Below are 57,671 nucleotides of genomic sequence, written 5' to 3' on the forward strand. Positions count from 1 at the left end.
CCCAGCTAGACCACTGGGTAGATAGGCCGGATGTGGAAGGCAGGACTAACGACTGCCGCAGCTGACCGGTACTAATAAGCCGACAACTTGACTAACTTCATTCATTGCTACGCGTCCACTGTGCGGTTCCCGAGAAACCAACGGTTCATTCCCGTTGACATCTCGACAGAGTTACGGCGGTCATAGCGAAGGGGAAACGCCCGGTCCCATTCCGAACCCGGAAGCTAAGCCCTTCAGCGCCGATGGTACTGCACCCGCCAGGGTGTGGGAGAGTAGGACGCCGCCGGACAATCATTCAACGAAAGGCCCACCCCTGACCGGGGTGGGCCTTTCGTCGTTCCCGGAGATGTACCTCGTACGGTCCGGTGCTCTCGATGCCGTCATGAGACCCTTCGCGGGCGACGGCGGCGACGGTATGGGGCCCCGGCCCGGCCCCGGGTCAGCGGGCGAAGCGCAGACCGCTCGCGCGGCGGACCGGGCGCTCGACGGCCGCCCGGACGGCTTCGGCCGACCCGACGACGAGAACGTGCCCGCGGGCCCGCGTGATCGCGGTGTAGAGCAGCTCGCGCGTGAGCAGCGGCGACGAGGCGGGCGGCAGCACCACCGTCACGTCCTGGAACTGGCTGCCCTGCGCGCGATGCACCGTCATCGCGTGCACGGTCTCGACCGCCGGGAGGCGGTGCGGGCGGATCAGCCGTGGCGATCCCGGCTCGCCGAACACCGCGACGACGCCGCCCCCGCCGTCGGCGACCACCACGCCCGTGTCGCCGTTCGAGAGTCCGGTGGTGCGATCGTTGGTGGTGACGAGCAGGGGGCGGCCCGGCGGCCACGGCCCGGTCTGGAGCTCCTCCGTGGTCTGCCGGACCCAGCGCTCGGCCAGTGCTGACCACCGCGCGACGCCTGCGGGCCCGCGGCGGTGCGCGAGCAGCAGCCGGTGCGCCCCCAGGGCCTCGAGGGCTCCCGTGACGTCTCCGGCGCGGGCCGCCGCGGTGGTGCGGGCGCCCGACGCGCTGACCGCGCCACGGATGGTCGGGACCTCGTCGTCCGTCGGCACCTCGCCGGCGGGCTCGACGAGCGACGCGTGCGCGCCCCCGGCGCGCAGGAGCTCCAGCGCGGTGTCGGCGTCGCCACGACGCACGGCCTGGGCCAGTGCCCCCAGCTCGTGCCCGTACCGGTGCGGGACGACGAGCCGCACGACACCGCCGTGCAGCGCTGCGGCGTCGCGGGAGTCCTCCGTGCCGGTGCCCGCTGCGTCGGGGACGTCCGCCGGCAGGACCGTTGCCAGACGCGCGGGCAGCGGTCCCGCGGGGACCGGACGCGCCACCAGGTCGCCGAGCACCGCACCCACCTCGACGGAGGCGAGCTGGTCGGGGTCGCCCACGAGGACGAGCCGCGCGTCGGGCCGCAGCGCGTCGAGGACGCGCGCGAGCAGCGGCAACGACACCATCGACGCCTCGTCGAGCACCACGACGTCGTGGGGGAGGCGGTGGGTGCGGTCGTGCGCGAACCGCGTGCTCGACGGCCGCCACCCGAGCAGGCGGTGGATCGTGGACGCGGTGAGCGGCGCAGGGGCGTCGGCCGCCCGCGCAGCGAGCCGTGCCAGCTCGGCGTTCACCGCCTCCTGCAACCGGGCGGCCGCCTTCCCGGTCGGTGCCGCGAGCGCCACCCGCAGGCCGGGGCCGGTGACGTCACGCAGCACGGCGACCAGCCGTGCGACGGTCGTCGTCTTGCCCGTGCCCGGTCCGCCCGTGAGCACCGTGAGCCGCGACAGCGCGGCGGTCGCGGCAGCCAGCCGCTGGCGCCCGTCCTGCGGGCGGCCGAAGCGTGCGTGCACCGCGGCACGCAGCGCTGTGTCGTCGACGTCGAGCAGTCCGACCAGGCGCGCGTCGACGTCGCGGCGCACCACCTGCTCGTCGCGCCAGTAGCGGTCGAGGTACACGCGGCCGTCCACCCAGCGCACCGGGCGGTCGGCGGGCCCGTCCACACCGTCCGCGACCATCCGGCTGGCGCGCACGGCGGCCGTCCACGCCGTGAGGTCCGGCCACGGCAGGGCGATGTCCTGCGCCGGTGCGTCGGGGTCGTCGGGGGAGCCCTCGGCCGCGAGCGTCGGGGCCTCGGTCAGGTCGACGCACACCGACCCCGACCGCACGGCGCGCACGGCCAGCGCGGCGGCGAGCTGCACCGTCGCGTCGTCCTCACCGGTCAGGTCGCCCAGCCGCTCGGCGACGCGCACATCGGCGGACGTCAGGACGCCCGCCGCGGCGAACACCCCCAGCAGCGGCCCCGCGCGCCATGGGCGGCGGGGGTCGCCGGGGTCGACGTCCGCACCCCCCGTGACGTCGGTGGCCACGTCCGCGCTCATCGTCCCGTCCCCCTGCCGTCGAGCAGCGCGGAGAGCGCCACGACCAGGGCCGAGGGCGGCCGCCACGACACCACGCCGCACGGCGAGCCGTCGACGACCGGTGTCCCCGGCCCGCACATGCCGCGGACGAACAGGTACGCGCCGCCGCCCAGATGCCGGTCCGGGGCGTACCCGGGGAGCCGCCACCGCAGGAACCGGTGCAACCCGACCGTGTACAGCAGCAGCTGCAGCGGGTAGTGCGCGTCCATCATCGCGAGCACGGTCGCCGCCGGGCGGTAGTGCCACGCGGTCAGCGGCTCGTCCGGCGGGCCCAGCCGGTTGGTCTTGTAGTCGACGACGACGTACCGGGTGTCGCCGTCGACCTCGACCCGCAGGACGGCGTCGATGCTGCCGGTCAGGTACCCCCGCAGCGCGCCGGGGCGCGTGGCGGTGTCGTCGTGCAGCGCCTGCAGCCGCCCGGCGTAGGGCGCGAACGGGTCGTCGGGGTCGAGGTGGGTCCGCAGCAGCGTGGCGACGTCCGCCAGCGTCGCCGGGTGCCGGCCCGACGCGTCGAGGTCGCCACCCGCCAACGGGAGCTCGAGGTCGAGCTCGGCGAGCCGGTCGCGCGGGGCGACCTGGGCGAGCGTCCGCCCGCCGAGCAGCGGCCCGCCAGGCGTGTGCAGGGCGGGCAGCAGCGCCTCGGCGAGCACGTCCGGGTCGATGCCCAGCCCGGCGACGTACCCCGCGGCCTCGACGCAGCGCGCGCGCACCTCCGCCGCGAGGTCGGCGGCGCCCGTGTCGACGTGCTCGAGGACGTGGTGCACGAGCGTGCCGAACGCGGTCCCGCCGGGCAGGTCCGCCAGCGGCGACCGCACCGCACGCAGCGCGGCGGTCAGCACGGGGTCCGGGGTGGTGCGCGCCAGCACCTGCGGGTCGGGCTCGTCGCCGTCCCCCGCGTGCGGCGGACGCACCGGCACGGGACCGTCGGCCTCGTCCTGGATCCCGGGGTCCTCCGGCTCGTCGGCAACACCGGCACGGTCCGGGGCAGCGGGGCCGGCCGGGCCGGCGTCGTGCGCTGCGGCGGTCAACCCCGAGTAGGACGTGCGGCGCCACGTCGTGTCGACCGTCCGGTGCAGGTGCGCGACCTCCAGCGGGGTCAGCGGTCCGCGCTCCGGGGCCCAGCGCACCGGCGCGGGCGCCTCGTCGACGGTCTCGTGCACGACGGTGCCACCCGAGCGGTCGGCCAGCGCCTCGAACGCCGCGGCGGCCTGGTCGTCGCGCGGCACGGGCACCGTGTCCGGCGGCAGGCCCAGCGCGTCCCGCGCCCCCAGCGCCAGACGCCCCACGGCCCCCGACGCAGACACCGTGCTCGGGGCCCACCACACCACGACCTGGCTGCTCGCCCGCGTCAGCGCGACGTACGCCAGGCGCAGGTCCTCACCGGCCTCCTCGGCCTGGTGGCGGGCGCGCGCGGCCTCGTAGCCCGGGCTCCCCGGTCCGCCCACGTGCAGGCGCCGCGTGCCGTCGTCGTCGTGGTACCGCAGCACCGCCGGGGTGCGCGGCACGAACCGGTCCCACGCGAACGGCACCAGCACGACGGGGAACTCCAGCCCCTTCGCGGCGTGCACCGTGACGACCTGGACGGCCGCCGCGTCCGTCTCGAGACGGCGGCTGCGCTCCTCGGCGTAGTCGCCGGCCGCCTCGTCGATACGCGCCCGCAGCCACTCCGTCAGCGCCGCGGCACCGAGGCCCGCGTCGCGGGCGGCAGCGTGCAGCACCTCGCCGACGTGCCGCACGTCGGTCAGCGCCCGCTCGCCGTCGACGCGCACGGCGAGCCGCTCGTGCAGGCCCGCGGCGGCCGTCGCCTGCAGCAGCGCCGCGACGCCCTGGCCCGCGAGCACGTGGGACCACCCGCGGAGCAGGTCCGCGAGGTCGTCGTGCTCGCGGTCCGACGCGCCCGCGAGGCGTGCGGCGTCCCACCCGACGAACGGCGTGAGCGCCGCCGCGGCCACCCGGGCCGCGTCACCCGTGGCGGCGAGCGCGCTGAGCAGCACCAGCCAGTCACGCGCGGCGGACGTCGCGAACACGCTCGACAGGCCGGACACCACGGCCGGCACCCCCGAGGCGACCAGGGCGTCGCGCACCGCCAGCGCGTCGGCGTTCCGCCGCGCGAGGACCGCGACGTCACCGGGCAGCACCGGGCGCCACCCGTCCCCGTCCCGCAGGCGGCTGCCCCGCAGCGTCCGTACCACCTGTGCCGCGACGTCCCGGTGGATCAACGAGCGCACGGTGTCGACCCGCGGCGCGGCGCTGCCCGCGCCCACGGCCCGCCGCGTCACCCGGCGCACGACGACCGGGGGACCGCCGTCGATCCGGCGTCCCTGCCGCGCGGCCTGCACCGGGTGCACCACGATCCGGGGGTCGCCGAGCGCGGCCCCGCCGAGCAGGTGGGCGAGCCCGTCGAGCAGGGGCGCGTCGGCGCGCCAGCTGCGTCCCAGCGTGGCCGTCGTCGCGACGGCGCGAGCCGCCAGGTACGTGTGCACGTCGGCACCGCGGAACGCGTAGATCGCCTGCTTCGGGTCGCCGATGAGCACGAGGGTCCGGTGGCCGTGGAACGCCGTGCGCAGGATCTCCCACTGCACCTCGTCGGTGTCCTGGAACTCGTCGACCATCACGACGCGGTACGGCGCGCGCACCCGCTCGGCCGCGGCGGCACCGCTGACCGGGTCGGTCAGCGCGGCGTGCAGCAGCGTCAGCAGGTCGTCGTAGTCGACGACGTGCGCCGCCCGCCGCCGGCGGACGACCTCGCGGCGGACGGCCCGCGCGAGGCGGAACCGGTGGTCCGGCGGGGTGCCGGGTGGTGCGTCGTCGGGCGCGAGGACGGCCGCGTGGTCGCTCACCGCGGCGCGTGCCACCTCGCGCGCCTCGGGGACCGTCAGGACGGGCCGCTCGGCGAACGCGTACGCCCCGAGGTACAGGTCGTCGACGACCTGCGCCTCCAGGTCGGCCACGTCGGGGAGCAGCGCGGCACCGGGCTCGACGTGCCCACCGCCCGTCGTGGTGCCCAGCGTGCGCAGCATCTGCTGGCAGAACCCGTGGGTCGTCGTGATGGTCGCGGCGTCCACCTCGGACAGCGCGACGGTCAGGCGGGCGCAGCGGCGGGCGAGCTCGGCGTCGTCGACGTCCGCGAGGTGCCGCACGAGGACGTCGTCACTCCCACGCGCCCCCGGTCCCCGCAGCGCCCGCTCGGTGGCGACCAGGCGGGCGCGCACGCGGTCCCGCAGCTCGCTGGTCGCCATCCGGCCGAACGTCACCAGCAGCAGCTCGGGCAGGCGGACGTGACCCTCGGCGACGTAGCGCGCCGCGAGCGCCGCGATCGTGAAGGTCTTGCCCGTGCCCGCGCTGGCCTCGAGCACGGTCGTGCCCGACGGCAGCGGGCCGCACACGTCGAACACGTCGACGCCGGTCGTGACGGTCATGCGGGCTCCCGTCCCTCGTGCGTGAGCAGCGCGTCCCACACGGTGCGCGCCAGCGCGCCCAGCAGGGTCGGTTCGTGCGGCCACGCCGCGCGGTCGGCGGGTGCGGGGTCGCCCGCCACGGCCGTCAGGGTGAACCCCTCACCCCACGCGAGCACGTGGTACTCGTCCGTGTGCTCGAAGCGGTCCCGCAGCGCGTGCTCGGCGTCGGCGAGCGCACCGGCGGGGTCGTCGTGCCCGTGGCGCCGCTGCGCGTACGTGCCCCCGGCGGCCACGGGCAGCGGCAGCGGGGCGCACAGCGCGCGGTCGCGGACCGCGACGAGGTCGGCGAGCAGGCGGCGCGCGTCGTCCGCGGCGGGCGGCGACAGCCACGAGGTCATGGCCCGCGGACGGCTGCCGACGGCGCGGCCCACGGTCACGGCCGCGCGCACGGGCGGGGTGGTGGGGTCCGCGGCGAGCGCGAGGAGCTGCACCCACGCGCGCAGCCGGTGCTTGGCACCGAGGCGCGCGTACACGGCACGCACCAGGACGTCCCCGTGCACCCCCGGCACGGTGCCCGCCAGCGTCCGACCGCCGGGCAGCGCCACGGTGACGTCGACGGTCGACCCGGGCACCGTCAGCACCGGTGCCGCGGCCTCGGCGACGGCGGTCACCCGCGTGGCGACGTCGGCCAGCGCGGCGCCACCGAGGGTGCCCGGCGGCGCCGTGCCGCGGCGGCGCTCGGCAGCGGCCGCGCGGCCCAGGTCCACCCCCGACAGGACCGCGGTCAGCAGCCGGTCACCCGCCGCCCAGCCGTCGAGCGGCGCCAGGGTCAGCGGCAGACGGTCGTCGAGGTCCTCGCTCTCGCCCGGCACCAGGACGCCCAGCCGGCGCCGGACGAACGCCCGGACGGGGTGCTCGAGCGCGGACACCAGGTCGTCGAGGTCCACGACCGGCTCCTCGAGCGGCGGCAGCGGGGCGGTGAGCAGCGGGGGCCGGGGTCGGCGGGGACCGCGCGCGACCTCGGCCGCCCGGCGGTCCACGGCGTCGAAGCTGAAAGGGCCCGTCCGCCCCAGCGCGCCGGGCGTGAAGTTGCGCTCGTCGACCGTCTGCAGCGGGTGCTGCACCACGAACGCCTCCCGCGCCGTCCGCCCGCCGCCCGGCTCCACGGCCTCGTTGACGGCGTCGAGCAGCTCGCCCACGGGCACCGCGGGCGGCCGCGGTGCGCCCGTGCGCTCGTCGGCGCCGCTGTGCACGACCACGAGGTGGTCACCGGCGGCCATCACGGCGTCGAGGAACAGCTGACGGTCCTCCGCGCGGCGGTCCCGCTCACCGACCAGCGGGTCGCGCGCCAGCACGTCGTCGCCGTCCGGTGCGCCGCCGCGCGGGAACACGCCGTCGTCCATGCCCAGCAGGCACACCACGCGGTGCGGCACCGCGCGCATCGGCTCCAGGGAGCACACCGTCAGCGCCCCCGTGCGGAACCCCGCGCGGGTCGGGCGGCCTGCGAGCCGCGGCTCGAGGAGGGCGACGACGTCCGGCAGGCGCAGCGGCACGTCGGTGCCGGCGGCCGACGCACGCGCGTCCGCGAGCACGGCACGCGCACCGACCTCCTGCCAGGCGTCGGCCGGGTCAGCGGCCGTCAGCAGGACGAGCGCACGCTCGAGCGCGTCGAACCACGCGTCGGCGGGCCGCACGCCGTCGAGCTCGTCCAGCAGCGCGGTGACCCGGTCGACGAGCTCGGCCACGCGGCCGGCGAGGTCCACGTCGGTGCTGTCGACGTCGTCCAGGGGGAGCGCCGACCCGACGAACCGCTGCTCCTCCTCGGCCATCGCGACGCCCAGCAGCAGCCGGTCGGTGGCGGTGCGCCACGTGCCCTGCGCGACCCGGCCGAGCCCGAACCGCTCCCGGCGGTCCAGGTCCTCACCCCACCGGACGCCCGACGCGAGCGCCCACGCCCGCAGCTGCTCGACGGCGGCGTCGTCGAAGCCGAAGCGCCGCCGCACGGCGGGCAGGCCCGCGAGGTCCACGACGCCGGACGCGGTGACCCGCGACCCCGCCAGCTCCAGCAGCGCCGAGACGACCCGCAGCAGGGGGTTGGTGCGCGCCGGGGCGCGGTCGGCCACGCGCACGCGCAGCGTGCGCCCGGGGTGGACGGGCAGGGCGTCCTGCCGGGCGGGCGGGCCGCCGCCGTCGGCGGGGGACGCCGGCGCACCGAACGCCGCCACGACCAGGGGCGCGAACGCCTCGACGTCCGGGCACAGCACGACGACGTCCCGCGGTTGCAGCGTCGGGTCGTCCGCGAGCAGCCCGAGCACCACCTCGCGCAGCACCTCGACCTGACGTCCGCGGCCGTGGCAGGAGTGCACCTGGACGGTGCGGTCGTCGGGGCCGGCGGCGACGCGGGTCGTGGGACGCTCGTCGGCACGCAGCGCCGCCTGCAGCGCGCCGAGCGCGGTCACGGGCGGCGGCGGCGCCGGGTGGTGCGTGACGCCGGCGCCCGTGCCCGTCAGCCGCAGCCCCAGCTCGGTGGCGTCGCGGGCCGCGGACGCGAGCAGGGGGTGCACGGCGACGGTCGGCACGGCGCTGCGACGGGGAGCGGCGCCCGCCGCGGACGCGTGCGCCGCGGACGCGTCCGCCGCGGACGCGTCCGCCGCCCGCTGCCACAGTCGCGGCGAGGGGTGGGGGAGCCACACGTGCACGTCGCGGTGCGCCGCGAGCGCGGCCAGCACGTCGACGTGCGCCCGCGGCAGCCGGGTCGGGCCGAGGACGGACAGCCGCGGGGGCAGGTCGACCACGTCCGGGTCCGCACGCAGCGTGCGCACGGCGTCGTCGAGGAGCTCGGCGGGCCCGGGGACGCCGACGGCGGCGCGCACCGCCCGCCACAGCGACGCCTGCCACACCAGGTCCGGCGGCAGGGGGGCGCCGGCGCCGTCCTCGTCCCGCCCGGCGGCCCAGGCGGCGACGAGCGAGGGCCGCTGGGCCGCGTACGCGGCGAACGTCCCGGCCAGCCGCTGCGCGAGGCGCAGCCGCCGCCCGGCGTGCACGTCCTGCCGGTCGTCGGCGTCCACGAGGTGCCGACGCAGCGGACCGGCCCACGGCACGTCCTGCGTGACGGCGTCGTCCACGGCGCGCAGGACGTGCCACGCGAGGCGCTCGGGCTCCCACGGGTCGTCGTCGCGCGACGTGCCGGTGGCCGCCGCGACCGCCTCGCGCACCAGGTGGGTGGGCGGCCCGAAGTCGATGCGGGCGCTGACACCGCCCTCGCCGTCCGGTCCGACGCCCAGGCGGTGGGACAGCCGCTGCGCGACCCACCGCTCGACCCCGCGCGTGGGTACGGCGACGACCTCACGGGCGAACGGGTCGGTCCCGGGCGGCACGTCCGCGAGGACGTCGGCGAGCGCGTCGACCAGCACGTCCGCCCGTTCGGCGGTGTGCACCCGCAGGGCACGCGTCGCGGCCGTCGTGGACCGTCCGTGCCCCGTCGTCGTCACCCGACGCACGGTAGCGAACCGCGGGGACACCGACGCGCGCGTCCACAGCCCCGCGGGCGGCGCGTCCTGCAGGGTGCCGCGGGTCCGGTCAGGACCACACGCCGCGCGCCCGCAGCACGTCGCGCAGCAGGTCGGCGCGGTCGGTGACCAGACCGTCCACGCCGAGGTCAAGGAGACGGTGCATCTCGTCCGGGTCGTCGACGGTCCACACGTGCACGGCCCGCCCGGCGGCGTGCGCCGCGGCGACGGTGCCGGCGTCGACCACCCGCAGCCGCCCCTGCGCGACCGGCACCTGCAGCGCGTCCACCTCGCGCAGCGCGCGCGCCGCGAGCCGTCTGGCGTGCGCCCGGTGCGCGACGAGGAACCGGGCGACCTCGCCCGTCGCGGCGGACGTCGCCACCGGGCGGCTCAGCCGCGCCACCGTCGCCCGCCGGCGCGCGGCGGAGAAGGACGCCACGCACACGCGGTCGTGCGACGCGGTGCGCTCGATCGCCTCCGCGACGGGCGCGATGGCGTACTCGCTCTTCACGTCGACGTTGACCCGCAGGTCGGGCCAGGTGCCGAGCACGTCGACGAGCATCGGCACCGGGTCGACCCCGCCGATGCGGGCGCGGCGCACCACCGACCACGGCAGCTCGGACACCATGCCCTCGCCGTCCGTCGTCCGGTCCAGGGTCTCGTCGTGCAGCGCCACCGCGACGCCGTCGGCCGTCGCGTGCGCGTCCGTCTCCACGTACCGGAACCCGAGGTCGACCGCCGCGCCGAACGCGGTCAGGGAGTTCTCGCGGCCGTCGAGCGCGAAGCCCCGGTGGGCGAGGGCGACCACGCCGCTGGGGTCGTGGACGTACGGGTGGCGCACGGGTGCCTGCCCGGGGACGTCCTGGCTCGCGTGCACAGGTCCACTGTCACCCGCTGCGGGCCCGGCGTCCTGCGGGGGCGCGAGGATTTCACCCGGTCGTCGCCCGCCCGACACCTGAGCGGCGCGCGCGGGCGACGGTCCGGTGGACCGGCGCCCGCGCGCGCTCACGCGGCGCCCGTGCCCGTGGCCTGCGGCAGCAGCCGCTCGACCACGTCCGCGAGCGTGACCACCAGGGTGCGCTCGCCACCCGTGACGACCGCCAGGTGGTGGCGGCCCTCCCGCATGCCGGCGAACGCGGTGGCCACCAGGGTGTCGCCCGGCAGCTCGTACACCGGACGCACGAACGGTGCCGCCGGGGCCGTCGGCTCGCTCATCAGGGTGTCGCGCACGTGCACGACGCCCGTGACCGCGCCGGCGTCGCCGACGAGGATGCGCAGGTGCCCGCTGTCCAGGGAGGCGCGCTGCACGTCCTGGGCCGTCGCCGTGGTGGGCACGGTGACCGGCACCGCGGCGGGGTCCGCGAGGTCGCGCACCGTGATGCGCTGCAGCTCCAGGGCCTGCGAGAGCTGTGCCGAGAACGCCTCGTCCAGCGCGCCGACGTTCGCCGAGTGCTCCACCAGGTGGCGCAGCGAGGCCGGGTCGGTGACCGCGACCATCTCGTCGACCGGCTCGACGCCCACCCGCCGCAGCATGCGGTTGGCGGACTCGTTGAGCGCCCGCAGCACGGGCCGCACGGCCCACATGAACGCCCGCATCGGCAGCGCGAGCAGCTGCGCGGACGCCTCGGGGTGCGCGATCGCCCACGACTTGGGCGCCATCTCGCCCACGACCAGGTGCAGGAACGTCACGATGACCAGCGCGAGCACGAAGCCCACCACGTCGGCGGGCACGGCGGGCAGGCCCCACGACGCGAACAGCGGTGTGAGCCAGTGGTGCACCGCCGGCTTGGTGATGGCACCGAGCGCCAGGGTGCAGGCGGTGATGCCCAGCTGGGCGCCGGCCAGCAGCACCGTCAGCTCGTGGGAGCTGCGCAGCGCGGCACGGGCCGTGCGGCTCGTGGCGGCGGCGTCCTCGAAGCGGTGGCGGCGCGCGGCCAGCATGGCGAACTCGACCGCGACGAAGAACGCGGACAGCGCGATGATCGCGACGGTCGTGACCAGGACGACCCAGGGGTTGCTCATCGGTCGTCCTCCTGCGTCGTCGTGCCCTGCTCCTCGGTGACGTCCTCGACGCTCAGGCGCACCCGTGCGGGCACGTGCCGCTCGACGTCCAGCACCTCGATGCGCAGCACCTGCGCGGGTGGCTCCTCGTCGTCGACGAGGTGCGCGGGGTCGGGTGCCAGCGGCACCTCGACGACCGTGCCCTGCGGCGGCAGCGCACCGTGCGCGTCGATGGCCAGGCCGGCGATCGTCTCGTAGTCGTCGCGCGGCAGGTCACGCCCCAGGGCGCGCTCCACCTCGTCGACGTGCACGTCGCCCGCGACGATCCAGGACCCGTCGGCCTGCTCGGTCGCGTCGGCCGCGTCGAGCGGGTCGTGCTCGTCGTGGATCTCGCCCACGAGCTCCTCGGCGACGTCCTCCATCGAGAGCGCGCCGGCGAAGCCGCCGTACTCGTCGATGACGACGGCGAGCTGGTTGTCGGCCGCCAGCAGCAGGCGCACGGCGTCGGGCAGCGACATCGACTCCGGGACCAGGGTGGCGGGGCGCTGCAGGTCTGCCGCCGTGGCCGTCGCGTCGGTGCACCGCAGCACGTCGGGCAGGTGCACGACGCCCGTCACGGACTCCTCGTCCAGCACGGGGTAGCGCGAGTGCCCCTCGGACATCAGCTCGCGCAGCCGCACCACCGAGGTGTCCGGGGTGACCGTGTCGACCCGGGAGCGCGGCACCATGGCGTGCTCGACGTCGCTCTCGGGGAAGTCGAGGATCCGGTCCAGCAGGACCGACAGCTCGCGCGGCAGGTCGACGGAGTCCGCGACGATGTGCTCGAGGTCGCGCGCGGTCGCGGAGTGCTCGACGTCGTGGACGGGCTCGATGCCCAGGACCTTGAGCAGCGCGTTGGACGCCGCGTCGAAGATGCGGATGAGCCAGCCGAAGGCGCGCAGGTACCAGATGGTCGACGTGGCGAGCCGCACGGCGGTGGGCTCGGGGCGGGCGATCGCGAGGTTCTTGGGGAAGAGCTCACCGACCAGCATCTGCACGAACGTCGAGAACAGCAGGGCCAGCACGGTGCCGATGGCGATGCCGACGCCCGTCGGGACGTCCACCAGGCCCAGCGCCTCGCCGAACGCCTCACCGATGAGGGGCTCGGCCACGTACCCGACGAGCAGGCCCGTGACGGTGATGCCGAGCTGGGCGCCCGACAGCATGAAGGACGTGCGCCGCGTGACCTCGAGCGCCTTGCGCGCACCGGCGTCACCGGCCTCCGCGCGCGCCGCGAGGCGGGAGCGGTCGACGGACATGTAGCCGAACTCCTGGGCCACGAAGTACGCCGTGACCGCGGTGATGGCGAGGACGACGATCACGCCGAGCAGGAGGCTCAGGATCCACATCGGAGCCCCACCTCCCGTCGCGTGGTCGCGTCGCAGGGGTGGGGCACGGGACTGTGCCCCGGACTGTCGGGGTCCATCGGTTCTCCAAGGTCGACTGAGGGGTCGGGGGTGCAACGGGCCGGCCGCCCCGGCAGTTCCCGCGGCTGCGGGGGCGGTGCGGTGACGTCGGTCACGCGCGCCCGTCCGGCCGGGGGTCGTCGGCCCCGTACACGGTGAGCGCGGCCGGCACGATGCGCAGCCGGGCCACGGCGTCGGCGGGCAGGTCGGTGGTCTCGCCGTCGTGCGCGAGCACCACGCCGGCCCCGTCGGCGCCGTCGGCGCCCGCGTGGACCGTGAGGTCCGGTGACGTGCGCTGCCGCAGGAGCATACGACGTCGTGCCGGTGGCACCGCCCGCAGCGGGCGCGCCCCCTGCGCGGCGGCCGCCCGCACGGTCCGGGGGACCGGTGTGCCACCGTCCAGGACGACCACCTGCGCCGGCGGGAGGGCGGCGCGGACCTGCTCGGCCGTCGGCTGCAGGTGGCACCGCCGAGGACGTCGGAGAGCCAGTGGGCGCCCACGTGCAGCCGGGAGTGGGCGACGGCCGCCGCGAGGGGTGCGACCGCGACCCGGCGCCCGGCCACTCGAGCAGGACGCCGGTGGCGAACGCCGCCGCCGACGCGCCGCCTCGCCATCGCACCGGCGTCGGCGCCCTGCGTCGTGCGTCCGTCTGTCCCCTCGCACGGCGGCTCCCGGTCCACCCGTCGGCGGTCTGGGCATCCGGCGCGGCGCACGGCAGGCTGTCGTCATGACGTCCGGGGACGAGGCGCGGCTGCGGGAGCTGCGGCTGCTGCGCTCGGTGCGCGACCGCATCGACCGCGACCACGCGCAGCCGCTGGACGTCGCCGCCCTCGCACGCGGGGCGCACATGTCGGCCGGCCACCTGAGCCGGCGCTTCCGCGCCGTGTACGGCGAGTCCCCCTACAGCTACCTCATGACCCGGCGCATCGAGCGCGCCATGACGCTGCTGCGACGCGGCGACCTGAGCGTCACCGAGGTCTGCTTCGCAGTCGGGTGCTCGTCGCTGGGGACGTTCAGCACACGCTTCTCCGAGCTGGTGGGCATCCCGCCGTCGCAGTACCGCCGGCTCGCGGCGCGCGGCGGTGCCGGGGGCGGCGCAGGGGAGGGCGCGGCGGACGGCGTGGGTGACCTCGCGGGTCTGCCGAGCTGCGTCACGAAGCAGGTGACGCGGCCGCGACGGCATCGGTCAGGATCCGAGAAGCCGGCACCGACCCCGCCCTCCTAGCGTGGGCGGCATGGACCTGCTCATCCACTACACCTTCCTCCCCGCCGACGACCCCGAGGCCTCCCTCGCGTTCTACCGCGACGTCCTGGGCTTCGAGGTCCGCAACGACGTCGGCTACGGCGACATGCGCTGGATCACCGTCGGCCCGCCCGCGCAGCCGCAGACGTCGATCGTGCTGCACCCTCCGGCCGCCGACCCGGGCATCACCGACGACGAGCGCCGCACCATCGCCGAGCTCATGGCGAAGGGGGCGTACGCGTCGGTCGTCCTCGCGACGTCCGACGTGGACGCCGCGTTCGCGCGCGTCCAGGCGGGCGGCGCCGAGGTCGTCCAGGAGCCGATGGACCAGCCGTACGGGACGCGCGACTGCGCGTTCCGCGACCCGGCGGGGAACATGGTCCGCATCAACCGCGTGTGACCTGGGCGCGGGGCGCGCACCGGGTGATCTCGGCGTCACATGGCGCCGGATCGAACAGGTGTTCGATACCCTGGGGTCATGCACGACCGCACCACCCCGCCCCGACCCCCGGCCCGCGACGTCGCCAACAGCGAGGTCCCCGACGGCATCCCGACGCGCCCGCAGGGGGACGTGGCCGTCGTCGTGCGGCTGGTCTGGTCCGACGGCTCCGAGGAGTGGCGCGCGGCGCGAGCGATCCGGTGGACGCGCACGCACGTCATGGTCGCCTGGCGCGAGCACGACGCCGACCCGCGGTCGGAGCGGCACACCTGGCTGCGCGCGGGGGACGTCGCGCGCTCGGTCAGCTGGTTCGTCCCGCCGGACCGCACGCCCGCCTGACGTCCGCGCGACGCCTCACGGGCGCACGCGCCGCGCCACCGCCTTGCCCACCTCGCACAGCAGGAAGACGCCGACCGCGAACGCGGCCGTCAGGCCCCAGTCCCGCCAGCCGATCGGCGCGGAGTCGAACCAGCTGTGCATGAACGGCGCGTAGGTGAAGACCGCCTGCAGCACGGCCAGCGACCCCACCGCGACCCACACGACCCGGTTGCCGGTGAGCACCCGCCACGTCAGCGACGACCCGTTGAGGAAGCGGCACGAGAAGAGGAAGGCCGTCTGCCCCAGCGCGAGCATCGCCACGGCCGACGTCTGCGCGACCCCGTCGCTCGCACCGAGCTGCTTCTCCAGCAGGTAGACCGCCAGCGTCGTGCCGCCGATGAGCAGCGAGGCCCACACGACGACGACGAGCGAGGGGCGCGACAGCACGGACTCCTTCGGGGAGCGCGGCGGCCGGTCCATGATCCCGGGCTCCGCGGGCTCGTACGCCAGGGCCAGCGACAGCGTGATCGCGGTGACGAGGTTGACCCACAGGATCTGCACCGGTGTCAGCGGCAGCGCCAGCCCGAACAGCACCGCCACGAGGATCACGAGGGACTGCGCGCCGTTCGTCGGCAGGAGGAACACCACGGACTTGCGGATGTTGTCGTAGATCCGCCGTCCCTCCTCGACCGCCCGCTCGATGGTCGCGAAGTTGTCGTCCGCCAGGACGATCTCCGCCGCCTCCTTCGTGGCCTCGGTGCCCTTGATGCCCATCGCGATGCCGATGTCCGCGCGGGTCAGGGCGGGCGCGTCGTTGACGCCGTCGCCCGTCATCGCGACCACCTCGCGGTGCGACTGCAACGCGCGCACGATCCGGATCTTGTGCTCCGGGCTGGTGCGGGCGTACACGTCGACGTCCTGGACGCGGGTGCGCAGCTCCTCCTGGCTCATCGCCTCGAGCTCGGCGCCCGTGAGCGCGGTGACCTCCTCGCCGTGCCGCACGATCCCGAGCTCGCGCGCGATCGCCACGGCCGTGCCCGCGTGGTCGCCCGTGATCATCTTCACCGCGATGCCGGCGCGGTGGCAGTCGGCGATCGCCGCGACGGCCTCGGGCCGCGGCGGGTCGACGATGCCCACGACGCCCAGGAACGTCAGGCCCGTGTCCACGTCGTCCAGGTCGAGCGTCGTCGTGCCGGACGCCGCGGCGCGCTCGGCCGTGGCCAGGACGCGCAGTCCCTGCCCGCCCAGCTCCTCGACGGCGTGCTCCCAGCGCTCGCGGTCCAGCGGCACCGGCGCACCCGACGGGCCGCGCTGGGTGGTCGACCGGTCCAGCAGCCGGTCCGGGGCCCCGACGACGTGCACGCGCAGCTCCGCGTCGGGCAGCTCGTCGAGCGTCGCGGACAGCTTGTTCGCCGACTCGAACGGCACCGCCGCGAGCCGCCGGGCATCGTCGGTGCGGACGTCCGTCTTGAGCGCCAGCGTCCGTAGCGCACCCTCGGTGGGCTGCCCGACGACGCGCCAGCGGCCGTCGTCGTCCGCGACGACGCGGGAGTCGTTGCACAGCGCACCGGCGCGCACCAGTGCCGCCAGGTCGGGATGCGCGGCGACGGGTGCGGGGGCGCCGTCCAGGGTGACGCCGCCGCTCGGCTCGTACCCCAGGCCGTCCACGTCGTACCGGTGCTCGGCCGTGACGACCGTCCGCGCGGTCATCTCGTTCCTCGTCAGCGTCCCGGTCTTGTCCGAGCAGATGGTGGTGACCGATCCGAGCGCCTCGACCGCGGGCAGCTTGCGGGTGATCGCGTGGCGCCGGGCCATCTGCTGCACACCGAGCGCGAGCGTGATCGTCACCAGCGCCGGCAGGCCCTCCGGCACGGCGGCCACGGCGAACCCGATCGCGGCGGACACGAGGTCCGGCAGGGCGAAGTCGTGGACGACGCGCCCGATGACGAGCATCGCGAACGCCATGACGAGGATCGCCCGGGACAGCAGGGTGCCCAGGCGCGCGAGCTGGCGCTTCAGCGGCGTCTCCAGCGGGTCCACGTCGGCGATGAGCGACTGGATGCGCCCGATCTCGGTCGCCTGGCCCGTCCCGGTCACGACACCCAGGCCGGTGCCGGCGGCGACGATCGTGCCCGAGAACAGCATGCTCGCGCGGTCGCCCACGCCTGCGTCGGCACCCACCGGCGCGACGTCCTTGGCCGCCGGCACGGACTCCCCGGTGAGGGCGGACTCGTCGACCTGCAGGTTCGTCGCCTCGACGAGGCGCACGTCGGCCGGCACCTTGTCGCCGGACCGCACGCGCACGACGTCGCCCGGCACGAGCGTCTGCGAGTCCACGTCGGTCCACTGCCCGTCGCGGCGCACGGTGGCCGACAGCGACAGCATCGTGCGGATGCCGTCCAGGGCACGCTCCGCCTGCCCCTCCTGCAGGAACCCGACGAGGGCGTTGGCCAGGGCGACCACGAGGATCACCGTGAAGTCGACCCAGTCCCCGAGGAACGCCTTGAGCACCGCGGCGGCGAGCAGGATGTAGATGAGGACGTCGTCGAAGTGCCCGAGGAACCGCACCAGGACGTGCGGCCGCGGCGGCGTGGGCAACCGGTTGGGGCCCACCGTCGCCAGCCGTGCGTCCGCCTCGGCGGACGAGAGCCCGTCGGCCGTGGTGCCGAGCCGGGCGAGCACCTCGGACGCGTCCTGCGCGTACGGGCGGTCACTGCCCAGGTGCTCCGGTCGGCCGGCCCCGGGTCGAGGAGTGTCGTGTGCGGTGCTCGTCATGCGTCACCTCGGTGGGGTGTGGCAGGGCCGCGCTCCTCGCATCGTGACACGCGGCAGCGCGGGGCGACACAGCAGCGGGGCCGCGCCCCCGTGGGGTGCGGCCCCGCTGCTGCGTGCCGGGGACCGGCGTGTCAGACGTACATCGGCGTCAGCTCGTCGAACTCCTCCACCGAGCCGCCGCGCAGGACGAGCTCGATGATCCGGCGGCCCAGGGGGTCCAGGTCGTCGGTGAGGAACTGCTCGAGCTCGGCCCGGAAGAAGTCCGTGAGGATCGCGGCACCCGTGTCGTAGGCCTCGATGCCGACCTGGGACTGGTACTCCGGCTGCAGCAGCGTGGGACGGATCTGCTGCCCGTCGAGCTTGATCTCCTTGGGCCGGTAGCCGAACAGCGCGCACCGCGCCGGGGTCAGCTGCTCGCGCAGGATGCGACCGCCACCGCGACGCGCGAGGTACTCACGGGTCAGCCACTCGGCGGAGAACCCGACCTTGTAGGCGCCGATGTGCTGGTTCGGGGTCAGGACGTAGCGCGTGCGGTCGTTCTCCGCGATCTGGCGCAGCAGCAGGTTCGCCGCCGCCACCTTGGTGCCGGTCGAGAACGGCCAGTACGAGCCGACACCCTCGGCGACCATGCCGCCGTGCTTGAGGGCCCTCTTGACGTCCTTGCTCTCGCCGATCGACGGGTTCTTGTCCCCGCGCGGGGCGATCAGGCGCCACACCCATGCCAGCGACGGCGGGATCAGGTGCATCATCCCCATGATCCCGTAGGTCGGGTTGTCCCGGGTGCACAGCGGCATCCGGACCCCGAACGTGCGGACGTCGACCTCCTTGGGCTCGCTGATGACGTTCTTGACGAACCGCCGGGGGATCACGACGCGCGGGTTCGGGCACCGCTTGCCGTTGGAGTCGAGCGTGTGCTCCCACGGCAGCGCGGTCGCGTCGGCGACGCCGTCGATCGACAGGAAGAGCAGCGGCTCGTCGGGCTGGATCACCGCCTTCTCGAACGCCGGGTCCTCGCCGTAGTGCGTGAGGTTGTCGACGCGGACGAACCAGCCGTCCTCGGCGTCGGCGACGACCAGCCGGCCGTTGCCCTTCTGCACCGACGGGTGGCACAGCGTCATGTCGTCCGTCACGGGCGCCAGCGCCGACGTCTCGCCGAGGGTGATGTGGTACGGCTCGTCGCGCACCACGTTGGTGCCGACGAGGATGCGCCCGTCGTCCTCGCGGCGGATCTCCTGGCACATCTCGGACTTGCCGCCGCCCGAGGCGCCCTCGTGCATGATGACCGTCTCGTTCTCGTACGGCGTGGTCACGCGGACGCTCGAGGCGTGCGCGGTGAGCCAGCCCTCCTGCTCGCCGATGTCGAGCAGCACGGAGAAGACGCCCTTCTTGGCGCTCGGCCCCGGGTACAGGTTGTAGGCCCACACCTCGTGCAGCGTCGTGGAGCGGTTGTGCACGACGACCTGCCGGCCGCCGAAGTGCGTGTGCCGGAACGGCGGCGCGACGTAGAGGATCGAGCGCGGCGTGAACGGGCCGATCTCGTCGAACGTCACCCACCCCTGCAGGTCCACGAGCGTGAGGGCGAAGAAGGCGCTGTTCAGCGGCACGATCGCCAGCGACGGGTACCCGAAGCGCGGACCGCCGGCCTTGAACGGCACGACGACGAGCTCCTGGGTGGCGAGCCACTCGAGCGTCTCCGTGCGGGTGGGGTCGAACTCCGCGTCGAACACGTCGCGGTAGCGCGGCTTGTCGGTGGGCAGGTCGTCCGCGATCCGCATGCAGTCCGGGTCGCGCCGGCGCATGTAGTCCTCGGGGTAGTTCACGGCCACGCCGTTGCGGCAGCGGGTGACCGTCGCCTCCGGCACCATCTCGCCGTTCACGTCGTACTCGACGGTGAACACGGGGCCGCCCTCGGGGCCCAGCGCCAGCCGGTACAGCTCCTCACGCGTTGCGGGGATCACCAGGCGCGGGCTCGCCTCCAGGGCGGCCCGCACCTCGGGTGCGAGAGACACGTCCGCCAGGGGACCGGTCACGGTGACGCTCATGGCAGCTCCTTCGCCTCGGGGACCGGGCGTGGTCGCCCATGAGGCGCTACCCGGCGGTCAGCCGTGCCGCAGGTGCGGTCCCGGTCTGTCCTTTGCCAGGAGATTACGACCGCTGGACCCACCCCCGACAGGGACCTTCGGGCCTGCGAGGCGCTCAGCCGAGCGCGCCGGGTCCGCCCGACGGCGTCGTGCCGTCCCCGGCCGACGTCGCCACCTCCACGGTACGGCGGCGGCGCCACAGCAGCACGGCGGTGGCGGCGAGGCCGGCCACGACCAGCCAGGGCAGCAGCACGCCGAGCACGACCAGCACCCCGCGGACCGTCGCGACGAACGCGGTCCACCCGGTGTCCAGGCCGTCGAGGAACGTCGCGGGACGCGCCACGAGAGCCTCCTGCGCGTGCACGGGCGCGACGATCTCGACGTCCACGGTGGACAGCGCGACGCGGTCCGCGAGCCGGGCCCGCTCGGAGCGCAGCCCCTCGAGGTTCGCCTGACGGTCGGTCAGCGCCTGCTCGGCCTCGATGATCTCGCTGCTCGACGCGGCCCGCCCCAGCAGGTCGGACATGCGCGCCACCGACAGCTCGGTGGCCGTGATCCGGGCGTCGAGGTCCTGCGCGGCGCCGGTCACGTCCTCGGTCGCCACCTGGAACTCCAGGACGTCGCCGATCCCGGCCAGCCCGGTGCGGAAGCCGTCCATGGCCCCCGCCGGCACCCGCACGGTCAGCGAGGCGCTGCCCGGGTCGTGCTCGCCGGCGGCGGACCGCTCGTACCGGGCGTCCACGCGCCCCTCGAGCCGCGCGGCGAGGGCGGCGACGTCCTGCGCCGCGTCGACGGGGTCGGGCGCGGACACCGCGGCGCGGGCGGTCTGGACCACCTGCTGGGCCTCGCGCGCACCCGACCCGTCGGCGCTCGTCCCCCGCCCTCGGCCTCGGACAGGGCGGTGTCCTCGTCCGCCACCGACACGCCACGCCCGTCCGACGTCGTCCCGACGCCGACATCGTCCGCACCGCTGTCGGCGGCGCTGCAGGCGGTGAGGGCCGCGAGCACGGCGAGGGCGGTGACCAGCGTGCGGGTGCGTGTCGGCATGCCTGCACGCTCGGGACGCTCGGGGTGCCCCGGGCGGGTCCCGCGGGATCGTGACCGGCTCGTCACCGGATCGTCGCCCCGACGAGGCCGGACGTCACCCGACCGGTCCGGTGGTCGTCACCGACGCCCACAGGTGCGTCGCGGCGAACGCCCGCCACGGCCGCCAGCGGAGCCCCGCCGCGGCGACGTCCCGCGGCCCCGGCGCACCCAGCGCCCGGCGCAGCACGAGGTCGCCCGACGGGAACGCGTCCCGGTCGCCGAGCGCACGCAGCGCGACGACGTCGGCCGTCCACGGGCCGATGCCGGGGACCGCGAGCAGGGCCGCACGGACGTCGGGCCCGTCGGCGCCCGGGTCGAGCCGCAGACCCTGCGCGCACGCGACGGCCAGCGCGTGCACGGCACGTGCGCGGGTGCGGGGGACCCGCAGGACCGCCTGCAGCGCGACGGGGTCGGCCGCGGCCACGTCCTCGGGCCGGGGGTACGCGCGCAGGCCGGACGCGTGCTCTCGGCCGTACGCCGCGGCGAGGCGTCCGCCGGTGGTGCGGCCCGCGCCGAGCGACACCTGCTGCGTGAGCACCGCCTGGACCGCCGCCTCGAACCCGTCGGGGTGCCCCGGCACCCGCAGGTGGGGACGGGCCGCCAGCAGGGGGCCGAGCGTGGGGTCGTCCCCGAGGGTGTCGTGCACGGGTGCGAGGGCGTCCCCGAGGCCGAACCACCGGACCGCCAGCCGGTCGGTCGCGCCCGGGGCGGTCGGGCCGTCGGCCCGGACCTCCGCACCGCCCGCCGTGACGTGCGCGGTCACCGGGACCGGGCCGGAGCCGAGGTCGACGAGACGGCGCACGGTGCCGGCCACCACGTCGACCTCCTCCACGCCGGGCACGGCGCGGGCGGCGAGCGACGCGAGCACCGGACCAGGGTCGACGGGGACGCGCACGGGGAGACGGTAGCCCGCACCGCCGACACCGCCGCGGCCCGGCAAAGACCCGGTAGCGAACTGGTCGCACGTTCGAGATGCGCCGGTCACACACGGGTGCGATGCTCGGGTCAGCAGCCGATCGCGGCCCCAGACCGCGACCGGCCACCCGCAGGTCAGGGGCCCGCCCCGGACCCGCAGCAGCACCGGGTCCGGCGAGAGCCGGACCGGCCCTCCGGGGTCCGGGAGCGCGCCACGCCTCGTGCCGGCGAGACGGCTCTCCCGCCAGGTCCCGCTCCCCGCCACGGGGAGCGGGACCGGCTTGCGTCAGGGCCCGGTCGGCCGCTGCCTGCAGGCCTCGTCGTGCGGGGGTACGGCCGCCGGGCGGCGGTGCACGCCGCGGCCGCGGTGTCGGTGGTCCGGGGGAGGATGACGGGGTGAGCACGACGTACACGGTGGTGCCCGCACCGTTCGGGCCGGTCGCGGTCGGTGTCGCCGACGGTGCGGTGACGGACGTGCGGTTCCCGCACGCGGACGGCTCCGCGGCCACCGAGCGGCTGGGACGTCGCGTCGACCCCGGGGACGACCCGGTGCTGCACGAGGCGGCCCGGCAGCTCGCGGAGTACCTGGCGGGCGCGCGCCGGGACTTCGACCTGCCGCTCCGGTACCGCGGCAGCACGTTCCGGCAGCGCGTCTGGGACGGGCTGCGGGCGGTCCCGTACGGCACGACGACCACGTACGGCGCGCTCGCGACCGCGATCGGCCTCGACCCCCGCACGGCGTCCCGCGCGGTCGGCGCGGCCAACGGCGCCAACCACCTGCCGATCGTCGTGCCGTGCCACCGCGTGATCGGTGCGGACGGCGGTCTCACCGGGTTCTCCGGCGGGCTCGACCGCAAGCGGGCGCTGCTGGCCCTCGAGGCGCGCGTCGCGACCGGCGCGGGCACCCTGTTCTGAGCGGTCCGAGCGGTCCGAGCGGTCCGAGCGGTCCGAGCGGACGGACGGGGGAGGTGCGATGACCGTCATGGTGGCGCTGCTGCGCGGCGTGAACGTCGGGGGCGCGACGAGGGTGCCGATGGCCGACCTGCGCCGGATCGTCGCCGAGACCGGCTACCGGGACGCGCGCACCTACGTGAACAGCGGCAACGTCGTCCTGACCGCGGACGCGGGCGACACCGAGCAGGTCGCCGCGCGCCTGCGGGCCGCGTGCGCCGTCGCGTTCCCGTGCGCCCCCGACGTGGTCGTGCGGACGCGGGAGGAGCTGCGCGGGGTCGTCGACGGCAACCCCTTCCTCGACCGCGACGACGACCCCACCCACCACCACGTGGTGTTCCTGCCCGGTGCGGCGCCGGCCCGCGCACCCGAGGTCGCGGTCACGCCGCCGGAGGACCTCGCGCCCCGGGGGCGCGAGCTGTACCTGTACCTGCCGGACGGGATGGGACGCAGCCGGCTCGCGGCGCGGCTCGCCGGTCGCTCGGGCCCCGGCGGCACGGCCCGCAACTGGCGCACCGTCACCACGCTGGCGGCCATGGCCGACGAGCAGGACTGACCCGCAGGTCGGCCGTCCACGTCCACCCGCGTCGGGCGCCGGCCCGTGGGTGGTCGGCGCGTCGCGCCCGTCGCCGTTCCGGATGCGCGTGCCGCGCCCGGGTGCCACCGTGGACGACCCATGGCGGACCGCGGCCCGCACGGGCGGCGGGGCACGGCGGACGAGCGACGGGACGGTGGTGCAGGTGCGGGCGCTGACGTGGCAGGGACGCGAGAACGTGTCGGTCGAGGACGTGCCCGACCCGCGGATCGAGGAGCCCACCGACGCGGTGATCCGGGTGACGTCGACGGCGGTCTGCGGGTCCGACCTGCACCTGTACTCGGTGCTCGGGGCGTTCCTGCAGCCCGGTGACGTGCTGGGCCACGAGGCCATGGGCGTGGTCGAGGAGGTCGGTCCCGACGCGGGGCGGCGCCTGAAGGTCGGCGACCGTGTCGTCGTGCCGTTCGGGATCGCGTGCGGCACCTGCCACATGTGCGCGCTGGGGCTGCAGAGCCAGTGCGAGACCACCCAGGTGCACGCCACCGGCAAGGGCGCCGCCCTGTTCGGCTACACCTCCCTGTACGGCAGCGTGCCCGGCGGGCAGGCGCAGTACCTGCGGGTGCCCCAGGCGCAGTACGGACCCCTCGTGGTCCCCGACGACGGGCGACCCGACGAGACGTACCTCTACCTCTCCGACGTCCTGCCCACCGCGTGGCAGGCCGTCGTGTACGCCGACGTACCGCCGGGCGGGACGGTGGCGGTCGTGGGCCTCGGACCGATCGGTCAGATGGCGGCACGCATCGCGCTGCACCGGGGCGCCGAGCGGGTGATCGGCATCGACATCGTCGCCGAGCGGCTGCTCATGGCCTCCCGCCACGGCGTGGACGTGATCGACGCGGCCCGGACCGACGACGTCGTGGAGGCCGTGCGCGAGCGCACCCACGGACGCGGGGCGGACGCCGTCGTCGAGGCCGTCGGCATGGAGGCGCACGGCTCGCCCGTGGCCGCCGCGGGGCAGCGGGCCGCGGCGTTCCTGCCCGACGCGCTGGCGCGGCCGCTCATCGAGAGGGCCGCCGTCGACCGCATGGCCGCCCTGCAGACCGCCATCGGCGTGGCGCGGCGCGGTGCGATCGTGTCGGTCGTCGGCGTCTACGGCGGCGCGCTGGACCCGTTCCCCATGATGGACGTGTTCGACCGCCAGCTGTCGTTCCGGTTCGGCCAGGCCAACGTCCGGCGGTGGTACGACGACCTGCTGCCGCTGGTCACCGACCCGGCGGACCCGCTGGGGGTGGCCGACCTGCGCACCCACCGGGTGTCCCTGGAGCAGGCGCCGCAGGCGTACGACGTCTTCCAGCGCAAGGCGGACGGCTGCATCAAGGTCGTCCTGGACCCGTTCGCGTGAGCGTGCAGGACCGGACGGGGCGACGCCCGTGAGGGTCGTGGTGGTCGGTGCCTCCGGCAACGTGGGGACGGCCGTCCTGCGCCGGCTCGCCGCGGACACCACGGTGACCTCGGTGGTCGGCGTCGCACGCCGCACGCCGCAGGCCCGGCCTCCCGCGCCGTACGACACCGCCACCTGGGTCGCGTGCGACATCGGGGCGCCGGAGGCCGAGGAGCAGGTGGTCACGGACCTCGCCCGCGCGTTCGCGGGCGCCGACGCCGTCGTGCACCTGGCATGGGCGATCCAGCCCAGCCACGACCGCGCCCGCCTGCGCTCGACGAACGTGGTCGGCGCGCGCCGCGTGGTGCAGGGGGCCGTGCAGGCCGGCGTCCCGCACCTGGTCGTCGCCTCCTCCGTCGGCGCCTACTCGCCCTCGCCCGACGACACGCTGCGCGACGAGTCCTGGCCGACCGACGGCGTGCGGTCGTCGTCCTACAGCGTGGACAAGGCCGCCGTCGAGTCCCTGCTGGACCGGACCGAGTCCCACACACCGCTCCGGGTCGCGCGCCTGCGCCCCGCCCTGGTCTTCCAGCACGACGCGGGCCGCGAGATCACCCGGTACTTCCTCGGTCCGTTCGTGCCCGAGCGGCTGCTCGACGGGCGCGTCCCCCTGCTGCCGTGGCCCCGCGGGCTGCGCCTGCAGGCCGTGCAGGCCGACGACCTCGCCGACGCGTTCCGCGAGGCGGTGGTGCGGCAGGTGCGCGGGGCCTTCAACCTGGCGGCGCCCGGCGTCCTGCGCGGGCCGGACGTGGCCGCACTGGTCGCTCGGGCCCGGTTGCGGGAGGTGCCCGTCCGCGCGGCGCGCACCGTGCTGGCCGCCGGGTGGCACGCGCGTGCCGTCCCGGTGGGCCCGGGGTGGCTCGACATGGGCATGGCCGCCCCGCTGCTGGACACGAGCCGCGCCGAGCGTGAGCTCGCGTGGCGGCCCCGCACCACCGCGGCCGAGGCGCTGCACCAGCTCGTCACGGGCATCGCGGCCGGTGCGGGGACCGCCAGCCCGCCCCTGCGCCCCCGGGGGCGCTGACGACGTGCGCCGGAGGGTGCTGCACGGCACGCTGTCCGCATGACGTCTGCCGAGCCCGTCGAGGTCAGCACCGACCCGGACCGTCACGTGCTGGGGGACCCGGACGCACCCGTCACGGTGGTCGAGTACGGCGACCTCGAGTGCCCGTACTGCCGGGACGCCGAGCCCGTGCTGCGTCGGCTCGTCGAGGAGTCCGGCGGGCGCGTGCGGCTCGTGTGGCGCCACTTCCCGCTGTTCCAGGTGCACCCGCACGCGCTGGCCGCCGCGCTCGCGGCGGAGGCGGCCGGCGCCCACGGGCGCTTCTGGGAGATGCAGCGGCTGCTGTTCGCCCACCAGGACGCGCTGACGGACGAGGACCTCGCCCGGTACGCGCAGGAGGTCGGCCTCGAGCCCGACCAGGTCGTCGGGCCACCGGCGGACCGGTTCGCCCGTGCCGTGCAGGCGGACTACGAAGGGGGCATCGAGCTCGACGTCCCGGGGACGCCCACCCTGCTCGTCGACGGCGTGCGGTACCGCGGCCGCGTGGAGCTCGAGGCCCTGCGCCAGGTCGTCGACGCCGTGTGAGCACCGTCGCCCCGCCGACGAGGGCGGCGGGGCGCGCCGTGCGCCACGATGGGCACGTGAGCGCGACGACGTCCCCTGCCCTGACCGCACCGGTCCCGCGGACCGCCCTCGTCACCGGCGCGGGCCGCGGCATCGGCCGCGAGCTCGCCCTGGCGCTGGCGCGCGCGGGCTACGCGCTGGGCCTGGTGGCCCGGACCCGCGAGCGGCTCGAGGAGGTCGCGGACGAGGCACGGGCGCTGGGCGCGTCGGTGACCGTCGCGCCGGCCGACCTGGTCGACGCGACGGCGGTGGCCGACGCCGTGGGGCACGTCGAGGCCGCCCTGGCGGCCGCGGGTGGCATCGGCCTGCTCGTCAACAACGCCGGCGTGATCGAGCGTGCGGAGCTGCCGTTCGCGGCGGACGACGTGGAGGACGTCTGGCGCGTGGTGGAGACCAACGTGCGTGGGCCGCTGCTGGTGACGCACGCCGTGCTGCCGGGGATGCTGGCCCGCGGTGCCGGGCGGGTGCTCAACGTCAACTCCGGCTCCGGGCACCGCGCCCTGCCCACGTACACCGGCTACGCGATCAGCAAGGGCGCGCTGGCGCGGTTCACCACGCAGCTGCACCGGCAGTACGCCGACGCGGGCCTGCGGGTGCTCGACCTGGCGCCGGGCGTCGTCGCGACGGACATGACCGCCGCCATGCCGGTGCACACCGGGCGGACCGAGTGGACGTCGCCGCAGGACGTCGCCGACCTGGTGCTGGCCTTCGCGGCGGGTGAGCTCGACGGGCTGTCCGGGCGCTTCGTGCGCGCCGGTGCGGACACCCCGGCGTCGCTGCGGGAGCACGCCGGGCAGATCGCGGCGACGGACGCGCGGACGCTGCGGCTGTCGACCTGGGGTCCCGACGACCCGGTGGCGTGACCGGGGTCGGCACCCTTGCCCGCACGGGCCTCAGCCGGCGGACCGCCACGGCAGGTCCGGCAGCGTCGGGGGAAGCCGCGGCGGCGTGCACAGCGGGAGCCGCTCGCCCAGCCAGCGCAGCAGGACGGACCCGGCGACCGCGGCGACCAGGGACCCCGTGAGCACCCCGATCTTGGCCCGCTCCAGCAGCACGGGGTCGTCGAACGCGAGCTGGGCGATGAACAACGAGATGGTGAACCCGATGCCGGCGAGGACCGCGCCGCCGAGCAGGTGACCCCAGCGCACGCGGCCGGGCAGGTCTCCCAGCCCGAGGCGCAGGGCGAGGGTGGCGGCACCGGTGATGCCCACGGCGTTGCCGACGACGAGCGCGACGGCCACGCCGACGGTCAGGCGCGAGCCGAACGCGTCGGCCAGCGTGGCCGGGTCCAGACGGACGCCGGCGTTGGCGAGCCCGAAGAGCGGCACGACGACGTAGGCGCTCCACGGGTGCAGCGCCCGCTGCAGCCGGTCGCCGGTCGGCACGGCGGCGCGCCCGGCGACCTCGGCCGCGTGCTCGTGGTCGACGCCGCCCTCGGAGAGGAACCGGCGGGCGCGGGTGGCGACCTCCGCGCGCCGGCGCTCGTGCGGCAGGCCGGTGGGCACCAGCAGGCCGACCAGGACACCGGCGATGGTGGCGTGCACGCCGGACGCCAGCACCGCGACCCACAGGGCCAGGCCGACGACGACGTAGGGCGCCAGGCGCCACACGCCGCGCACGCGCAGCACCGCCAGTGCGGCGACCAGCGCGGCGGCGACCGTGAGCGCCCGCAGGTCGACGTGGTCGGTGTAGAAGACCGCCATCGCCAGGATCGCCCCGATGTCGTCGACGATGGCGAGCGTCAGCAGGAACAGCCGCAGCCTGTCGGGGCAGCGCGGGCCGAACAGCGCCAGGACGCCCACGAGGAACGCGGTGTCGGTGGACATCACCACGCCCCACCCGCGCGCGGCCTCGGTGCCGGCGTTGAGGACGAGGAAGACGGCCACGGGCACGAGCAGGCCCCCGAGGGCGCCGAGCGCCGGCACCGCGACGGCGCGGGGGTCGCGCAGCTCGCCGCGGGTGGCCTCGCGGTTGATCTCGAGCCCGACGACGGCGAAGAACAGGGCCATCGCGAGGTCGTTGACCCAGTGCTGCAGGTCGAGCTCGATGCCGAGGTCGCCGACGTACAGGCCGGCCGGGGTGTGCCACAGGGCCGTGTAGGCGTCCCGGGCGGGGGAGTTGGCCCACACGAGTGCCGCGGCGGTCGCCGCGAGCAGGACCACGGCGCTGCCGGCCTCGGTCGCCAGGAACGTGCGGACCGTCGGCGCGAGGGTCACCGCGCGCAGGTCCCGCTGCCGCACCCGGTCGCGCAGCGCGGGTCCGCGCCCCGTGGCGGTCAGTGCGACCGCCCGGCGGGCGCCCGGTGCGGACCCGTGCGCGGCGGCGCCACGCTCAGAGCGCCGGGGACGTCAGGTCGGCGGGGACGTGGGCGCCGTGCCCGGCGGCGCGCAGCGCGTCGCGCAGGCGCTCGGCGGCCGCGTCGAGCTCGGCGGGCGGCACGTCGCTGCGGGCGTTGGCGAACGACAGGCTGCTCTCGTCCCAGGCGGGCAGCACGTGCAGGTGCAGGTGCGGGACCTCGAACCCTGCGACGAGCAGCGCGGCGCGCGGTGCTCCCCAGGCCGCCCGTTGGGCCAGGCCGACGGTCTTGGCGACCACGCCGAGGTGCGCCAGCAGGTCGTCGGGTGCGTCGGTGAGCTGTTCGACCTCCGCCCGCGGGACCACGAGCGCGTGGCCCTCGGTGATCGGTGCGATGGTGAGTATCACCACCGCCCGGTCGTCCGCCCAGACGAAGCGCCCGGGGATCTCGCCGTCGATGATGCGCGTGAACAGCGTCGACATGCGCCCACGCTAGCGCGCAGCGCCGCGGATCGATATCGAAACGTTTAGGCCGGCCCGCCCGTCTTGTCCTGGTCGCGTGATCCGCCTAGGAATCGCTGTGTGCGTCTGCGACCCGTCACCCCGTCCACCCGTCCGCACCCCGCCGGCCCGCGCCTCGCCGTCCTGACCGCCCTGGCGGTCGTGACGCTCGCCGCGTGCTCGACGGGCACCGAGCCGCCGGTCGCCGAGGTGGGGGAGCCCGCCGCAGCCCAGACACCGACGATGCTCGAGAGCGCCCCCGTGGTCATGGCCGCCGCCGAACCTCCCGAGTGCCTCTCGGAGGGGATCGCCTACTCCCGGGTCGGCCCGGAGGAGTCCGCCACCGGGGTCGCGTGGGCGGGCGGCGGCGACCGCGGGGTCCTGTTCGCCCCGCAGGTCGACGGCGACGTGTGCCAGTGGGCCGAGGAGCTCTCCCGGCTCGCCGGCGCCGGCTACCTGGTCGCGACCTACGACTGGGGCACCTCCGGGGAGGTCGGCCTCCGCTCGGCGCTCGACGTGCTGCACGCCACCGGTGCGCAGGACGTCGCGTTCGTCGGCGCGTCGGCGGGCGGCACGCTCGCCGCCGGCCTGGCCGACGATCTCGGGGCCGTCGCCGTCGTGGCGCTCAGCCCGCCCGCGCAGTACGGCGAGGTCGATGCGCGTGCCGAGGCGAACGCCTTCACCGGTCCGCTGCAGGTCTTCTCGTCGACCGACGACCCCCAGGTGCCCGCGGCCGACAGTGCCCTCGTCGTGCGCAACGACAAGACCTCGATCGTCACCGAGGTGTCCGGCACCGCGCACGGCATCGAGTTCCTGGCACCCGACGGCTACCACGCCGAGCACGTGCGCACGACGATCGACGACGCCCTCACGCAGGGCTTCGGCGAGGGCTGAGCAGGCCGGACGACCCGAGCAGGCCGGACGACCCGAGCACGACGGCGGCCCGCAGCACGACGGCCGCGCCGGGGGACCGGCGTGGCCGTCGGACCGTCAGAGGTAGCGCAGCGGGTCGAACTCCTCGAGCGGGATGATCCGCAGGCGCGGCAGCTGCACGTTGAACGCCGCGACGTCCGTCTCGAGGTCGAACGTCTCCAGCCCGCGCGCGGTCAGGCTCGCCAGGGACTGGCTCGTGAACTCACGGAACGCCAGCAGGCCGACCCGGCGCTCGCCGTCGACCAGCTGCGCGAGCTCCGGGGCGAAGTCGCCGTCGTGGCTCGCGAGCATGACGTCGCCGTCACGGTCGGCGATGGCGTCCAGCGTGCGCTTGATGCCGATGTCGACGACCTTCTCGTACGACTCGCCGGACAGCGGGATCGGGACGAAGCCGATCGCGGTGAGCGCCTGCACGAACGACATCGGCAGGTTGCCGTTGGAGGCGTTGAGGAAGAACAGCGCCTTGACGGGCTGGTCCCACGTCTGCTGCGCGAAGCTCAGGACGCGCTCCCAGCGGGGCCGCTGCTCCGGCGTGGGCCGCCCTCCCAGGATCGAGGACCCGAGCGTGGCGTCGATGTTCTCGCCGTCCACCAGGAGGTACGTCGTCGCCGTCTCGCTCATCGCCCCAGGGTAGACGGCCCCGGGAGCCCGTGCGGCGACCCCACCGGCGCGTGCACCGCTCGTGGTGACATGATCGTGACCGCCCCGCCGCCGCCGTGGCGGGCGGTGGGCCGGGACGGGAGGTGACGCGTCGATGTCCGACGACGACGTCGAGCGCGCGACCGGTGACGGCGTCGCCGCGAGCCACGTGCGGGCCTCCGTCGACGCGTGGGAGGCGCTGTTCCGTGCCCAGGTCGCGCTCGTGCGACGGTTCGCCCGGGACGACGTCTGGGGCGGGCGGAGCATGCAGGAGTACGACGTGCTCTACACGCTGTCGCGCGCACCGGGCCGCTCGCTGCGCCTGCGTGAGCTGGCCCGCTCGAGCCTCCTGACGCAGCCCAGTCTCTCCCGCCTGGTCGACCGCCTCGAGTCGGAGGGGCTGGTGCGCCGGGAGCCGGTCGCGGGGGACCGGCGGGGAACCGCCGTGCACCTCACGGACCCGGGGTCGGCGCTCCAGCGCGAGATCGGGCGCCGCCACGCCCGGTCCATCGACGCGCTCGTCGGCGGTGCCCTCGACACCGAGGAGCTGGCAACCCTCGAGCGGCTGTGCACCCGGTTGCGGCTCGCGCAGGACGACCTGCCCGACCCGGGGGGCGTCACGACCGGCGGATCACCCACGGCCTGACGCCCGCGTGGGGACCTCCGGCCCAGGTGGACGGCGCTGCTGCCAGCGACGATGGAGCACCGGAGGGCGCGAGGTCCGCCGGTGCGGCGAGGGAGGGACCATGCGGATCCTGCTGGCAGTGGCGTCCCGCCACCAGGGCACGTGGGAGATCGGTGAGGTCGTCGCGCAGCGGCTGCGCGACCGCGGTCACGAGGTCGACCAGTGCGCCCCCGAGGACGTCGCGACCGTCGCGGACCACGACGCTGTGGTCCTGGGGTCCGCGGTCTACACCGCACACTGGTTGCCCGCCGCCCGGGACCTGGCCGCGCGCTGCGCCGAGGAGCTCCGACAGCGGCCCGTCTGGACGTTCTCGTCGGGTCTGGCCACGCAGCCGGCCAACTCCGCGAACTCCCCGCTCGAGATCGCGGCGCTGGGCGAGCGGATCGGTGCGCGCGCGCACCGCAGCTTCCGCGGGCGGCTCGACCGCTCGGTGCTGACGTTCACGGAGCGCGCGATCATCGCGGGCGGACGGGCCCGCGAGGGCGACCACCGTGACATGGCAGCGGTCGCGGCATGGGCCGACACGATCGCGGACGCGCTCGCGGCGGAGCCTGCGGCGCCGCGGCGGCACGCCGGGGCGTGCAGCGCCTGACGCACGACCGGGACGTGCGGGCGGCCGGTCCGGGTGACCGGTCCTCCGCCATCCCGACCCGCGGCCTCTCAGGAGACGCGCAGGGCCCGCTCGCGCTGGCGCCGCAGCCCGCGCAGCTCGGCGGCCACGGCCGCCATCGTCGGACGCTGCGCGGGGTCCTGCCGCGTCATCGCGCGCAGCAGCGCCGCGAAGTCCCGGTCCACGTCGTCCGTGATCCGGGGCCCGTGCAGCAGCCGGGCCAGCGACGCGGTCAGCGGGTCGCCCGGGTACGCCCGGCGTCCGGTGAGGCACTCGAGGAGCACCAGGCCCAGCGAGTACATGTCGGAGGCCGGTCCGATGGGGCCGCCGAGCGCCTGCTCCGGGCTCTGGTAGCTGGCTGTCGCGCGGTCGTCCGGTCGCTGGGTGGGGTCCGAGGCCGCGATGCCGAAGTCCGCCAGCACGACCGGCAGGACCGGGGCGTCGCGGCGTCCCGAGGCGGGCGTCGACGACGCGACCAGGACGTTCGACGGCTTGACGTCCCGGTGCACCACCCCGGCACGGTGCGCGTGCGCCAGGCCCCGGGCCAGCTGGTGGCCGATGTCGGCGGTGGTGGCGGGGTCCAGCGGTCCGTCGGCCACGACCTCGCGCAGCGTCCTGCCCTCCACCAGCTCCATCACGAGGAACGCGACGGGCCCCGTCCCGGGCACGACGTCCGCACCGACGTCCAGCAGGGCGACGAGCGAGGGGTGGGACAGCTCCGCGAGGACGCGGGCCTCCTCGGCGTACCGGCGGACCTGCGCGGGCTTGGCGTCCGTGAGCCGGAAGAGCTTGACGGCCACGGGGCGGTCGAGCCGGGTGTCGATCGCGCGGAACACCTGGGCGGACCCGCCCTCTCCCAGGCGGGCACCGAGGACGTACCGGCGCGCCAGCTCGGGGGCCGCGTGCCGTCCGGCACGGGTCACAGCTCGCTCATCGCTCGGGCTCCGGTCTTCTGGGAGGACGGCACCGACATGGCGCCAGGACGACGGTAGAGCGCACGCCGGGGCGCCGCACGCGGAGCCACCCGACCGGGTGGCGGGTGCGTCCGCCGCGGTCCGGACCGCCCGGCGGCCCGCGACGAGGTGACAGCGTGTCCCGACAACATCACGCACCGGGCGGCCACCGCCCGCAGGGCGCGGCGGGCCCACGGTGCGATGATCGGACGGTGCCTCCCGTGACGCCCCCCACCAGCGACCTGCCCGCTGCGCCGACGGCCGGGACGGCCGGTCTGGCGCCCTACGACGCGGTTCTCCTCTTCTCCTTCGGCGGTCCCAACGGTCCCGACGACGTGCTGCCGTTCCTGCGCAACGTGACCGCCGGCAAGAACATCCCCGACGAGCGTCTCGCCGAGGTCGCGGAGCACTACCACCACTTCGGCGGGCGCAGCCCCATCAACGACCAGAACCTGGCGCTGCGCGCGGCCCTCCAGGCGGAGCTGGCGCGCCGGGGCATCGACGTGCCGGTGGTGTGGGGCAACCGCAACTGGGAGCCGTACACCAGCGACGCGCTCGCCGAGGCCCTGGCCGGCGGTGCCCGCCGCGCGGTGGCCCTCGTGACGTCCGCCTACTCGTCCTACTCCGGCTGCCGGCAGTACCGCGAGAACCTCTGGACCTCGCTCGACGACGTCGCCACGCGCGTCGGCGCGCCCGACGGGGAGCACCCCCTCGTGGTCGACAAGGTGCGGTCGTACTTCAACCACCCGGGCTTCGTCCAGGCCAACGTCGACGCGGTCGTCGAGGCGTACGAGGGCGTCGACCCGGCGACCGCGTGGCCGCGCCTGGTGTTCGTCACGCACTCGATCCCCGACACCATGGAGGAGGCCTCCGTCGTCGCCGGGGCGTCCTACCGGGAGCAGCACCTCGACGTCGCGCGCACGGTGGCGGCAGAGGCGACGCGGCGGCTCGGCCGCCCGGTCGAGTGGGACCTGGCGTACTGCTCGCGCTCCGGCCCGCCCAGCCAGCCGTGGCTCGAGCCGGACGTCAACGACCACCTCGCGGCGTTGTCGGCCGCGGGGACGACGGCGGTCGTGCTGTCGCCGATCGGGTTCGTCTCCGACCACATGGAGGTCGCCTTCGACCTCGACACCGAGGCGCTCGAGACGGCCCGCGAGCTCGGCATGAGCGCCGTGCGTGCCGACTCGGTCGGTGTCCGCGAGCCCTTCGTGCGCGGCCTGGCCGACCTGCTGCTCGAGCGCGCCGCGATCGCCCGCGCCGACGACGCCGGGCTCCCGCGCCCGGAGCAGGCGACCACCGGTGACCTGCCGCCGTTCCGCTCGGTGTGCGCACCCGGGTGCTGCCGCATGCGTGCCGGCGTCGACTCGGGCCGCCCGGCGGCGTGCTCGACCGACCCCTGGTCCTGACCGCGACCCCCTCGCCCCGCCTGTCCGCTCGCCCCGCCTGCCCGCTCACCCTGATCCGACGGAGCTCTCGTGACCACGCCCTCTGACCCCGACGTCCTCAACGCGACCATCCGCTACACGATGTGGTCGGTGTTCGCCGCCGACGGCCCGCTGCCCGCCGACGCCGCCGCACGGGCCGACGTCGTGGCCGACGCCGAGCGTGCCGTCACCGCGGACGAGGGCCTGGTCGTGCGCGGCTGGTACGACGTGGCGGGCCTGCGGGCCGACGCCGACCTCATGGTCTGGTGGCACGCCGAGACCGTCGAGCAGGTGCAGGGGGCGTACCACCGGCTGCGCGCGAGCGCGCTGGGCGAGCACCTGACGCCCGTCTGGTCGGTCGTGGGCCTGCACCGTCCGGCCGAGTTCAACCGGGCGCACGTGCCGGCCTTCCTGGCGGGGGAGCCCGCCGGGGACTACCTGTGCGTGTACCCGTTCGTCCGGTCGTACGAGTGGTACGTCCTGCCCGACGAGGAGCGGCGCCGCATGCTGCACGAGCACGGGGCCGCCGCCCGCGACTACGCCGACGTGCGCGCCAACACCGTCTCCTCGTTCGCGCTCGGCGACTACGAGTGGCTGCTGGCGTTCGAGGCGCCCCGGCTCGACCGGATCGTCGACCTCATGCGGGACCTGCGCGCGACGCAGGCGCGGCTCCACGTGCGCGAGGAGGTCCCCTTCTACACCGGGCCCCGCGTCGCGCTGGCGGAGTGGGCGGAGCGGCTGCCCCGGGCCTGACCCGCACGCGGGCCCGCGGGATCGGGTGTGCCGGCAGGGGTGCGTCGATCGGGCAGGGTGCGTCGATCGGGCAGGGTGCGTCGATCGGGCAGGGTGCGTCGATCGGGCAGGGTGCGATGATCAGGCATGCGCGACGACGGGCACGACCGACAGGGCACCGCCGACGCCGCGGGCTCGTCCCCGCCCGACCGGTGGCTGCACGGCACGTGGCAGGTCGTGCGCGCGGACGGTGACGCGCTCGCGGACGGCCTCCAGGGCCCGCCGTGGCTCACCTTCGACGGTGACGGTGTGGTGTTCGGCTACGCGGGCGTCAACCGGGTGCGCGGCACCTGGTGGCTCGCGGGCAACGCGCTGACGTTCGGTCCGGTGGTCGCCACCCTCATGGCCGGACCGCCCGAGGCGGCGAGGACCGAGCGCGCTGTGCTCGGCCTCCTGCGCGACGGCGGCGAGCTCGAGCGCGCGGACGACGTCGTCACGCTGCGGACCGCGGAGGGGCGCACGGCCGAGCTGGTCCGGACCACGCCGCGGGGCTGAGCACCGGCCGGGACCGCGCCGCGGGGCGGGGTGAGGGCCGCGACCGCCCCGCGCACCCCGCCGCACCCGCCGGCGCCGGCACGACCGGTCAGGGGTACAGGCCGCGGATCAGGTGCGCCTCGGCGACCCGCCGCACCCCGATGGTCATCGCGGCCTCGCGCAGCGTCACCGACTCGGCGCGGGCCAGCGCGGCCACCGCCTGGTGGCTCGCGAGCATGCGGTGCTCCAGGCGCTCGGCGATCTCGCCCTCGGTCCACCAGTACGCCTGGTTCGCCTGCACCCACTCGAAGTAGCTGACCACGACGCCGCCGGCGTTCGCCAGGATGTCCGGCACCACCACCACGCCGCGCTCGGCCAGCACCCGGTCGCCCTCCGTCGTCGTGGGGCCGTTCGCACCTTCCACGACCCAGCGGGCCTTGACCCGCTCGGCCGCCGTGGCGTCGATGACACCCTCGACCGCCGCGGGGACGAGCAGGTCGACGTCGAGCGCCAGCAGCTCGGTGTTCGACACCGCGTCCGCGTCGCCGAACCCGGTGACGCCGCCGGTGCGTGCCGCGTGCTCGAGCAGGGCGGGCACGTCCAGGCCGTCGTCGCGCCGCACGCCCCCGTGCTGGTCGCTGACCGCGACGACGCGCGTCCCCGCCTCGTGCAGCAGGCGTGCGGCGTGCGATCCGACCTTGCCGAAGCCCTGGACCGCGGCCCGCACCTCCGAGAGCTCCACACCGTCGTCGCGCAGCGCGGCGCGGGCGGTGTGCACCACGCCCTGGGAGGTGGCCGTGGGGCGGCCCAGGGAGCCGCCGACGGCGAGGGGCTTGCCCGTGGTGACCGCGGGGATCGTGAACCCCTGGTTCACCGAGTAGGTGTCCATGACCCAGGCCATCGTGCGCTCGTCGGTGCCGATGTCGGGCGCCATGATGTCCCGCTCCGGGCCGATCATCGGGCTGATCTCGCTGGTGTACCGACGGGTGACGCGCTCCAGCTCGGCGGCCGAGTGCGCCTCCGGGTCGATCGTGACACCGCCCTTGGCGCCGCCGTACGGCACGTCGACCACCGCGCACTTCCACGTCATCCACATGGCGAGGGCGCGCACCTCGTCGATGTCCACGCCCGGTGCGTACCGCAGCCCACCCTTGGCGGGGCCCCGCGAGATGTTGTGCTGCACGCGGTACCCGGTGAACACGCGGACGTCGCCGTCGTCACGCCGCAGGGGGACGGCCACCCGCAGCTCGCGACGCGGCGTCGAGAGGACCTCGTGCAGGCCGGCGTCGTAGCCGAGGATCTCGACGGCGCGGTCGAGCTGGTGCTGCGCGGTGGCCAGCGGTGCCGACGCGGGGTCGGCGGGGAGGGTCGCACGGTCCGTGGTCGGGGCGGGGAGGGTGTCGGCCATGCCCCACACCCTCGCACGTGGCACGGTGCGGCACCCGTCAGCAGAGGCGGATGTCGGTGACCCACCGTGCGATGTTGCCGCCCAGGTGCCGGCTGTGCCGGGCGGGTACGAGCACGCACATCCCGCGCGAGCCGTCGGAGTACACGGGGGCGACGAACAGGGCGCTGTGCCGGCAGTTGATGACGCGCGCGGACCACGGCGACGGGAACGCCAGGTAGTAGGACGACAGGTACGAGCACCATGCCTCCTCGTCCTCGATCGTCTCCTGCGGGCGGGCGTCGCCCGTGCGGGGGAGCGGCGGCGCCTCCGCGCTCCCCGCCGCACCGGCGGTCGCCCCCGACGCGTCGGGCGCGGGCGGGCTCACGGCGCCGGCGACGGCCTCCCTCGCGCCGGCGGCGGCGGGTGTCGCCGTCGCGATCACCGCGAGGACCACGGCGGCGGCCGCGCGTCGGCGCGCGCGGCGGCGGGACTCGCGTGCGCGTTCGCGGCGGCTGGCCGGGCGGGTGTCGTCCGTCGTGAGGGTCGTGCTCCGGCGCATGGTGCTCCTCTCGGCCTCGACCGGGGTCGTGGCGGGGACGCCGTACGTCGTTGTACGGCGTCGCAACCACCCTGGCGGGGCTCGAGAGGCGTGTCAAGAACCGTCGGCACTCCGGTCATCGCCGGTGTTGCCGGTGCGGACGTGTCAGGCCGACGCGCGGACCACCAGCTCGGGGGCGAAGATCAGGGGCTCCCCGGTCGGTGCGCCGTGGAGCTGGTCGAGCAGACGGGCCCCGGCCGCTCGGGCCATCGCCACGACCGGCTGGATGACGCTCGTCAGCGGTGGTGTGGTCGACGCGGCGACACCGAGGTTGTCGTACCCGACGACCGCGACGTCGCCCGGGACGTCGCGACCCAGCTCCGCGAGGACGCCGAGCGCGCCGGTGGCCATGAGGTCGGAGGCGATGAAGATGCCGTCCACGTCGGGGAACCGCGTCAGCAGGTCGCGCGCGGCGTGGGCGCCCGAGGTGATCGTGAAGTCGCCGTGCACCACGGCGGCCTGGTCGAGGCCGGCCTCCGACATCGCCTGCCGCCACCCGGCGAGCCGGTCGATGCCCGCGGACATGTCCTGCGGGCCGGCGATCGTCGCGATGCGGCGGCAGCCCCGGTCGATCAGGTGCTGGGTCGCCAGCCGCCCACCCTCGGTGTTGTCCGTGTCGACGTACTGCACGTCCTCGTCCGGCGCCGACAGCGGGCGGCCGACGAAGACGTTGGGCACGTGCGAGGCCAGCAGTGCCCGGTCCAGCGCGTCGTCGCGGTGGTGGGAGACGACGATGGCGCCGTCGACGTGGCCGTTGCGCAGGTAACGGATCGTGCGCTCGCTCTCACCGGGCCGCGCGATCACCAGGACCACCTGGATGTCGGAGTCGGCCAGCGACGTGCTCAGGCCGTTCAGCGTGCCGGCGAAGAAGGGGTCGGACAGCACACGCTCGTCCGGCTCCGGGACGACCAGGGCGATGGAGTCGGTGCGGCGGGTGACGAGGGAACGGGCGGCCCGGTTGGGGGTGTAGCCCAGGTCGGCGACGGCGGCCTCCACGGCGGACAGCGCCTCGGGCGAGACCCGGAGCCCGCCGTTGATGGCGCGGGACGCGGTCGAGCGCGAGACCCCGGCACGTTCGGCCACCTGCTCGAGCGTCGGCGCCGCGGGGCGCAGCTGGTCGCTCTGGGTCGAGAAGTTGTCGACCACCATTGGTCATCCCCTCTGTGGCTGCACTGCGGCAGCGTCATCGTTCACGTGGCCGTCCTCCGGGAGCGCTCGTCCCGAGATTACCTGGCGGCCGGGTCACGCCCCCGGTCGGGCCGGCCGCATGGCGGCCCGACCGGGGACGTCGAGCGGTCAGCCCTTGACGGCACCCGCCATGATGCCTGCCACGAGCTGGCGGCCGGCGACCACGAACAGCACGAGCAGCGGGATCGTGGACAGCACGACACCGGCCATGATCAGGGACATGTCCTTGAAGTAGGACGCCTGCAGCAGCTGCAGCGCCACGGGCAGCGTCGGGTTGGTCGAGCCCAGGACGATGAACGGCCAGAAGAAGTTCGTCCAGGAACCGACGAACGCGAACAGGCCGAGCATCACGGCCGCCGGACGCGCCGCCGGCAGGGCGATGCTCCAGAACGTCCGGATCATCGACGCACCGTCCACACGGGCGGCCTCGATGAGCTCGTACGGCAGCGCCGACTCGAGGTACTGCGTCATCCAGAAGACGCCGAACGCGGTGACGAGGCCGGGCACGATGACGGCGACGAGCTTGCCGATCCACCCCAGCTCCGACATCACGATGAACAGCGGGACGATGCCGAGCTGCGTCGGCACGGCCGTCGTGGCGATGACGAACAGCAGCAGGCCGTTGCGCCCGCGGAACCGCAGCTTCGCGAATGCGAAACCCGCCAGGGTGGAGAACAGCACCACCGACACCGACGTCGTGATCGCCACGATGAGCGAGTTCGTCAGCGCCTTCCAGAAGTTGATGTCGGCGGCGAGGACCTTGCCCGCGTTCTCCAGGAAGTTGCCCTGGGGGATGAGCGACGGGATGGGGTTCTGCGCGATCGTCGACGCGTCCGAGCTCGCCAGGAGGAAGGCGTAGTACAGCGGCAGGATCGAGCCGATGATCGCCACGGTGAGCAGCAGGTACGTGACCCAGCCCGGCCGTCGTTCCGAGCCGTACCCGCGCGTGCGCTTGGCGAACCGCGCGGCGCTCGCGCCGGCCGTCTGCCGGATGTAGGGAACCGAGGGCGCGCTCATCGCTTGACCTTCTTCCGTGCCTGCTTCGGTGTCGATTCCGAGGCGATCCGTCGGGTCAGCCAGAAGTTGAGCATGCCCACGGCCAGGATGATGAGGAACAGCACCCACGCCACCGCGGCGGCTCGACCGAAGCTCTTCTGGTTGCCGAACCCGAGCTCGTAGATGTACATCGTCACGGTCATCCACTGGCGGCCGGGGCCGCCCTGGCCGGTCTGGTCGAACATGCGCGGCTCGTCGAAGATCTGCAGGCCACCGATCGTGGACGTGATGACCACGAAGATGATGGTGGGCCGGATCTGCGGGATCGTGATCGAGAAGAACTGGCGCAGCCGGCTCGCGCCGTCGATGACGGCCGCCTCGTAGAGGTCACGCGGCACGGCCTGCATGGCCGCGAGCAGGATGAGCGTGTTGTAGCCGGTCCAGCGGAAGTTGACCATGCTGGCGATCGCGGCGTGCGACGGCAGCACCGAGCCGTGCCACTTGATCGGCTCGACGCCGGCGAAGCCGAGCACGGTGTTCACGAGCCCGGACTGGTCGGCGAAGAGCTTGCCGAAGATGAGCGCGACGGCGACGGGGGCCACGACGTAGGGCACGAGCACGCCCATGCGCCAGAAGGTCCGCGCGCGCAGGTTCGCGTCGAGCAGGGCCGCCACGACGACGGCCACCATCAGCTGGGGGATCGTCGACAGCAGGAAGATGCTGAAGGTGTTGCGCAGGCCCTTCCAGAAGTTCGGCTCCTGGAAGACGAAGGCGAAGTTCTCGAAGCCGACGAACTCTCCCTGGCCGCCCAGCAGGTGCCAGTCGTAGACCGACACGTAGGCGGTGTACGCGAGCGGGAACAGTCCGGTGAGGGCGAACAGCAGGAAGAACGGCGAGATGTACAGGTACGGCGAGACCTTGACGTCCCAGCGGCCGAGCGTCTGGCTGAAGCCGACGCGACGCGGGGGCCGGGGGGAGTCGGGCAGCCGGCGCCCAGCGCGCGGCTGCGTGGTCGAGGTGGCCATGGGGGTCCTCCGGAGGCTCAGGGGCGACGCGGGCGAGGCCGGGCCGGTGGCGGTCGCCACCGACCCGGCCTCGTGCGGTCAGGTCAGGTCAGCCGAGACCCTGGACGACCTGGACGAAGGTGTCCCACTGCGCTGCCGGGTCGGCGCCGTTGACGTCCACCTCGACGATCGCGTTCGAGATCGCGTCCTGGATCGTGAAGTACTGCGGACCCTTGAACGGCACGACGACGTCCTTGGCACGGTTGGCGAGGATCTCGCCGACCGGGGCGTTGTTGAAGAACTCGTTGGTCGCGGACTTGATCTCGTCCGAGTCGAGCGCCTCGACCTGGCTCGGGAAGGTGCCCTTGTTCTGGAACGCCTCGATCTGCTGCTCCGGAGCCGTCAGCCACGCGGCGAGGTCCTTGGCGGCGTCGACGTTGGCACCCTGCGACGGGACGGTCAGGAACGAGCCGCCCCAGTTGCCGGAGCCGCCGGGGAAGACGTCGGCGATGTCCCAGCCGGTGACGCCGGCCGCGTTGCCCGAGATGACACCGAGCATCCAGCCCGGCGCCAGCATGGCGGCGAAGCCGTCCGTCTGGAACGAGTTGGTCCAGTCGTCGCTCCACTGCGTGAAGTGGGCGGACAGCTTGTCGTTGACCGCAGCGGCCGTGACCTGGTCGTACATCTCCTTGATGCGCGGGTTGTCCAGCGCGGTGATGTCACCGGTGTCGGGGTCCTCGTAGGCCGCCTCCTCCTGGTTGACCATGCCCTGGTAGATGGCGGAGGCCGAGTCGAAGAAGGGCTTGCCCGTCGCGGCGGTGTACTGCTTGCCGACCTCGAAGAAGCCGTCCCACGTGGCGTCGGCGCCACCGAAGAGCGCGGCCACCGACTCGCGGTCGCTCGGCAGGCCGGCGGCCTCGAAGAGGTCGGCGCGGTAGGCGATGCCCTCCGGGCCGATGTCCGTGCCGTAGCCGATGAGCTTGCCGTCGGGCGTGGTCGCCTGCGCGACCTTCCACGGGAGCCAGCGGCCCTCGACGTCGGGGGAGGCCAGGTCCTCGAAGTAGTCCGGGTACTGCATGAGCTCGGGCAGCCAGTCGACCTCGATGGCCTCGATGTCGGCGGTGCCGGAGCCGGCGGCCAGACGCGTGTTGAGGTTCTCGCGGGCCTCGTTCGAGGTGGCGGCGACCTTCTGCTCGATGGTGACGCCCGGGTTCTCCGCCTCGTAGCGGTCGAACATCTCGTCGGTGTAGCCGAACTCGTTGAACGTGGCGACCGTGAGGGTGATGTCGCCGCCGTCCGCGGTGCCCTCGTCGTCGGCTGCGTCGTTGCTCGACGAGCAGGCCGTGGCGACGAGCGCAATGCTCGTCATACCCGCTGCGAGCGCCCACGCCTTGCGTGTGGTCTTGCGCACAATGACTCCCTTGTCAGTCGGACGGCTGCCTCGCCGTACATCTGGTCCGTGCGGTCTGCCCGGACGTCGCCGACCGGACGGGCACCGCGCGTTGGGCTCGTGGGCCCAGACGTGGACGCGCTCCCAGCTCTTGCTCGCGGGAGCGTTCCCACGCACTGCGGACACAATCGACCCGGAGATGGTCGGGTGTCAAGGATCGGGATGGCGGCCGGGCGGGTGGTAGCGGTTCCACGCGGCCGTCGCCGCAGGTCAGGGCCGTTTCCCACGCCGTCCACGTTACCCAATCGTTACGGCGTGGAGACCTCCTCGTAGCCGCCGATCGGGCGACGCCTCAGCGGGGCGCCGTGCCGCCCTGAGGGGCGTCGTCGTGCGTGCCCGCGAGCCACCGCGCGGCCACGGCCTCCTCCGTGCCGAGCGCACCGCGCACCGCCGCGGCGGCCGCCTCCTCGACGGCGGCGGCGAACAGCGGCACAGCGGCGCGCACCTCGCCGTCGTAGGTGACACGGGCGGCGGTGGGTCCGACGGGCGCGAGCGACGTGCGGCCGGTCACGCGCACCGGTGCGCCGGCGATCTCGACGACCACCGTGCCGGAGCGCGAGCCGTCGGGTCCGGGGGCCTCCCACGCCTCGACCTGCCGGACGTCGATCCGGTCGCCGACGAACGGACGCAGGTGGGGTGGGATCTGCGCGGTCGGCAGCGCGCGGCGCGACGTGACGGTGAAGGCGGCGGCGGCGCTGCCGGTGACGTCCACCTGCTGCTCCACGGCACCGGCGGCGCGCACCTTGGCGTGCACGTACGCGGGGTCCGCGAGGAGCTCTGCCGCCCCGACCACGTCGGTGGGCAACTCGATCGTCACGTGCAGCTGCACCGTGGACCCCCTCGGTGGTCGGGCTGGGGCGCGGGCGGTCGCCCGCACCCGTGGCGGGCCGGGTGCGCCGGGCCCGCCGTCGTCGAGCGTAGCCGCCGCTGCGTACCCTGGGCGGGTGTCCACGCTGAGCGACCTCGTCGCGCGCCACGGTGCGCTCGAACCTGCCGACCTCGAGTGGCTGCACCTGCTGGTCGGCGACTGGCAGGTCGTGTCCGACCTGGCGTTCGCCGACCTCGTGCTCTGGCTGCCCACCGTCGACGGCGAGTTCGTGGCGGTCGCGCAGTGCAGGCCGTCGACCGGCGCCACCGTGCACTACGACGACGTCGTGGGGTCGCGGCCCCCGGAGGGGCAGGTCGCCCAGCTCCGGCGGGCGCTGGAGGAGCAGACGCCCCAGCGCTCGCGCGAGCCGCGGTGGTTCGGCTCCTACGCCGTGCGTGAGGAGGCGGTGCCGGTCGTGCGCGGCGGTCGACCGATCGCGGTGCTGGCGCGTCAGACCAACCTCGGCGGCGCACGCACACCGTCGCGCCTGGAGCTCAACTACGTCGAGGCCGCGGACGACCTCGTCGCGATGATCGCGCGCGGCGAGTTCCCCGCGCCCGACGCCCCCACGGGTCCGCGCCGCGGTGCCCCGCGGGTCGGTGACGGGCTGGTGCGGCTCAACGGGGAGGGCGAGGTCCTCTACGCGAGCCCGAACGCGCTGTCGTGCTTCCACCGGCTCGGGGCGCTCGGCGACCTCGTCGGGCGCTCGCTCATCGAGGTCACGTCGGACCTCATCGAGCAGAACGCGACGGTGGACGAGTCCATGCCGCTCGTGCTGATGGGCCGCGCGCCGTGGCGCGTCGACGTCGAGGCGCGCGGGGTGGCGCTGTCGCTGCGGGCCGTGCCCCTGACGGAGCGCGGCGAGCGCACCGGGGCGGTGCTGCTCTGCCGGGACGTCTCCGAGCTGCGTCGCCGGGAGCGGGAGCTGATCACCAAGGACGCGACGATCCGGGAGATCCACCACCGGGTCAAGAACAACCTGCAGACGGTCGCTGCACTGCTCAGGCTGCAGTCGCGCCGGATGAGCTCGCCCGAGGCCCGGGACGCGCTCGGGGAGGCGATGCGCCGGGTCGCCACCATCGCCCTGGTCCACGAGACGCTGTCGCAGACGCTCGACGAGAGCGTCCCGTTCGACGACCTGGTCGGGCGCAGCCTGCGGCTCGCCGCCGACGTCGCGACCGCGGGGGCCCACGTGCGCACCACCGTGCGCGGCTCGTTCGGCGCCGTCCCCGCGGAGGACGCGACCGCGCTGGCGCTCATCCTCACCGAGCTCGTCACGAACGCCGTCGAGCACGGGCTCGCGGGGCGGGAGCAGGGGACGGTGGAGATCGTCGTCGACCGCCGGGACAACGCGCTGCGCGTCGAGGTGGTCGACGACGGCGCCGGCCTGCCCGAGGGCAAGGGTGCGGGCAGCGGCCTGGGGACGCAGATCGTCTCGACGCTCGTCCGCAACGAGCTGGGCGGCTCGATCGAGTGGCGCAGCCGGGAGGGCGGCGGCACCTCGGTCGTCATCGAGGCGATGCTCCGGCAGGGGCGGGACGCCGCCACCGTCGCCTGAGGTCGCGGGAGCGCCGGTCGGTGCTCCGCTCCGTCCTGCCTACGGTGACGGGATACCGAGGTGCCAGGCTGCCGAGGTGCCGAGGTGCCGTGGTGCCGTGGTGCCGTGGTGCCGTGGTGCCGTGGTGCCGAGGTGCCGAGGTGCCGAGGTGCCGAGGTGCCGTGGTGGCGCTGCGGGCGCCGGGCGTCGTGGACGTCTTGCCGGCGGTTCCCGGAACGAGGACGGCGTCACGACGGCGACAGACGACGACAGGGCCACCGTCCGGTGGCCCTGTCGGGTGCTGCGGTCCGCGCTCGGCGCGGTGCGGTGCTGCGGTCGGACGTCAGCTCGCGCGGCGCTGGCGCGCGGTGCGGCGCTTCAGGGCGCGACGCTCGTCCTCGGACAGGCCGCCCCACACGCCCGCGTCCTGGCCGGTCTCGATGGCCCACTTCAGGCAGGTGTCCACGACGTCGCAGCGACGGCAGACGGCCTTCGCCTCCTCGATCTGCTGCAGCGCCGGCCCCGTGTTGCCGATGGGGAAGAAGAGCTCGGGGTCCTCGTCGAGGCAGGCTGCGCGGTGGCGCCAATCCATGGGTGTCTCCTTGGCACACGCCCGTTCACGCACTCACGGGGGAGGGCGTGCGTCCAGGCATGGAGTCAGTGGGTGGGGGAACGTGCTGGATCCAGCGTCACACCCCATCCGCCGCCGCACAAGGGTTACGGCAACGTTTCATGTCGGTCACGGATGAGGCGTTGATCACACGGAGCGCGGTCCGAGCGGGAGCCGCGGGTTCGTCGGCCGCCGGGCGCCCGTCGGCGGCTGAACGAAGGTCCAGGTCAGGCGCGCATCGCCGGTTTCACGGCTCTGACCTGGGAGATTGCTGTGACGTGCGGGTGGCGCCGCTGTGCCGGGGGTCACGGTGTGCAGGGCGAGGGCGCCCGGCGTGACCATGCTCACGCCCGCGGTCGGGAGCGTCGGCTTGCGTCCGCGAGGTCACGGCGTGGTCAGGGCGGCATCGCACGTCTGGTATGGGCGCCGGGCTCCCGCGGGGACACCGGGCGTCCGAGGTCCGGCGCCGCGCGGCCTAGGGTCGTGGCATGTCCCGCAGACCTGCCGACCGCTCGCCGGACGACGCAGCGGCCCCGCCCCGCGCACCCCGCCAGGACCAGGGCGCACGCCCGGCGCTGCTCGCCGTGGCGTGCGTGCTCGTGCTCGTGGAGGTGATCGCGCTCCTCGTGGCCGCCGGTGCGGGCGTCCTCGCGCTCACCCGCGGGGACGACGCCGGTCCGGTCCTGTTCCTCGTCGCGCTGGCGCTCGGTGCGGCGGCCCTGCTCGCGGCCGCCGCACGCGGGCTGTGGTCGGGCCTGCGGTGGGGGCGCGGACCGGTCCTCACGGCCCAGATCATGGTCGTCATCACCGCGGCGACGTGGTGGGGTGCCGGGGGCGGGGTGCGCGCGCTGGTGCCGCTCGTCGTGGCCCTGGCGGTCGTCGTCGGTGTGCTCTCACCGCGAGTCGTCGCCGTGACGTCCGGCCGCCGTCCGACCGGCTGACGGGCCCCGCCCGCTGCCGTCACGGCGCAGCGGGCACCGGCGGCTCCTGGGCGGGCGGCTCGTGCACCTGGACGCGCAGCACGGTCCGGTCGAGGCGCAGCACGCCCCGGCCCGGCGGCCGTCGCCACGGGTCCGTCTGCACCGCCGCGCCCGGCCCGAGCAGGTCCAGCGCCGCCGGCCCCTGCGCGTCGAGCACGAGCACCTGCCGCCCGCGCAGCGCGGTGGCGACCGGACCGCGGAACGCCGTGGCGGCGTGGTCGGTCGTGGTGGTCAGCGCGACGACGCGCACGGGGTGCCGGGGATCCTGCTGGACGCGCTCGAGCAGGTCGACGAGCCGCGGGGCCGTCCGGTCGAGCAGGTCGGCGTCGTCGACGAGCAGCACCGTGGCCGGCGCCGTGCGGCGGGTGCGCGCCTCGGCGGGCGGCCCGCCCGCCGGCGCGTCGCAGGGCTGCGCGGTCTCGAGCAGCTCGGTGACGGCCTGCGTGCCGGACACCACGACGCCCCCGGCCGCGGGTCGGACGGCGGTGGCGTCCTCGGCGCCGCCCACGAGGACCACGGCCCGCCCGGCGGCGGCCCACCCCCGGGCGAGCGTGCGCAGCGTCGAGGTGCGCCCGGAGCCCGGCGGGCCCGCGACGACGAGCGGCCGAGCGGGGTCGACGTCGACCGGGTCGGGTCCCTCCCCGCCGACGCCCAGCGGGATGCCCGTGGAGCCGCCGACGGCCGGCGCCGGTGCCCGCAGGGGCAGCAGCCCGATCCGCACCGGCGCGGGGCCGCGGCTGCCCGGAGCGGGTCCCGAGGCCCGCCCGGCGGGCAGCACGACCTGGCAGAGGCGCACCCCGTCGGCCGAGCACGCGACGGCCCGGCCCGGCGTCGTCCGGGGACCGGTCGGCGGTCCGGGCACACCGGCCAGGGCGTCGAGCGTCGCGTCGGGCACCGGCAGGACGAGCCGCAGCCCGAACGCGCCGGTCAGACGGGTGACGGCCGCGACCACCGGCCCGGCGGCCGCGACGTGCACCCCCGGGGGCGGGCGCCGCAGCAGTCCCGTCAGCAGGTCGACGCCGACGCCCCGCGCGTGGGACCCGAGCGCCTCGAGCAGCGCGTCCAGCCCGTCGACGAGGAGCAGCCGCGCCGGTGCGTCCGCGCGTGCGGCACCGGTGAGCCGCTCGAGCAGCAGCACCGTCCGGTGCACGTCGTCGACCGGCACCGCGGTGCCGACGAGTCCCGCGGCGGTCGCGCGCAGGCGGTCGACGGCCCGGCCCGGCAGGCCGACGGCGTGCACGTGCATCCCGGCCCGCAGCCCCTCGGTGCCCACGCGGAGCAGCACCGTCGACCGGCCCGAGCGGGGCCCGCCGACAGCGAGCAGCGGCCCGTGGTCGGGTCGCCACCGCACGGGCTCGCGTCGTTGCTCGTCGGGCACGTCGGCCACCGCGACGAGCAGGCCAGGACGCCCACGGTCGGGGTCGTCCACCGCGTCGGCGGGCACCCGGTCGGGCAGCGGCGGGAGCCACGGCACCCCCGTGCCCCGGCCGCCGCGTGCTGCCCGGGCGCACGCGGCCACCCAGGTGGCGACGTCGTCGTCCCGCGGCGGGGTCGCGTGCCAGACGGTCCCGCCCTCGCCCGGGGGCGCCGCGAGCCGGACGGCCGGTCCCCTCGCGCGCCGCCGCGCGGACGCCACCTGCAGGACGGTGACGGGCCGCGCGGCGACCTGCAGCAGCGCCCGGCCGGGCACGGTGGGGTCCAGGTGGGCGGCGTCCGGGCAGCCGACGACGTCACGCGAGTCGTCCTCGCCCGCGACCCGCAGGGCGATGCGCAGCCCGACGTTGGCGCGCAGGTCGGCAGGTACCGCGCCCGCGGGGCGCTGGGTCGCCAGCACCAGGTGCATGCCGAGCGCCCGGCCCTGTGCCGCGAGGCGTGCCAGCGCGCCGGCCGCCTCGGGCAGGTCGTCGACCAGGGCGCGCAGCTCGTCGACCACGACCAGCAGGCGCGCCGGCGTCCCCCGGTGGGCGGGGTCGAGGTCGGTGAGGTCCGTGCGACCCGTCGCCGCCAGCAGGCGCTCCCGCCGCCGCAGCTCGGCCCGGAGCCACCCCAGGGTCCGGCGCGCGGCGGCGACGTCGAGGTCGTGCACGTGCCCCACGACGTGCGGGAGCCCTGCCAGCGGCCCCAGCCCCGTGCCGCCCTTGAAGTCGACCAGCAGGACGGCCAGCCGGTGCGGGGGGTGCCGCAGCGCCAGGCCGAGCACCAGCGTGGTGAGCAGCTCGGACTTCCCGGCGCCCGTGGTCCCGGCGACGAGGGCGTGCGGTCCGTCCCGGACCAGGTCGAGCACGACGGTTCTTCCTCCCGTGCCGACGCCCAGGGGAGAGGCGAGGGTGGACGCGTCCGCGGCGTCGTGCCAGGCGGTCAGGACGTGGTCGGCCCGGGCGGCCGGCACCCCGGGCAGGCAGCCGAGGGACGCCGCGACGGGCGTCGTGCGCGACGCTGCCGCGGCGTCGGCACCGAGCACCCAGGCCAGGGCGGCCGCCGCCCGTGCCTGGGCGTCGGCCACGTCCGGCGCGACGGCCTCGGGCGGCCGCGCGGTCGTCCGTGCCGGGCGTCGACGGCCCGTGGTCACCACGCCCCCGGAGGGGTGCAGCACCGTCCCCACCCACGCCGGCACCGCCGCACCGGGCGGCAGGACCAGCAGCAGCCGCGCCGCCGGTGCCGTCGCGCGCCAGCCGCCCACCGCTGCGGCGTCCCCGTCGAGCACCACCAGGACGTCGTGGTCGTCCGGCGCGGGCAGCTCTGCGCGGGGCTCCCACCAGCGCGCCCACCCCCACTCCGCCGGGCGTCCGGTGCGCAGCACGAGGCGTGCGGGACCCCCGGCCCCGAGCGTCCGCAGCACCAGGGCGCGCGCCGCGGCCGTGGTGGCGCCCCGCGCACCCACCAGCGCGATCGTGCGGTCCGCGGGCCAGGGCGCCGGGTCACCCGCCACCGGTCCGGCGCGGTCGGCCAGCCGCGCGGCCGTCGCGACCCGCAGCGCCGCCACGTCCGTCGGGGCGGGCGGCGCGTGACCGGACGCACCGGCCGCGGACGTCGCACGGGCCGACGCACCCTCCGGCGTCGTGGTACCCGGCCCGGTCCCGACGCGACCGTCCGGCAGCGCCGCCCCGTCCCCGGGGCGCTGCGCGTCGGCTGCGCGCCGGTCACCCGCGCGCGCCCCGACCAGCCCGACCAGCCCCGTCACCGCGGTCAGGAGCAGCAGGGGCTGGCGCAGCGCGACGGCCAGCGCCAGCGCGACGCCGGCGGAGGCGACCGAGGTCCACGCCCACGCGGGGAGGGTGACCGCGAGGCGTCGTCGGCGCGCCGACCCCTCGACCGCGGCACCGCGCAGGACCAGCGTGCAGGCCCGCCCGTGCAGGGTGGACGCGGGCGACCACGGTCGCCACCGGCGGCCGACGGGCCGGGCGCGCGCACCGGCACGGCCCGGTGCGCGCCGGACCCATCCGCGGTGCGCCGCCCGGCCGGGGGCGGTCGTGACCGCGCCGCGCCCTGCCGGTGCCCGGACCTGCACCGCCACGCCGCGGCGGCGGACCTCGAGGAGAGCGGCGGGACGGTCGGCCCGCCCGCCCGGTGCCGCACCGGGTGAGGCGGCCGTGAGGGCCACGACGACCCGCGCACCGTCCGGGAGGGGCACCACGCGCCCGGCCTCGGGGCCATCGAGCACGGCGACGTGGGCACCGGCGAGGACCGCGGCGGCCGCGTCGTCGGGCACCCCCGGACCGCCGGTGAGGTGGGAGCCCGGCAGCAGCGGCCGTGCGCCGGCGGGGTGGTGGTCGTCCACCACGGCGCCCGCGACACCCAGGCGCGTGCCGGGGGCCGCCCAGCGGACGTCACCCGTCAGCAGCGTCAGGCGCCGGCGCACCTCGCCCGCGGTGACGCCGGGCTCCACGTCCACGTCCAGGGTGTGGTCCGGGCCGACGGAGGAGGGGACCGAGAAGCGCATCCGGTGAGCCTGCGGCCGCCGGTGCGTGGAGCCCGGGTCCGGGTGCCGCACAGGTGCGTGCGGTGCCCGCGGCCCGGGCTGGGGTCGGGTGGCGGGGTCGCGGCGCCCGTCCGCCGGGCGCCCGCCCCGCCGCGAGCGCCTACGTCCCCTGCGCCTACGACCCGCGCAGCAGCGTGTGCAGCCCGTTGACCAGCGCCACCGTCGCCGTCGCACCGTACGCGGCCGCACCGAGGAAGTACCCGGTCGCCTTCCAGGCGGAGCTGGTGCGGTGCTCGCCGATCCCGCGGCACACCAGCCCGCCCGCCCCCAGCACCACGACGAAGATCACGCCGCTGGCGACCCGCGAGTCGTGCTCGCGCACGAGCGTCAGCAGGACCGGCACGGCAACCATGAGGAGCAGGAGGATCAGCGCCAGGACCACGACGGACCGGAGCCGGTGGCCCTTGCGGAGCTCGGGGTTGTCGAGGATCGCCTCGTCCAGGAGGCGCACGATCCACGAGGTGCGCTTCGGCCGTTCCTCCGGGGTTGTCACGCCGTCCACGCTAGCGCCGCTCCGGGTGGGTCGCCGGGGGAGCGGCCGCGCACGTGCCGGAGGGCACGGCGCCCCCGCGCCGTGCCCTCCGCCGGCCCCGGACCCTCCGCACTCGCCGGTCCACCCGCCGCGCCGCCCCCTCCGGGCGGCGCGGACGTCCTCGGTGCTCAGTCCACGCCGAGCGCGGCGACCGGAGGTGTCCGCGCCGCCGCCCGTGCGGGCAGCGCCGACGCGGCCAGGCCGGCGACCACCGCGACGGCGAGCACCGCCGCGAGGTGCGCCCAGGGCACCGCCAGCTGCACGTCACCGAACGGGCCGAACACCGTGGCCGCACCCGCCCAGCCGTAGAGCAGGCCCAGGGCGCTGCCGATGAGCGCCCCCACCCCCGCGATCAACATCCCCTCGGTGGCGAGCATCGCGCGCAGCCCACGGCGCGAGAGCCCCACCGCGCGCAGTGTCGCGGACTCGCGACGACGTTCGATCACGGACAGCGAGAGCGTGTTGGTCACGCCGATGAGCGCGATGACGACGGCCACGCCGAGCAGGCCGATGACGATGGCGAGCATCACGTCGATCACCTTCTCGGTGCCCTGCCGCTGCGCCGCCTCGCTGATCACCAGGACGCTCTGGCCGGCCATCACGTCCTGCACGTCCTGCAGGGCGACCGCCGCGTCGGCGCCGTCGACCAGACGCACCAGCAGGGCCGACGTGGTGTCGGGCAGCCGCAGCGCGTCGGCCGCGTCGGGGCTCAGCAGGATCAGGTCCGCGTCCCGCCGCAGGACGTCGATCTGCGTGGTGGGCCCGCCCGTGGCCGGCGCCCGGACGGTCAGCCGGGGCTCGTCGCCCGACCAGCCGTGCGGCGCGACGCTGCGTCCGGCCGCGATCGCGGCGGCGGCAGCGGGGTCGCGCAGCAGGTCCGCAGCGGCGGGGTCGACGACCACCGCCTCCTGGCCGATGCCGTCGGGCGACTCGAGCTCGCCACGACGTGCCGGGGCGGCCACCGCGACCGCGTCGAGCGCCGCCACCTCGGACACGACGTCCGCGTCCAGCTGCTCCTCGCCCAGGACCATCATGTCCACCGGGCTGCGCTCGTCCATCTCCTGCCCGAGCGCGGCCTGGGCCGACACGGCCCCGGTGCTCATCATCACGACGAGCGTCACGCCGATCACCAGCGCGGTGCTCGTCGCCACCGTGCGACGGGGGTTGCGCACGGTGTTGGCGGCGGCGAGCCGTGCGCTCGTGCTGATCGCCGCCACCGGGCGACCGACCGCGGAGACGATCGGGGGGATCCACAGCGGGCCGCCGACGAGCAGGCCGACGAACGACGTCGCCCCCCCGAGCACCCCCACGGCCAGCGGCAGCATCGCGTCGACGCCGACCCCTGCGCGTCCCATCAGGACACCACCGACGAGGGCGCCGCCGCCACCGAGCACCAGGAGCGCGGAGACGACGAGCCGCACCCTGCCGGGGCGCGCGCGCACGGTCGGGGCGTCCGCGGGACGCAGCGCCGCGACGGGTGACACCCGCGTCGCCGCCCGGGCGGGGACGAGCGCCGCGCCGACGGTCACCGCCACGGCGACGAGCACCGGGAGCAGCGTGCTGGCGAGGGTGGGCTGCACCACGGTGGGGAGCGGCACACCGCTCTGGACGTTCGACAGCACCGCCAGCGCGCCCTGCGAGAGGGCGAGACCGGTGACGACGCCGGCGATCCCGGAGACCAGGCCCAGGACGCCCGCCTCCAGCAGGACGGAGGCGCGCAGCTGGCCGCGGCGGGCACCGACGCAGCGCAGCAGGGCGAGCATCCGGGTCCGCTGCGCGACGATGACCTGGAAGGTGTTCGAGATGACCAGGGCGGCCACGAGCAGCGCCACGGCGGCGAACCCCAGCGCGAGCATCGCGATGACGTTGCCCCCGCCCAGCTGCTCGACGCTCCGCACCGCCGCCTCGTCGCGGGTCACGACGCCGGCCTCCGGCACCGCACCGGCCAGCGCGGCCTGCACGGTGGCGACGTCCTGGTCGGCGACGACCAGCACCTCGGCGCCCCACATGGCGTCGATGTCCGCGAACCCGCTCCACGTGACGACGGCGTCGGGCGTCGCGAGCGCGGCCCCACCGAACCGGGACCAGGCACCGTGCGGGTCCTCGACGAGGCCCACCACGCGCACGTCCGCGCTGCGCTGGACCTCCTCCTCGTCCGGCGCGTCCTGGGCGGAGGGCTCCCACCACGTCGACACGACGCTGTCGCCGACCCCGACCCCGAGCCGCTCGGCGGTCGAGGTGGGCAGCGCGACCTCGGTGGTCGTCGCGGGTGCACGGCCGCTCACGACCTGGAGCGAGCCGAGCTCGGGCACCGAGGGGACGGGGACGACGGTCTGCGACACGCTGCGCCGGCCGCTGCCGAAGTCGGCCCAGCCGCGGAACAAGGGATCGGCGGCCGCCACGCCGGGCGTGCTGCGCACCCGGTCCAGCACCTCGGACAACGGCGGCTCGTCGGTCCGCTCGACGATGAGGTCGGCCGTGCCGTACGACGCGGTGACGGAGTCGTACGCACCGCGCGTGATCGCGTCGCCGGCCGTGAGGGCCGCGGTGACGAACGCCGACCCGAGCAGGACGGCGATGCCGGCTGCGACCAGCCGGCCCAGGTTGCTGCGCATCTGCGCGAGGGTGAGCCGCAGCATCAGCGCAGCCCGCCCGTCGTCACGCGGACGACCGGGGTCGCGCCGGTGGACGTGCCGGCGGGGGACTCCAGGACGCGCAGGCCCTCGAGGCCCGCGAGCACCGACTCCGGCGTCGGGTCGGCGATGTCACCGGCGATCCGACCGTCCGCGAGCAGCAGCACACGGTCCGCGTAGGCGGCGGCCGTGGGGTCGTGCGTGACCATGATGACCGTGCGGCCCAGCTCACGCACCGACCGGCGCAGGAAGCTCAGCACCTCGGCACCCGAGCGCGAGTCCAGGTTGCCGGTGGGCTCGTCCGCGAAGACGACCTCCGGCTGCGTGATCAGGGCGCGGGCGATCGCCACGCGCTGCTGCTGGCCGCCGGACAGCTCGCTGGGACGGTGCGTCAGGCGCGGGCGCAGGCCGAGCGTGTCGACCAGCGTGTCGAACCACGCGGCGTCGGGCTTGCGACCGGCCAGGTCCAGCGGCAGCACGATGTTCTGCTGCGCCGTGAGCATGGGCAGCAGGTTGAACGACTGGAAGACGAACCCGACGCGGTCGCGGCGGAGCCGGGTCAGCGCGTCGTCGTCGAGCGCGGTGATCTCGGTGTCGCCCAGGTGCACGGTGCCCGACGTCGCGTCGTCGAGGCCGGCGAGCAGGTGCATGAGGGTGGACTTGCCGGACCCGGACGGCCCCATGATCGCGGTGAACGCGCCCGTCGCGAAGTCGACGTCGACGCTCTCGAGCGCACGGACGGCGGCGGGTCCCGTCCCGTAGACCTTCGTCAGGCTGCGGGCGCGGGACGCCGGGGCGGCTCCTGCCGGCGACGGGTCGGGGTGGGGGGCTGTGGTGTGCACGGTCGTGCTCCTGTCTCGCGGTGTGGCACCAGCCTCGCCGCCCGCACCCTGCCCCCGCGTCCGGCCGGGGGCGGGTCGTTGCGCCCCCGACGTCATCCCGTGGCCGCACGAGCCCGGCCGACCGTCATCCGGCCGGGCGACGGGCGGTGCCCGGGTGGGGCCCCTCAGGAGCCCGGTCGGACCAGACCGGCCTCGTACGCGACCACGACGGCCTGCACGCGGTCGCGCGCCCCGAGCTTGGCCAGGATCCGGCCCACGTGCGTCTTCACCGTCGCCTCGGCGACGAACAGGTCCTGGCCGATCTCGGTGTTGGAACGGCCGCGGGCCATGAGGACGAGCACCTCGCGCTCGCGGTCCGTGAGCTGGGCGACCGCGCGGTGCGCGGGGTCCTCCGTGGCGGCGGGCGCGTCCCCGGGCAGGGCGGTCAGGAGGTGCTCGAGCAGGCGCCGGGTGCTGGACGGCGCGATCACGGCGTCCCCCCGGTGCACGGTGCGGATCGCCGCCAGCATCTCCTCGGGCGGCGCGTCCTTGAGCAGGAAGCCGCTGGCCCCCGCACGGATCGCGGCCAGCACGTACTCGTCGAGGTCGAACGTCGTGAGCACGATGACACGGGGTGCGGGCGCGTCCGGCGTGGCGCGCGACACGATGCGCTCGGTGGCCTCGAGCCCGTCCATCGTGGGCATGCGCACGTCCATGAGCACCACGTCGACCGGGCCGGTCGCGGTGCGTGCCTGCGGGTCCAGGGCCCGCACCGCCTGCGCGCCGTCACCGGCCTCGAGGACGACCTCGAGGTCGGGCTGCGAGTCGATGACCATGCGGAACCCGGCCCGCACGAGCTGCTGGTCGTCGACGAGGGCGACGCGGACGGGGGCGTCGTCCTCGGGGGTGGTGGTGCTCACGGGGTGGTTCCTCCGGCTGGGTCGAGGGCGGGGCGGCGGGTCGGGCTCGTGGGGCGCGCCGCGGGGTCGGTGTCCGTCCCGTGGGGGGCGTCGCCGGCCCCCGGGGTGGGCAGCGTGGCGCGCACACGGTAACCACCCCCGGGCCGCGGGCCGGCCGTGACGGTGCCGCCGAACATCGTGGCGCGCTCCCGCATGCCCAGCAGGCCCTGCCCGAGCCCGTCGGAGTCGGCGGCGGCGCCGCGACCGTCGTCGCTCACCTCGAGCGTGACGGCAGCCGGCTGCCACTGCAGCATGACGGTGACGCCCGGGTCGGGCCCGGCGTGCTTGAGCACGTTCGTCAGCGACTCCTGCGCGATGCGGTAGACCGTCAGCCCGGCGCCCGGCGGCAGGTGCCGCGGTGTCCCCAGCCGGACGAACGACACCCGCATGCCGCTCGCGCGCATCTGTGCCACGAGCGTCTCGATGTCGTCGACGGCGGGCTGCGGCGTCGTCGTGGCCGCCGGTGCCGTGCCGGCGGGGAGGGCGGGAGCGCCGGCCGGCGGCAGGATGCCGGGGGCGTTCCCGCCGGCCGGGGCACCGGGCGCCTCGCGCAGCACGCCCAGCAGCCGGCGCATGTCGGTGAGCGCGGCGCGCCCGGTCTCCGCGATCGTGCCGAGCGCCTGCGTGGCCGCGTCCGGGTCGTGCGCGGCCGCGTACCGGCCGCCGTCGGCCTGCGCGATGACCACGGAGAGGCTGTGGGCGACGATGTCGTGCATCTCGCGCGCGATGCGGGCGCGCTCCGCGGCCGTGGCGATCATCGCCTGCTGGTCCCGTTCGACCTCGAGCCGCTCGGCGCGGTCGACGAGCGCCTCCAGGTGCTCACGACGGCCGCGCCGGACCAGGCCGAACGCCCACGCGACCAGGAAGATGCTGGCGGTGAAGACCGTGGCGACGGTGGTCGGGACCCGGTCGTAGCCGTACTGCACGGTCAGCTCGGCGCCGACGAGGACCGATCCGGCCATGGCACCGGCGATGGCCGTGCGGTGGGCCCAGCGCGGGCCGTGCAGCGCGACGGAGTACAGGGAGAACACCACGACGACGTTCACCGGCAGCACCGCCGCCCGCGCCACGACGAGCAGGAGCGCGAAGGTGTAGGTCGTCGCGACCGACGCCGTCGGGTGGGTGCGGCGCCACGCCAGCGGCACCACGACGCCGAGGACGCACAGGCACAGGAGCACCCCGTCCAGGCCCTGCGCGCGCCACCCGAGGGCGGCCATCGACCCCGGCACCAGCGCGAGCGCCAGGAACACGGTGATCGTCACGTCGACACCGAGTCGGTGCGCGTCCTCCCAGCGCCACAGGCGGTCCCACCACGACATCCCCCGAGACTAGGACGGCGCCGCCGGGCCGGCGTGCACCCGGGGTCGGACCGGCCGCGGGTCGGGGTCCGCCCGGGGGACCAGCACGGTGGGCGGTGGGACGCCGGCGGCGCACGATCGGGGGACCGTCCGGCGGGTCGGGACCGAGGGCTGCGGCGGCCGGACGAGTCCGTGACCTAACATGGCGGAATGACCCAGGTGCTGCTGGCGGAGGACGACCCCGCGATTGCCGAGCCTTTGGCGCGGGCGCTCGGGCGTGAAGGTTACGACGTGCGCGTGCAAGGCACGGGTCAAGGCGCGATCGACGGGGCGGCGAGCGCCGACCTCGTCGTGCTCGACCTCGGCCTGCCGGACATGGACGGGCTCGACGTGGCGCGCGCGATCCGCAGCCAGGGTCTGACGACGCCCGTCCTGGTCCTCACCGCGCGTGCGGACGAGGTCGACCTGGTGGTCGGGCTCGACGCCGGCGCGGACGACTACGTGACCAAGCCGTTCCGCCTGGCCGAGCTGCTGGCCCGCGTGCGGGCCCTGCTGCGCCGCAGCGTGGGGGACCCGGCCGACGAGGACGAGCTGCACGCGCAGAACGTCCGGGTCGACGTCGCCGCGCACCGTGCGTTCCAGGGGGAGCGTGAGCTGCACCTGACCGCCAAGGAGTTCGACCTGCTGCGGGTGCTCGTCGCCGCCGCCGGCACCGTCGTGGCGCGCGAGACGCTCATGCGCGAGGTGTGGGGCTCCGACCCGAGCGGGTCGACCAAGACCCTCGACATGCACGTGTCGTGGCTGCGCCGCAAGCTCGGTGACGACGCCAACGCGCCCCGCTACATCTCGACCGTCCGGGGGATGGGCTTCCGCTTCGAGACCGGTGCCGCGGACGGCTCCGGCGCGGTCACCGAGGCGGCGGCAGGTCCGCTCGACCGGGTCTGACACGTGCGACGTCGCGTCCTGCAGGCGACGATCGCCGCCGTGACGGTCGCCGTCGTGCTGCTCGGGTTCCCGCTCGCGTTCCTCGGTGCGCAGCTGGTGCGCGAGAACGAGCTGCGCGGCCTGGAGATCCGGGCCGAGTCCGTCGCGCGCACCGTCGACTTCCGCGTCGACCAGCAGATCGCCCTCTCCGACCGGATGCTCGAGCCGTACACCGGGGGCGACGGCGAGCTCAGCGCGACGGTCGTCGTGCGCACCCCCGACGGGGAGACCTACCGGGCCGGGCCCACGGTCGACCAGCGCCGGCTCACGGTCCAGGTCACGTCGACCACGGCCGCCACCGTGCTCCTGTACGTCTCGTGGTGGGACATCTTCTGGATGTCCACCCAGGTGATCGCCCTTGTCGTCGTCGCCGCC

The 57,671-nt window shown here is 75.7% G+C and carries 48 protein-coding genes and 1 rRNA gene (1 of these 49 running past the window's edge); 20 read left to right on the forward strand and 29 right to left on the reverse strand.

From position 1 onward, the window contains the following. Positions 1-172: 172 nt before the first annotated feature. A 5S ribosomal RNA gene (gene rrf, locus BMZ16_RS18275) occupies positions 173-289 on the forward strand. Between the two features lie 150 nt (positions 290-439). Here the strand turns inward: rrf and recD are convergent. From recD to BMZ16_RS18310, 7 genes are all read right to left on the reverse strand, one after another. After that, positions 440-2,362 carry an exodeoxyribonuclease V subunit alpha gene (gene recD, locus BMZ16_RS18280; RefSeq protein WP_089803225.1) on the reverse strand — a complete coding sequence of 641 codons (1,923 nt, stop codon included), beginning with the start codon at positions 2,360-2,362 and terminating at the stop codon, positions 440-442. After that, positions 2,359-5,820: a UvrD-helicase domain-containing protein gene (locus BMZ16_RS18285; RefSeq protein ID WP_089803227.1), complete on the reverse strand. Its 3,462-nt coding sequence runs from the start codon at positions 5,818-5,820 to the stop codon at positions 2,359-2,361. The genes recD and BMZ16_RS18285 overlap by 4 nt, the downstream gene beginning before the upstream one ends. Further along, positions 5,817-9,290: an exodeoxyribonuclease V subunit gamma gene (gene recC, locus BMZ16_RS18290; protein ID WP_255366807.1), complete on the reverse strand. Its 3,474-nt coding sequence runs from the start codon at positions 9,288-9,290 to the stop codon at positions 5,817-5,819. Before recC ends, BMZ16_RS18285 begins: the two co-directional genes overlap by 4 nt. A gap of 88 nt (positions 9,291-9,378) precedes the next feature. Then, a complete protein-coding gene (locus BMZ16_RS18295) occupies positions 9,379-10,185 on the reverse strand; it encodes a glycerophosphodiester phosphodiesterase family protein (RefSeq protein ID WP_369822671.1) in 807 nt (268 codons plus the stop codon). Positions 10,186-10,313: 128 nt separating this feature from the next. Continuing rightward, positions 10,314-11,330 carry a CNNM domain-containing protein gene (locus BMZ16_RS18300; protein ID WP_089803230.1) on the reverse strand — a complete coding sequence of 339 codons (1,017 nt, stop codon included), beginning with the start codon at positions 11,328-11,330 and terminating at the stop codon, positions 10,314-10,316. After that, on the reverse strand, positions 11,327-12,697 hold the full coding sequence (locus BMZ16_RS18305; RefSeq protein ID WP_089803232.1) for a hemolysin family protein: 1,371 nt from the start codon (positions 12,695-12,697) through the stop codon (positions 11,327-11,329). Before BMZ16_RS18305 ends, BMZ16_RS18300 begins: the two co-directional genes overlap by 4 nt. A 169-nt stretch (positions 12,698-12,866) precedes the next feature. Beyond that, complete coding sequence (locus BMZ16_RS18310) at positions 12,867-13,064, reverse strand: hypothetical protein (RefSeq protein ID WP_143082895.1); 198 nt, start codon at positions 13,062-13,064, stop codon at positions 12,867-12,869. 418 nt (positions 13,065-13,482) lie between these two features. Here BMZ16_RS18310 and BMZ16_RS18315 point away from each other — a divergent pair, with 418 nt between their 5' ends. From BMZ16_RS18315 to BMZ16_RS18325, 3 genes are all read left to right on the forward strand, one after another. Next, on the forward strand, positions 13,483-13,980 hold the full coding sequence (locus BMZ16_RS18315) for a helix-turn-helix transcriptional regulator (protein WP_089803237.1): 498 nt from the start codon (positions 13,483-13,485) through the stop codon (positions 13,978-13,980). A gap of 10 nt (positions 13,981-13,990) precedes the next feature. Then, the gene (locus BMZ16_RS18320; protein WP_177199780.1) at positions 13,991-14,398 is read left to right on the forward strand and encodes a VOC family protein; all 408 of its coding nucleotides are present in this window, start codon (positions 13,991-13,993) and stop codon (positions 14,396-14,398) included. A gap of 78 nt (positions 14,399-14,476) precedes the next feature. Continuing rightward, the gene (locus BMZ16_RS18325) at positions 14,477-14,776 is read left to right on the forward strand and encodes a hypothetical protein (RefSeq protein WP_089803241.1); all 300 of its coding nucleotides are present in this window, start codon (positions 14,477-14,479) and stop codon (positions 14,774-14,776) included. Between the two features lie 15 nt (positions 14,777-14,791). On the opposite strand, the gene BMZ16_RS18330 is transcribed toward BMZ16_RS18325, so the two are convergent. From BMZ16_RS18330 to BMZ16_RS18345, 4 genes are all read right to left on the reverse strand, one after another. Further along, positions 14,792-17,530, reverse strand: coding sequence for a cation-translocating P-type ATPase (locus BMZ16_RS18330; protein WP_089803243.1), 2,739 nt, complete (start codon positions 17,528-17,530; stop codon positions 14,792-14,794). 131 nt (positions 17,531-17,661) lie between these two features. Next, positions 17,662-19,572, reverse strand: coding sequence for a DUF4914 family protein (locus tag BMZ16_RS18335; protein WP_089803245.1), 1,911 nt, complete (start codon positions 19,570-19,572; stop codon positions 17,662-17,664). A gap of 154 nt (positions 19,573-19,726) precedes the next feature. Next, a complete protein-coding gene (locus BMZ16_RS18340) occupies positions 19,727-20,446 on the reverse strand; it encodes a DUF4349 domain-containing protein (RefSeq protein WP_177199781.1) in 720 nt (239 codons plus the stop codon). 306 nt (positions 20,447-20,752) lie between these two features. After that, entirely contained in the window at positions 20,753-21,592 is an 840-nt protein-coding gene (locus tag BMZ16_RS18345) for a DNA-3-methyladenine glycosylase family protein (RefSeq protein WP_089803333.1), read from the reverse strand. A gap of 416 nt (positions 21,593-22,008) precedes the next feature. Between BMZ16_RS18345 and BMZ16_RS19925 the strand changes: the two genes are divergently transcribed. From BMZ16_RS19925 to BMZ16_RS18375, 6 genes are all read left to right on the forward strand, one after another. Continuing rightward, a complete protein-coding gene (locus tag BMZ16_RS19925; protein WP_255366808.1) occupies positions 22,009-22,527 on the forward strand; it encodes a methylated-DNA--[protein]-cysteine S-methyltransferase in 519 nt (172 codons plus the stop codon). A 58-nt stretch (positions 22,528-22,585) separates the two neighbouring features. Beyond that, entirely contained in the window at positions 22,586-23,119 is a 534-nt protein-coding gene (locus tag BMZ16_RS18355) for a DUF1697 domain-containing protein (protein WP_218143400.1), read from the forward strand. Between the two features lie 184 nt (positions 23,120-23,303). After that, on the forward strand, positions 23,304-24,500 hold the full coding sequence (locus tag BMZ16_RS18360) for a zinc-dependent alcohol dehydrogenase (protein ID WP_089803338.1): 1,197 nt from the start codon (positions 23,304-23,306) through the stop codon (positions 24,498-24,500). Between the two features lie 28 nt (positions 24,501-24,528). Beyond that, entirely contained in the window at positions 24,529-25,563 is a 1,035-nt protein-coding gene (locus BMZ16_RS18365) for an NAD-dependent epimerase/dehydratase family protein (protein ID WP_089803251.1), read from the forward strand. Positions 25,564-25,602: 39 nt separating this feature from the next. Continuing rightward, entirely contained in the window at positions 25,603-26,127 is a 525-nt protein-coding gene (locus BMZ16_RS18370) for a DsbA family protein (protein WP_089803254.1), read from the forward strand. Positions 26,128-26,183: 56 nt separating this feature from the next. Further along, positions 26,184-27,029 (forward strand): SDR family NAD(P)-dependent oxidoreductase, encoded by an 846-nt coding sequence (locus BMZ16_RS18375; RefSeq protein WP_089803340.1) that lies wholly within the window; start codon positions 26,184-26,186, stop codon positions 27,027-27,029. Between the two features lie 30 nt (positions 27,030-27,059). Here BMZ16_RS18375 and nhaA read toward each other — a convergent pair whose 3' ends face one another. Beyond that, on the reverse strand, positions 27,060-28,382 hold the full coding sequence (gene nhaA, locus BMZ16_RS18380) for a Na+/H+ antiporter NhaA (RefSeq protein ID WP_255366809.1): 1,323 nt from the start codon (positions 28,380-28,382) through the stop codon (positions 27,060-27,062). Positions 28,383-28,497: 115 nt separating this feature from the next. Then, complete coding sequence (locus BMZ16_RS18385) at positions 28,498-28,944, reverse strand: HIT family protein (RefSeq protein WP_089803258.1); 447 nt, start codon at positions 28,942-28,944, stop codon at positions 28,498-28,500. 99 nt (positions 28,945-29,043) lie between these two features. Here BMZ16_RS18385 and BMZ16_RS18390 point away from each other — a divergent pair, with 99 nt between their 5' ends. Beyond that, positions 29,044-29,856 (forward strand): alpha/beta hydrolase, encoded by an 813-nt coding sequence (locus tag BMZ16_RS18390; RefSeq protein ID WP_089803260.1) that lies wholly within the window; start codon positions 29,044-29,046, stop codon positions 29,854-29,856. Between the two features lie 96 nt (positions 29,857-29,952). Here BMZ16_RS18390 and BMZ16_RS18395 read toward each other — a convergent pair whose 3' ends face one another. Beyond that, positions 29,953-30,516 carry an NYN domain-containing protein gene (locus BMZ16_RS18395; RefSeq protein ID WP_089803262.1) on the reverse strand — a complete coding sequence of 188 codons (564 nt, stop codon included), beginning with the start codon at positions 30,514-30,516 and terminating at the stop codon, positions 29,953-29,955. A 133-nt stretch (positions 30,517-30,649) separates the two neighbouring features. Between BMZ16_RS18395 and BMZ16_RS18400 the strand changes: the two genes are divergently transcribed. Then, complete coding sequence (locus BMZ16_RS18400) at positions 30,650-31,180, forward strand: MarR family winged helix-turn-helix transcriptional regulator (RefSeq protein ID WP_089803264.1); 531 nt, start codon at positions 30,650-30,652, stop codon at positions 31,178-31,180. A gap of 100 nt (positions 31,181-31,280) precedes the next feature. Next, positions 31,281-31,811, forward strand: coding sequence for a flavodoxin domain-containing protein (locus BMZ16_RS18405; RefSeq protein WP_089803266.1), 531 nt, complete (start codon positions 31,281-31,283; stop codon positions 31,809-31,811). A 68-nt stretch (positions 31,812-31,879) separates the two neighbouring features. Here the strand turns inward: BMZ16_RS18405 and BMZ16_RS18410 are convergent, their stop codons facing one another. Beyond that, positions 31,880-32,752, reverse strand: coding sequence for a serine/threonine-protein kinase (locus BMZ16_RS18410; protein ID WP_089803267.1), 873 nt, complete (start codon positions 32,750-32,752; stop codon positions 31,880-31,882). Positions 32,753-33,003: 251 nt separating this feature from the next. On the opposite strand from BMZ16_RS18410, the gene BMZ16_RS18415 reads away from it, so the two are divergent. The 3 genes from BMZ16_RS18415 (at position 33,004) to BMZ16_RS18425 (ending at position 35,493) form a co-directional block, all read left to right on the forward strand. Then, positions 33,004-34,188, forward strand: a complete 1,185-nt coding sequence (locus BMZ16_RS18415) for a ferrochelatase (RefSeq protein WP_255366810.1) — start codon at positions 33,004-33,006, stop codon at positions 34,186-34,188. 69 nt (positions 34,189-34,257) lie between these two features. Beyond that, positions 34,258-34,959, forward strand: a complete 702-nt coding sequence (gene hemQ / locus BMZ16_RS18420; RefSeq protein ID WP_369822672.1) for a hydrogen peroxide-dependent heme synthase — start codon at positions 34,258-34,260, stop codon at positions 34,957-34,959. Between the two features lie 126 nt (positions 34,960-35,085). Next, a complete protein-coding gene (locus BMZ16_RS18425) occupies positions 35,086-35,493 on the forward strand; it encodes an META domain-containing protein (protein WP_089803271.1) in 408 nt (135 codons plus the stop codon). An 88-nt stretch (positions 35,494-35,581) separates the two neighbouring features. Here the strand turns inward: BMZ16_RS18425 and BMZ16_RS18430 are convergent, their stop codons facing one another. From BMZ16_RS18430 to BMZ16_RS18460, 7 genes are all read right to left on the reverse strand, one after another. Beyond that, positions 35,582-36,880, reverse strand: coding sequence for a Glu/Leu/Phe/Val family dehydrogenase (locus BMZ16_RS18430; RefSeq protein WP_089803345.1), 1,299 nt, complete (start codon positions 36,878-36,880; stop codon positions 35,582-35,584). A 37-nt stretch (positions 36,881-36,917) separates the two neighbouring features. Then, on the reverse strand, positions 36,918-37,418 hold the full coding sequence (locus BMZ16_RS18435; RefSeq protein ID WP_089803273.1) for a hypothetical protein: 501 nt from the start codon (positions 37,416-37,418) through the stop codon (positions 36,918-36,920). A gap of 144 nt (positions 37,419-37,562) precedes the next feature. Further along, entirely contained in the window at positions 37,563-38,606 is a 1,044-nt protein-coding gene (locus tag BMZ16_RS18440) for a LacI family DNA-binding transcriptional regulator (protein ID WP_089803275.1), read from the reverse strand. Between the two features lie 147 nt (positions 38,607-38,753). Further along, the gene (locus BMZ16_RS18445; protein WP_089803277.1) at positions 38,754-39,662 is read right to left on the reverse strand and encodes a carbohydrate ABC transporter permease; all 909 of its coding nucleotides are present in this window, start codon (positions 39,660-39,662) and stop codon (positions 38,754-38,756) included. After that, a complete protein-coding gene (locus BMZ16_RS18450) occupies positions 39,659-40,666 on the reverse strand; it encodes a carbohydrate ABC transporter permease (RefSeq protein ID WP_089803279.1) in 1,008 nt (335 codons plus the stop codon). The genes BMZ16_RS18445 and BMZ16_RS18450 overlap by 4 nt, the downstream gene beginning before the upstream one ends. An 88-nt stretch (positions 40,667-40,754) precedes the next feature. Then, entirely contained in the window at positions 40,755-42,056 is a 1,302-nt protein-coding gene (locus BMZ16_RS18455; RefSeq protein WP_255366811.1) for an ABC transporter substrate-binding protein, read from the reverse strand. Positions 42,057-42,387: 331 nt separating this feature from the next. Next, on the reverse strand, positions 42,388-42,912 hold the full coding sequence (locus tag BMZ16_RS18460; protein ID WP_255366812.1) for a DUF2505 domain-containing protein: 525 nt from the start codon (positions 42,910-42,912) through the stop codon (positions 42,388-42,390). A gap of 127 nt (positions 42,913-43,039) precedes the next feature. Between BMZ16_RS18460 and BMZ16_RS18465 the strand changes: the two genes are divergently transcribed. Continuing rightward, a complete protein-coding gene (locus BMZ16_RS18465; RefSeq protein ID WP_089803283.1) occupies positions 43,040-44,521 on the forward strand; it encodes a sensor histidine kinase in 1,482 nt (493 codons plus the stop codon). Between the two features lie 322 nt (positions 44,522-44,843). On the opposite strand, the gene BMZ16_RS18470 is transcribed toward BMZ16_RS18465, so the two are convergent. Beyond that, positions 44,844-45,092, reverse strand: a complete 249-nt coding sequence (locus BMZ16_RS18470; RefSeq protein ID WP_089803287.1) for a WhiB family transcriptional regulator — start codon at positions 45,090-45,092, stop codon at positions 44,844-44,846. A 506-nt stretch (positions 45,093-45,598) separates the two neighbouring features. On the opposite strand from BMZ16_RS18470, the gene BMZ16_RS18475 reads away from it, so the two are divergent. Continuing rightward, a complete protein-coding gene (locus BMZ16_RS18475; protein WP_089803289.1) occupies positions 45,599-46,051 on the forward strand; it encodes a hypothetical protein in 453 nt (150 codons plus the stop codon). A 19-nt stretch (positions 46,052-46,070) separates the two neighbouring features. Here BMZ16_RS18475 and BMZ16_RS18480 read toward each other — a convergent pair whose 3' ends face one another. The 6 genes from BMZ16_RS18480 to BMZ16_RS18505 all read right to left on the reverse strand — a co-directional run bounded on the left by BMZ16_RS18480 (position 46,071) and on the right by BMZ16_RS18505 (position 56,333). Next, positions 46,071-50,030, reverse strand: coding sequence for an FtsK/SpoIIIE domain-containing protein (locus BMZ16_RS18480; RefSeq protein ID WP_143082896.1), 3,960 nt, complete (start codon positions 50,028-50,030; stop codon positions 46,071-46,073). 154 nt (positions 50,031-50,184) lie between these two features. Continuing rightward, positions 50,185-50,562, reverse strand: coding sequence for a hypothetical protein (locus BMZ16_RS18485; RefSeq protein ID WP_143082897.1), 378 nt, complete (start codon positions 50,560-50,562; stop codon positions 50,185-50,187). Between the two features lie 167 nt (positions 50,563-50,729). After that, a complete protein-coding gene (locus BMZ16_RS18490) occupies positions 50,730-53,240 on the reverse strand; it encodes an FtsX-like permease family protein (protein WP_089803295.1) in 2,511 nt (836 codons plus the stop codon). Then, complete coding sequence (locus BMZ16_RS18495; protein WP_255366813.1) at positions 53,240-54,076, reverse strand: ABC transporter ATP-binding protein; 837 nt, start codon at positions 54,074-54,076, stop codon at positions 53,240-53,242. Before BMZ16_RS18495 ends, BMZ16_RS18490 begins: the two co-directional genes overlap by 1 nt. 164 nt (positions 54,077-54,240) lie before the next feature. Beyond that, positions 54,241-54,975 (reverse strand): response regulator, encoded by a 735-nt coding sequence (locus BMZ16_RS18500; protein ID WP_089803299.1) that lies wholly within the window; start codon positions 54,973-54,975, stop codon positions 54,241-54,243. Then, positions 54,972-56,333 (reverse strand): sensor histidine kinase, encoded by a 1,362-nt coding sequence (locus tag BMZ16_RS18505; protein ID WP_089803301.1) that lies wholly within the window; start codon positions 56,331-56,333, stop codon positions 54,972-54,974. Before BMZ16_RS18505 ends, BMZ16_RS18500 begins: the two co-directional genes overlap by 4 nt. Before the next feature lie 189 nt (positions 56,334-56,522). On the opposite strand from BMZ16_RS18505, the gene BMZ16_RS18510 reads away from it, so the two are divergent. Together BMZ16_RS18510 and BMZ16_RS18515 are read left to right on the forward strand one after the other, a co-directional pair. Next, positions 56,523-57,257 carry a response regulator transcription factor gene (locus tag BMZ16_RS18510; RefSeq protein WP_089803302.1) on the forward strand — a complete coding sequence of 245 codons (735 nt, stop codon included), beginning with the start codon at positions 56,523-56,525 and terminating at the stop codon, positions 57,255-57,257. Between the two features lie 3 nt (positions 57,258-57,260). Continuing rightward, positions 57,261-57,671: the beginning of a sensor histidine kinase gene (locus BMZ16_RS18515; protein WP_089803304.1), read on the forward strand. Its footprint extends 909 nt past the window's final position; 411 of the gene's 1,320 nt are visible here — the first part of the coding sequence; the start codon lies at positions 57,261-57,263; its stop codon lies off the right edge, out of view.

This window comes from Cellulomonas sp. KH9 (genome assembly GCF_900114185.1).
Lineage (GTDB): Bacteria > Actinomycetota > Actinomycetes > Actinomycetales > Cellulomonadaceae > Cellulomonas.

What these genes read in the sequence shown, in the direction of transcription:
- BMZ16_RS18325 (WP_089803241.1), top strand. Translation starts at nt 14,477, where the DNA reads ATGCACGACCGCACCACCCCGCCCCGACCCCCGGCCCGCGACGTCGCC.
- BMZ16_RS18310 (WP_143082895.1), bottom strand. Translation starts at nt 13,064, where the DNA reads ATGCTCCTGCGGCAGCGCACGTCACCGGACCTCACGGTCCACGCGGGC.
- BMZ16_RS18395 (WP_089803262.1), bottom strand. Translation starts at nt 30,516, where the DNA reads ATGAGCGAGACGGCGACGACGTACCTCCTGGTGGACGGCGAGAACATC.
- BMZ16_RS18400 (WP_089803264.1), top strand. Translation starts at nt 30,650, where the DNA reads ATGTCCGACGACGACGTCGAGCGCGCGACCGGTGACGGCGTCGCCGCG.
- BMZ16_RS18470 (WP_089803287.1), bottom strand. Translation starts at nt 45,092, where the DNA reads ATGGATTGGCGCCACCGCGCAGCCTGCCTCGACGAGGACCCCGAGCTC.
- BMZ16_RS18385 (WP_089803258.1), bottom strand. Translation starts at nt 28,944, where the DNA reads ATGTCGACGCTGTTCACGCGCATCATCGACGGCGAGATCCCCGGGCGC.
- BMZ16_RS18445 (WP_089803277.1), bottom strand. Translation starts at nt 39,662, where the DNA reads ATGAGCGCGCCCTCGGTTCCCTACATCCGGCAGACGGCCGGCGCGAGC.
- BMZ16_RS18425 (WP_089803271.1), top strand. Translation starts at nt 35,086, where the DNA reads ATGCGCGACGACGGGCACGACCGACAGGGCACCGCCGACGCCGCGGGC.
- BMZ16_RS18355 (WP_218143400.1), top strand. Translation starts at nt 22,586, where the DNA reads ATGACCGTCATGGTGGCGCTGCTGCGCGGCGTGAACGTCGGGGGCGCG.
- BMZ16_RS18305 (WP_089803232.1), bottom strand. Translation starts at nt 12,697, where the DNA reads ATGTGGATCCTGAGCCTCCTGCTCGGCGTGATCGTCGTCCTCGCCATC.
- BMZ16_RS18330 (WP_089803243.1), bottom strand. Translation starts at nt 17,530, where the DNA reads ATGACGAGCACCGCACACGACACTCCTCGACCCGGGGCCGGCCGACCG.
- BMZ16_RS18505 (WP_089803301.1), bottom strand. Translation starts at nt 56,333, where the DNA reads ATGTCGTGGTGGGACCGCCTGTGGCGCTGGGAGGACGCGCACCGACTC.
- BMZ16_RS18475 (WP_089803289.1), top strand. Translation starts at nt 45,599, where the DNA reads ATGTCCCGCAGACCTGCCGACCGCTCGCCGGACGACGCAGCGGCCCCG.
- recD (WP_089803225.1), bottom strand. Translation starts at nt 2,362, where the DNA reads ATGAGCGCGGACGTGGCCACCGACGTCACGGGGGGTGCGGACGTCGAC.
- BMZ16_RS18450 (WP_089803279.1), bottom strand. Translation starts at nt 40,666, where the DNA reads ATGGCCACCTCGACCACGCAGCCGCGCGCTGGGCGCCGGCTGCCCGAC.
- BMZ16_RS18405 (WP_089803266.1), top strand. Translation starts at nt 31,281, where the DNA reads ATGCGGATCCTGCTGGCAGTGGCGTCCCGCCACCAGGGCACGTGGGAG.
- BMZ16_RS18370 (WP_089803254.1), top strand. Translation starts at nt 25,603, where the DNA reads ATGACGTCTGCCGAGCCCGTCGAGGTCAGCACCGACCCGGACCGTCAC.
- BMZ16_RS18315 (WP_089803237.1), top strand. Translation starts at nt 13,483, where the DNA reads ATGACGTCCGGGGACGAGGCGCGGCTGCGGGAGCTGCGGCTGCTGCGC.
- BMZ16_RS18335 (WP_089803245.1), bottom strand. Translation starts at nt 19,572, where the DNA reads ATGAGCGTCACCGTGACCGGTCCCCTGGCGGACGTGTCTCTCGCACCC.
- BMZ16_RS18480 (WP_143082896.1), bottom strand. Translation starts at nt 50,030, where the DNA reads ATGCGCTTCTCGGTCCCCTCCTCCGTCGGCCCGGACCACACCCTGGAC.
- BMZ16_RS18435 (WP_089803273.1), bottom strand. Translation starts at nt 37,418, where the DNA reads ATGCGCCGGAGCACGACCCTCACGACGGACGACACCCGCCCGGCCAGC.
- BMZ16_RS18300 (WP_089803230.1), bottom strand. Translation starts at nt 11,330, where the DNA reads ATGAGCAACCCCTGGGTCGTCCTGGTCACGACCGTCGCGATCATCGCG.
- BMZ16_RS18285 (WP_089803227.1), bottom strand. Translation starts at nt 5,820, where the DNA reads ATGACCGTCACGACCGGCGTCGACGTGTTCGACGTGTGCGGCCCGCTG.
- BMZ16_RS18510 (WP_089803302.1), top strand. Translation starts at nt 56,523, where the DNA reads ATGACCCAGGTGCTGCTGGCGGAGGACGACCCCGCGATTGCCGAGCCT.
- BMZ16_RS18490 (WP_089803295.1), bottom strand. Translation starts at nt 53,240, where the DNA reads ATGCTGCGGCTCACCCTCGCGCAGATGCGCAGCAACCTGGGCCGGCTG.
- BMZ16_RS18320 (WP_177199780.1), top strand. Translation starts at nt 13,991, where the DNA reads ATGGACCTGCTCATCCACTACACCTTCCTCCCCGCCGACGACCCCGAG.
- BMZ16_RS18440 (WP_089803275.1), bottom strand. Translation starts at nt 38,606, where the DNA reads ATGGTGGTCGACAACTTCTCGACCCAGAGCGACCAGCTGCGCCCCGCG.
- BMZ16_RS18430 (WP_089803345.1), bottom strand. Translation starts at nt 36,880, where the DNA reads ATGGCCGACACCCTCCCCGCCCCGACCACGGACCGTGCGACCCTCCCC.